This is a genomic window from Paenibacillus sp. 11B (assembly GCF_030487755.1).
Classification (GTDB): domain Bacteria; phylum Bacillota; class Bacilli; order Paenibacillales; family Paenibacillaceae; genus Paenibacillus; species Paenibacillus vandeheii.
On the sequence record NZ_JAUKNS010000006.1, the window covers coordinates 1 to 55,506 of the forward strand.

The 55,506-nt window shown below is 47.4% G+C and carries 66 protein-coding genes and 1 pseudogene (1 of these 67 only partly in view); 14 read left to right on the plus strand and 53 right to left on the minus strand.

Translation table 11 applies throughout. The features are described 5' to 3' along the window. Positions 1–504: 504 nt before the first annotated feature. The 3 genes from rocF to Q0V21_RS23925 form a co-directional block, all read right to left on the minus strand. A complete protein-coding gene (gene rocF / locus Q0V21_RS23915) occupies positions 505–1,473 on the minus strand; it encodes an arginase (RefSeq protein WP_301880914.1) in 969 nt (322 codons plus the stop codon). A 51-nt stretch (positions 1,474–1,524) separates the two neighbouring features. Beyond that, entirely contained in the window at positions 1,525–2,718 is a 1,194-nt protein-coding gene (locus Q0V21_RS23920) for an ornithine--oxo-acid transaminase (RefSeq protein ID WP_301880915.1), read from the minus strand. A 109-nt stretch (positions 2,719–2,827) separates the two neighbouring features. Further along, positions 2,828–3,073, minus strand: coding sequence for a hypothetical protein (locus Q0V21_RS23925; RefSeq protein ID WP_079345065.1), 246 nt, complete (start codon positions 3,071–3,073; stop codon positions 2,828–2,830). Between the two features lie 200 nt (positions 3,074–3,273). Here Q0V21_RS23925 and Q0V21_RS23930 point away from each other — a divergent pair, with 200 nt between their 5' ends. Next, the gene (locus Q0V21_RS23930; protein WP_079345067.1) at positions 3,274–3,918 is read left to right on the plus strand and encodes a GntR family transcriptional regulator; all 645 of its coding nucleotides are present in this window, start codon (positions 3,274–3,276) and stop codon (positions 3,916–3,918) included. Between the two features lie 172 nt (positions 3,919–4,090). Here the strand turns inward: Q0V21_RS23930 and Q0V21_RS23935 are convergent, their stop codons facing one another. Continuing rightward, a complete protein-coding gene (locus Q0V21_RS23935; protein WP_301880916.1) occupies positions 4,091–4,831 on the minus strand; it encodes a class I SAM-dependent methyltransferase in 741 nt (246 codons plus the stop codon). A 164-nt stretch (positions 4,832–4,995) separates the two neighbouring features. Between Q0V21_RS23935 and Q0V21_RS23940 the strand changes: the two genes are divergently transcribed. Both Q0V21_RS23940 and Q0V21_RS23945 read left to right on the plus strand, forming a co-directional pair. Then, positions 4,996–5,352: a hypothetical protein gene (locus Q0V21_RS23940; RefSeq protein WP_079345071.1), complete on the plus strand. Its 357-nt coding sequence runs from the start codon at positions 4,996–4,998 to the stop codon at positions 5,350–5,352. A gap of 308 nt (positions 5,353–5,660) precedes the next feature. Then, complete coding sequence (locus Q0V21_RS23945) at positions 5,661–6,869, plus strand: MFS transporter (protein WP_301880917.1); 1,209 nt, start codon at positions 5,661–5,663, stop codon at positions 6,867–6,869. Positions 6,870–7,041: 172 nt separating this feature from the next. Here Q0V21_RS23945 and Q0V21_RS23950 read toward each other — a convergent pair whose 3' ends face one another. The 4 genes from Q0V21_RS23950 to Q0V21_RS23965 all read right to left on the minus strand — a co-directional run bounded on the left by Q0V21_RS23950 (position 7,042) and on the right by Q0V21_RS23965 (position 9,220). Then, entirely contained in the window at positions 7,042–7,269 is a 228-nt protein-coding gene (locus Q0V21_RS23950; RefSeq protein ID WP_024633773.1) for a cold-shock protein, read from the minus strand. Between the two features lie 197 nt (positions 7,270–7,466). Beyond that, complete coding sequence (locus Q0V21_RS23955) at positions 7,467–7,667, minus strand: cold-shock protein (RefSeq protein ID WP_024633772.1); 201 nt, start codon at positions 7,665–7,667, stop codon at positions 7,467–7,469. A gap of 388 nt (positions 7,668–8,055) precedes the next feature. Beyond that, the gene (locus Q0V21_RS23960) at positions 8,056–8,292 is read right to left on the minus strand and encodes a DUF6953 family protein (RefSeq protein ID WP_024633771.1); all 237 of its coding nucleotides are present in this window, start codon (positions 8,290–8,292) and stop codon (positions 8,056–8,058) included. 142 nt (positions 8,293–8,434) lie between these two features. After that, entirely contained in the window at positions 8,435–9,220 is a 786-nt protein-coding gene (locus tag Q0V21_RS23965; RefSeq protein WP_079345075.1) for a CPBP family intramembrane glutamic endopeptidase, read from the minus strand. A gap of 298 nt (positions 9,221–9,518) precedes the next feature. On the opposite strand from Q0V21_RS23965, the gene Q0V21_RS23970 reads away from it, so the two are divergent. Next, complete coding sequence (locus tag Q0V21_RS23970; protein WP_079345077.1) at positions 9,519–10,190, plus strand: phosphatase PAP2 family protein; 672 nt, start codon at positions 9,519–9,521, stop codon at positions 10,188–10,190. Between the two features lie 144 nt (positions 10,191–10,334). Here the strand turns inward: Q0V21_RS23970 and Q0V21_RS23975 are convergent, their stop codons facing one another. Continuing rightward, positions 10,335–11,114, minus strand: a complete 780-nt coding sequence (locus Q0V21_RS23975) for a helix-turn-helix domain-containing protein (RefSeq protein WP_301880922.1) — start codon at positions 11,112–11,114, stop codon at positions 10,335–10,337. Positions 11,115–11,226: 112 nt separating this feature from the next. Here Q0V21_RS23975 and pyk point away from each other — a divergent pair, with 112 nt between their 5' ends. Beyond that, positions 11,227–12,642 carry a pyruvate kinase gene (gene pyk / locus Q0V21_RS23980; protein WP_285080808.1) on the plus strand — a complete coding sequence of 472 codons (1,416 nt, stop codon included), beginning with the start codon at positions 11,227–11,229 and terminating at the stop codon, positions 12,640–12,642. A gap of 125 nt (positions 12,643–12,767) precedes the next feature. Here pyk and Q0V21_RS23985 read toward each other — a convergent pair. Then, a pseudogene (locus Q0V21_RS23985) lies at positions 12,768–13,216 on the minus strand (SRPBCC family protein). Between the two features lie 334 nt (positions 13,217–13,550). Between Q0V21_RS23985 and Q0V21_RS23990 the strand changes: the two are divergent. The 6 genes from Q0V21_RS23990 to Q0V21_RS24015 all read left to right on the plus strand — a co-directional run bounded on the left by Q0V21_RS23990 (position 13,551) and on the right by Q0V21_RS24015 (position 17,653). Next, on the plus strand, positions 13,551–14,288 hold the full coding sequence (locus tag Q0V21_RS23990) for a WecB/TagA/CpsF family glycosyltransferase (RefSeq protein WP_301880923.1): 738 nt from the start codon (positions 13,551–13,553) through the stop codon (positions 14,286–14,288). A gap of 24 nt (positions 14,289–14,312) precedes the next feature. Further along, positions 14,313–14,855, plus strand: a complete 543-nt coding sequence (locus Q0V21_RS23995) for an AAA family ATPase (protein ID WP_285080812.1) — start codon at positions 14,313–14,315, stop codon at positions 14,853–14,855. Further along, positions 14,855–15,664, plus strand: coding sequence for a helix-turn-helix domain-containing protein (locus Q0V21_RS24000; RefSeq protein ID WP_079345087.1), 810 nt, complete (start codon positions 14,855–14,857; stop codon positions 15,662–15,664). The genes Q0V21_RS23995 and Q0V21_RS24000 overlap by 1 nt, the downstream gene beginning before the upstream one ends. A gap of 123 nt (positions 15,665–15,787) precedes the next feature. Next, the gene (locus Q0V21_RS24005; RefSeq protein WP_301880924.1) at positions 15,788–16,144 is read left to right on the plus strand and encodes a DUF1304 domain-containing protein; all 357 of its coding nucleotides are present in this window, start codon (positions 15,788–15,790) and stop codon (positions 16,142–16,144) included. 118 nt (positions 16,145–16,262) lie between these two features. Next, positions 16,263–17,063 carry a DUF4261 domain-containing protein gene (locus Q0V21_RS24010; RefSeq protein ID WP_079345091.1) on the plus strand — a complete coding sequence of 267 codons (801 nt, stop codon included), beginning with the start codon at positions 16,263–16,265 and terminating at the stop codon, positions 17,061–17,063. A gap of 230 nt (positions 17,064–17,293) precedes the next feature. After that, complete coding sequence (locus Q0V21_RS24015) at positions 17,294–17,653, plus strand: STAS/SEC14 domain-containing protein (protein ID WP_079345093.1); 360 nt, start codon at positions 17,294–17,296, stop codon at positions 17,651–17,653. A 146-nt stretch (positions 17,654–17,799) separates the two neighbouring features. Here the strand turns inward: Q0V21_RS24015 and Q0V21_RS24020 are convergent, their stop codons facing one another. Both Q0V21_RS24020 and Q0V21_RS24025 read right to left on the minus strand, forming a co-directional pair. Then, a complete protein-coding gene (locus Q0V21_RS24020; protein WP_301880926.1) occupies positions 17,800–18,294 on the minus strand; it encodes a GNAT family N-acetyltransferase in 495 nt (164 codons plus the stop codon). After that, positions 18,291–18,791 carry a hypothetical protein gene (locus Q0V21_RS24025; RefSeq protein ID WP_301880927.1) on the minus strand — a complete coding sequence of 167 codons (501 nt, stop codon included), beginning with the start codon at positions 18,789–18,791 and terminating at the stop codon, positions 18,291–18,293. The genes Q0V21_RS24020 and Q0V21_RS24025 overlap by 4 nt, the downstream gene beginning before the upstream one ends. Positions 18,792–19,070: 279 nt before the next feature. Here Q0V21_RS24025 and Q0V21_RS24030 point away from each other — a divergent pair, with 279 nt between their 5' ends. Further along, the gene (locus Q0V21_RS24030; RefSeq protein WP_301880928.1) at positions 19,071–21,050 is read left to right on the plus strand and encodes a methyl-accepting chemotaxis protein; all 1,980 of its coding nucleotides are present in this window, start codon (positions 19,071–19,073) and stop codon (positions 21,048–21,050) included. 146 nt (positions 21,051–21,196) lie between these two features. Here Q0V21_RS24030 and Q0V21_RS24035 read toward each other — a convergent pair whose 3' ends face one another. The 7 genes from Q0V21_RS24035 to iolD all read right to left on the minus strand — a co-directional run bounded on the left by Q0V21_RS24035 (position 21,197) and on the right by iolD (position 30,170). Further along, positions 21,197–22,207: a LacI family DNA-binding transcriptional regulator gene (locus Q0V21_RS24035; protein ID WP_024633757.1), complete on the minus strand. Its 1,011-nt coding sequence runs from the start codon at positions 22,205–22,207 to the stop codon at positions 21,197–21,199. Positions 22,208–22,416: 209 nt separating this feature from the next. Continuing rightward, complete coding sequence (gene iolB / locus Q0V21_RS24040; RefSeq protein WP_301880930.1) at positions 22,417–23,226, minus strand: 5-deoxy-glucuronate isomerase; 810 nt, start codon at positions 23,224–23,226, stop codon at positions 22,417–22,419. 85 nt (positions 23,227–23,311) lie between these two features. Continuing rightward, positions 23,312–24,364, minus strand: a complete 1,053-nt coding sequence (gene iolG, locus Q0V21_RS24045) for an inositol 2-dehydrogenase (protein ID WP_301880931.1) — start codon at positions 24,362–24,364, stop codon at positions 23,312–23,314. Between the two features lie 78 nt (positions 24,365–24,442). After that, entirely contained in the window at positions 24,443–25,918 is a 1,476-nt protein-coding gene (locus tag Q0V21_RS24050; protein WP_301880932.1) for a CoA-acylating methylmalonate-semialdehyde dehydrogenase, read from the minus strand. Between the two features lie 72 nt (positions 25,919–25,990). Next, positions 25,991–27,001: a 5-dehydro-2-deoxygluconokinase gene (gene iolC, locus Q0V21_RS24055; RefSeq protein ID WP_301880933.1), complete on the minus strand. Its 1,011-nt coding sequence runs from the start codon at positions 26,999–27,001 to the stop codon at positions 25,991–25,993. Between the two features lie 181 nt (positions 27,002–27,182). After that, entirely contained in the window at positions 27,183–28,085 is a 903-nt protein-coding gene (gene iolE / locus Q0V21_RS24060) for a myo-inosose-2 dehydratase (protein WP_301880934.1), read from the minus strand. A gap of 219 nt (positions 28,086–28,304) precedes the next feature. Next, entirely contained in the window at positions 28,305–30,170 is a 1,866-nt protein-coding gene (iolD, locus tag Q0V21_RS24065; protein WP_301880935.1) for a 3D-(3,5/4)-trihydroxycyclohexane-1,2-dione acylhydrolase (decyclizing), read from the minus strand. Between the two features lie 617 nt (positions 30,171–30,787). Here iolD and Q0V21_RS24070 point away from each other — a divergent pair. Both Q0V21_RS24070 and Q0V21_RS24075 read left to right on the plus strand, forming a co-directional pair. Then, complete coding sequence (locus tag Q0V21_RS24070; RefSeq protein ID WP_301880936.1) at positions 30,788–31,012, plus strand: type II toxin-antitoxin system HicA family toxin; 225 nt, start codon at positions 30,788–30,790, stop codon at positions 31,010–31,012. Positions 31,013–31,096: 84 nt separating this feature from the next. Next, the gene (locus Q0V21_RS24075; protein ID WP_301880937.1) at positions 31,097–31,423 is read left to right on the plus strand and encodes a type II toxin-antitoxin system HicB family antitoxin; all 327 of its coding nucleotides are present in this window, start codon (positions 31,097–31,099) and stop codon (positions 31,421–31,423) included. Positions 31,424–31,504: 81 nt separating this feature from the next. Here Q0V21_RS24075 and Q0V21_RS24080 read toward each other — a convergent pair whose 3' ends face one another. The 34 genes from Q0V21_RS24080 to Q0V21_RS24245 all read right to left on the minus strand — a co-directional run. Then, entirely contained in the window at positions 31,505–32,236 is a 732-nt protein-coding gene (locus tag Q0V21_RS24080; RefSeq protein WP_301880938.1) for an N-acetylmuramoyl-L-alanine amidase, read from the minus strand. Next, positions 32,229–32,501: a phage holin family protein gene (locus Q0V21_RS24085; protein WP_301880939.1), complete on the minus strand. Its 273-nt coding sequence runs from the start codon at positions 32,499–32,501 to the stop codon at positions 32,229–32,231. Before Q0V21_RS24085 ends, Q0V21_RS24080 begins: the two co-directional genes overlap by 8 nt. Before the next feature lies 1 nt (position 32,502). Further along, positions 32,503–32,898 (minus strand): hypothetical protein, encoded by a 396-nt coding sequence (locus Q0V21_RS24090; RefSeq protein WP_301880940.1) that lies wholly within the window; start codon positions 32,896–32,898, stop codon positions 32,503–32,505. 92 nt (positions 32,899–32,990) lie between these two features. Further along, on the minus strand, positions 32,991–33,176 hold the full coding sequence (locus Q0V21_RS24095; protein WP_301880941.1) for a hypothetical protein: 186 nt from the start codon (positions 33,174–33,176) through the stop codon (positions 32,991–32,993). Continuing rightward, a complete protein-coding gene (locus Q0V21_RS24100; RefSeq protein WP_301880942.1) occupies positions 33,173–33,460 on the minus strand; it encodes a hypothetical protein in 288 nt (95 codons plus the stop codon). Before Q0V21_RS24100 ends, Q0V21_RS24095 begins: the two co-directional genes overlap by 4 nt. Before the next feature lie 11 nt (positions 33,461–33,471). Then, positions 33,472–35,139, minus strand: a complete 1,668-nt coding sequence (locus tag Q0V21_RS24105; RefSeq protein WP_301880943.1) for a phage tail protein — start codon at positions 35,137–35,139, stop codon at positions 33,472–33,474. Continuing rightward, positions 35,093–35,311, minus strand: coding sequence for a hypothetical protein (locus Q0V21_RS24110; RefSeq protein WP_301880944.1), 219 nt, complete (start codon positions 35,309–35,311; stop codon positions 35,093–35,095). The genes Q0V21_RS24105 and Q0V21_RS24110 overlap by 47 nt, the downstream gene beginning before the upstream one ends. Continuing rightward, the gene (locus Q0V21_RS24115) at positions 35,301–35,501 is read right to left on the minus strand and encodes a hypothetical protein (RefSeq protein WP_301880945.1); all 201 of its coding nucleotides are present in this window, start codon (positions 35,499–35,501) and stop codon (positions 35,301–35,303) included. The genes Q0V21_RS24110 and Q0V21_RS24115 overlap by 11 nt, the downstream gene beginning before the upstream one ends. A gap of 26 nt (positions 35,502–35,527) precedes the next feature. After that, positions 35,528–36,301, minus strand: a complete 774-nt coding sequence (locus Q0V21_RS24120) for a DUF4352 domain-containing protein (protein WP_301880946.1) — start codon at positions 36,299–36,301, stop codon at positions 35,528–35,530. Further along, positions 36,298–36,867 carry a stalk domain-containing protein gene (locus Q0V21_RS24125; protein ID WP_301880947.1) on the minus strand — a complete coding sequence of 190 codons (570 nt, stop codon included), beginning with the start codon at positions 36,865–36,867 and terminating at the stop codon, positions 36,298–36,300. The genes Q0V21_RS24120 and Q0V21_RS24125 overlap by 4 nt, the downstream gene beginning before the upstream one ends. A gap of 42 nt (positions 36,868–36,909) precedes the next feature. Next, entirely contained in the window at positions 36,910–38,937 is a 2,028-nt protein-coding gene (locus tag Q0V21_RS24130; RefSeq protein WP_301880948.1) for a hypothetical protein, read from the minus strand. A 4-nt stretch (positions 38,938–38,941) separates the two neighbouring features. Beyond that, positions 38,942–39,301 (minus strand): DUF6711 family protein, encoded by a 360-nt coding sequence (locus Q0V21_RS24135; protein ID WP_285074761.1) that lies wholly within the window; start codon positions 39,299–39,301, stop codon positions 38,942–38,944. 12 nt (positions 39,302–39,313) lie between these two features. Then, positions 39,314–42,331, minus strand: coding sequence for a phage tail protein (locus tag Q0V21_RS24140; RefSeq protein WP_301880949.1), 3,018 nt, complete (start codon positions 42,329–42,331; stop codon positions 39,314–39,316). Next, the gene (locus tag Q0V21_RS24145) at positions 42,332–42,709 is read right to left on the minus strand and encodes a Gp15 family bacteriophage protein (protein WP_301880950.1); all 378 of its coding nucleotides are present in this window, start codon (positions 42,707–42,709) and stop codon (positions 42,332–42,334) included. Further along, a complete protein-coding gene (locus Q0V21_RS24150; protein WP_024632383.1) occupies positions 42,678–42,983 on the minus strand; it encodes a hypothetical protein in 306 nt (101 codons plus the stop codon). The genes Q0V21_RS24145 and Q0V21_RS24150 overlap by 32 nt, the downstream gene beginning before the upstream one ends. Positions 42,984–43,008: 25 nt before the next feature. Then, positions 43,009–43,461, minus strand: coding sequence for a phage tail tube protein (locus Q0V21_RS24155; RefSeq protein WP_301880952.1), 453 nt, complete (start codon positions 43,459–43,461; stop codon positions 43,009–43,011). Between the two features lie 10 nt (positions 43,462–43,471). Continuing rightward, positions 43,472–43,861, minus strand: coding sequence for a minor capsid protein (locus Q0V21_RS24160; RefSeq protein WP_301880953.1), 390 nt, complete (start codon positions 43,859–43,861; stop codon positions 43,472–43,474). Next, complete coding sequence (locus tag Q0V21_RS24165) at positions 43,858–44,247, minus strand: hypothetical protein (RefSeq protein ID WP_301880954.1); 390 nt, start codon at positions 44,245–44,247, stop codon at positions 43,858–43,860. The genes Q0V21_RS24160 and Q0V21_RS24165 overlap by 4 nt, the downstream gene beginning before the upstream one ends. Beyond that, positions 44,247–44,573, minus strand: coding sequence for a hypothetical protein (locus Q0V21_RS24170; RefSeq protein WP_301880955.1), 327 nt, complete (start codon positions 44,571–44,573; stop codon positions 44,247–44,249). Before Q0V21_RS24170 ends, Q0V21_RS24165 begins: the two co-directional genes overlap by 1 nt. Continuing rightward, entirely contained in the window at positions 44,573–44,938 is a 366-nt protein-coding gene (locus Q0V21_RS24175) for a head-tail connector protein (RefSeq protein ID WP_301880956.1), read from the minus strand. Before Q0V21_RS24175 ends, Q0V21_RS24170 begins: the two co-directional genes overlap by 1 nt. A gap of 8 nt (positions 44,939–44,946) precedes the next feature. Next, on the minus strand, positions 44,947–45,270 hold the full coding sequence (locus tag Q0V21_RS24180) for a hypothetical protein (RefSeq protein ID WP_301880957.1): 324 nt from the start codon (positions 45,268–45,270) through the stop codon (positions 44,947–44,949). A 31-nt stretch (positions 45,271–45,301) separates the two neighbouring features. Next, on the minus strand, positions 45,302–46,177 hold the full coding sequence (locus tag Q0V21_RS24185) for a capsid protein (protein WP_301880958.1): 876 nt from the start codon (positions 46,175–46,177) through the stop codon (positions 45,302–45,304). A 36-nt stretch (positions 46,178–46,213) separates the two neighbouring features. Next, positions 46,214–46,804 carry a phage scaffolding protein gene (locus Q0V21_RS24190; protein ID WP_301880959.1) on the minus strand — a complete coding sequence of 197 codons (591 nt, stop codon included), beginning with the start codon at positions 46,802–46,804 and terminating at the stop codon, positions 46,214–46,216. A gap of 106 nt (positions 46,805–46,910) precedes the next feature. Beyond that, positions 46,911–48,026: a phage minor capsid protein gene (locus tag Q0V21_RS24195; RefSeq protein WP_301880961.1), complete on the minus strand. Its 1,116-nt coding sequence runs from the start codon at positions 48,024–48,026 to the stop codon at positions 46,911–46,913. Next, positions 48,023–49,513 (minus strand): capsid protein, encoded by a 1,491-nt coding sequence (locus Q0V21_RS24200; protein ID WP_301880963.1) that lies wholly within the window; start codon positions 49,511–49,513, stop codon positions 48,023–48,025. Before Q0V21_RS24200 ends, Q0V21_RS24195 begins: the two co-directional genes overlap by 4 nt. Positions 49,514–49,517: 4 nt before the next feature. Then, the gene (gene terL / locus Q0V21_RS24205) at positions 49,518–50,912 is read right to left on the minus strand and encodes a phage terminase large subunit (RefSeq protein ID WP_301880964.1); all 1,395 of its coding nucleotides are present in this window, start codon (positions 50,910–50,912) and stop codon (positions 49,518–49,520) included. Continuing rightward, positions 50,905–51,639: a terminase small subunit gene (locus Q0V21_RS24210; RefSeq protein ID WP_301880965.1), complete on the minus strand. Its 735-nt coding sequence runs from the start codon at positions 51,637–51,639 to the stop codon at positions 50,905–50,907. Before Q0V21_RS24210 ends, terL begins: the two co-directional genes overlap by 8 nt. Positions 51,640–51,860: 221 nt before the next feature. Beyond that, positions 51,861–52,169, minus strand: a complete 309-nt coding sequence (locus tag Q0V21_RS24215; RefSeq protein ID WP_301880966.1) for a hypothetical protein — start codon at positions 52,167–52,169, stop codon at positions 51,861–51,863. Between the two features lie 4 nt (positions 52,170–52,173). Further along, positions 52,174–52,383 carry an Acb2/Tad1 domain-containing protein gene (locus tag Q0V21_RS24220; protein ID WP_301880967.1) on the minus strand — a complete coding sequence of 70 codons (210 nt, stop codon included), beginning with the start codon at positions 52,381–52,383 and terminating at the stop codon, positions 52,174–52,176. A 127-nt stretch (positions 52,384–52,510) separates the two neighbouring features. Continuing rightward, positions 52,511–52,972: a sigma-70 family RNA polymerase sigma factor gene (locus Q0V21_RS24225; protein ID WP_301880969.1), complete on the minus strand. Its 462-nt coding sequence runs from the start codon at positions 52,970–52,972 to the stop codon at positions 52,511–52,513. 123 nt (positions 52,973–53,095) lie between these two features. Next, complete coding sequence (locus tag Q0V21_RS24230) at positions 53,096–53,320, minus strand: hypothetical protein (RefSeq protein ID WP_301880970.1); 225 nt, start codon at positions 53,318–53,320, stop codon at positions 53,096–53,098. Positions 53,321–53,323: 3 nt separating this feature from the next. Continuing rightward, positions 53,324–53,725 carry a RusA family crossover junction endodeoxyribonuclease gene (locus tag Q0V21_RS24235; protein ID WP_301880971.1) on the minus strand — a complete coding sequence of 134 codons (402 nt, stop codon included), beginning with the start codon at positions 53,723–53,725 and terminating at the stop codon, positions 53,324–53,326. Beyond that, positions 53,715–53,951 (minus strand): hypothetical protein, encoded by a 237-nt coding sequence (locus Q0V21_RS24240; protein WP_301880972.1) that lies wholly within the window; start codon positions 53,949–53,951, stop codon positions 53,715–53,717. Before Q0V21_RS24240 ends, Q0V21_RS24235 begins: the two co-directional genes overlap by 11 nt. Positions 53,952–54,237: 286 nt before the next feature. Further along, on the minus strand, positions 54,238–55,506 hold the 3' portion of the coding sequence (locus Q0V21_RS24245; protein WP_301880973.1) for an AAA family ATPase. Its footprint extends 996 nt past the window's final position; 1,269 of the gene's 2,265 nt are visible here — the last part of the coding sequence; its start codon lies off the right edge, out of view — the gene reads right to left on this strand; the stop codon is at positions 54,238–54,240.

Sequence of the window (55,506 nt, forward strand, 5' to 3'; positions counted from 1 at the left end):
AACTTTTATATCTTATCACATCCGAACCAACTTTGCAAGCTCTTTTTTTAAGTTTCTTTCGAAACTTATTTTTCATTCGCTTGCCGCACCGTGTTTCTTGTGTTTTCTTGGCCGGAATTAGAATATACCATGTACAGATTCGGAACGCAAGCTTTAATTTCAAAAAAGATTTGAATCTCATTTTCGATAGATAACCCATAACTCTTTCTTCTATATATAGAGGCTCATCGTATAAATACCCAACGCTCCTCATGGGAATAGAAAGTCGCACCTAACCAATAGCCAAACATTACTCTATAAAGCCAACTACACCTTCATCTGTTCAATAAATCAGAAGCGCACCTAATAACAATAGCCAGGGAAGTCACCATACCTATCCTCAATCAGATGAAGATTGGTTGGACGAAACTGACCCTGGCTCTTATATATCCTCAACTTGAATATGATTGAACCTTACCTTCTATATATGCATGAATCCATCCTCACACGTAGTAGCTATCGTCCCTATAAGATCCGTTTACCCAGCATTGAAGCAATCAACTCTACTCCGAGGCGGGCCGTATGTCTGTTCTGATCAAACAGCGGGTTAACCTCCACCAGATCCATGGACGTGACTCGTTTAATGGAAGCAAGCAGTTCCAGTGCAAAATGTGCTTCACGGTAATTTAACCCTCCTGGTACCGGAGTACCCACACCCGGAGCCTCACGCGGATCAAGACAATCCATATCAAAGCTAATATGAATACCATCCGTCCCTTCCCCGACTACAGCGAGCGCTTGTTCAACAACCTGTTGTATCCCTATCCGGTCAATATCGTGCATCGTAAAACTTTTAATGCCAAGGGCCCGAATCTGTTCCTTTTCATATACATCCAGATCACGCAAGCCAATATAGACCAAATTGGAAGGATCAACGAACGGCCCCGCACCCGGAATATGAGACAAGTTAAATGCAGAATGCCCCAAAGCCGCAGCTACACTCATCCCGTGCATATTACCAGATAAACTACGCTCTTCTGTGTTCAAATCTGCATGGGCATCAAACCAGATCACACCCAGTTTGGAATAATGTGCTGACAACCCGGCGAGAGAACCTATGGCCACACTGTGATCCCCACCCAGAACAAGTGGAAAAGCACCTCCTGCTATCGCACCAGACACTTCATCGCATACTCTCTCGCTCACCTGGATTACCTCAGATAAATATTTCACACGGTTGCGTTCAATGGGAGTAACCGACTCTGAGGGACAATCTACACGGATCTCTTTTGATACATTCAACCCAAGGCTTGCAATTTCACGTTTCAATCCTGCTGTAATTAGTTCATCCGGACCTAACTCAGCACCGCCTCGTGCCCCACCTAATCCAAAAGGAACCTTTATGATGGCAACGTCATGATGACGCAAAAGTAATTGACTTGTTTCATTAGAAGCATTCAGCGTTCCTGCAGATTCCATATCATTGTTTCCCATGTAGGTCAGCTCCTTCGCCGCTTATATGAAGTAATGAAAGAAAGGTTTGATTCAGTCACCCAGCACCTGAGCAATTCGTTCCAGTGCCCAGTCGATCTCAGCCTCCGTGATGGTTAGTGGTGGCGCAAAGCGGATCGTTGTCTCATGGGTTTCTTTACAGAGCAGTCCAACAGACATTAATTTCTCACAATATGGACGTGCAGGTACATGCAGATCAACACCGATGAACAACCCTCTACCTCGAATCTCACGCACAGCCGAACTACGAATTCCCTTAAGCTGTTTCATAAAATAGTTTCCAAGAAGCTCTGATCGCTCTGCAAGCTTCTCATCTTCCAGAACTTCCAGCGCTGCGACAGCCACGGCACAAGCGAGTGGGTTACCCCCAAATGTGGAGCCATGAGAACCCGGTTCAAATAAATCCAGTATTTCTGCATTAGCAGCAATAGCTGAGATGGGCATTACTCCCCCGCCCAGTGCCTTCCCCATAATCCAGATATCCGGCTCAATCCCCTCCCGATCAGAGGCAAAACGGCGTCCGGTTCTTCCGAATCCAGTCTGAATCTCATCCGCCACGGTTAGCACCTGATGGTGTTTGCATAACGTAAAGGCTTCAGCAAGATATCCTGCAGGCGGAATGACAATGCCAGCTTCCCCCTGAATGGGTTCCACAAGAAAAGCAGCCGTGAATGGTGTGATCGCCAGCTTCAGCGCTTCAATGTCGCCGTAAGGAATGATCTTAAATCCGGGTGTAAACGGTCCAAAGTCTTTTTTATACTCTTCTGAAGATGAGAAAGAGGTGACGGTCAGTGTTCTTCCATGAAAGTTCCCTGAGCACACGATGATTTCAGCTTGGTTTTCCGGTACACCTTTGCAGCGATATGCCCATCTTCGTACTGCTTTCACGGCTGTTTCGACCGCTTCAGCACCCGTGTTCATGGCCAGAATTTTGGGTTTACCCGTAAATTGCGAGAGCTTCTGATAAAAAAGTGATGCCGCACTGCTGTGAAATGCCCGTGATGTTAATGTTACCCGATCCGCCTGATCCTTCAGGGCCTGAATGATTGCTGGATGTCTGTGCCCATGATTCAATGCCGAATATGCACTTAACATATCCATATAACGGCGACCTTCCGGGTCTTCGACCCATACTCCCTCCGCCTGCTCAATGACGATAGGGAGCGGATGATAATTAGGTGCAGCGTAACGTTCCGACCAATCCATTAACATTTTTGAATCTGACATATACTCCCAGCACCTCTCTTTGATTATATTGTATACAAAATACAATATCAATGTATGCTTCGCCACGACCATTTACGACTCCTGCTTACTTTTTCCGCTATTGCCTAATTTAATAGTCCTTATTCTCGTTAACGGGATATTGAAAGCCTGTGTTCCAGCCCAGGTAAGCAGGTTGGCCCAATGTAAATGTGATTAAAAAATAGAGGGCAGCAGCAGCAAGGAGCGGGGCAAGCGGTTGAAAGGTAATCCCTTGAACGGCTCTGGCTGTATAGATAATCTCAGCAATTCCGATCATGGAAGCAAGTGAGGAATCTTTAATGATAATAATGAATTCATTGCTTATAGCCGGAAGCATGTTACGAAAGGTCTCGTTTTCCATAAAAAGTAATTTGTGCAACATGGAGATAACACTATTTTAGATCATTAAGTTTGCTTGCCCAACTCCCCCCTCGGTGTTAAGATGATAAAAACTTGAAACTCCCGAACGGCGCACCATTACAGGGCTTACACCCTCACACATTCAATCATCACTATATAAAGAAGGGGGGATTCGGTATGGAGGCACCCAAATACCGGTCCTTGAAAGATCACGTTTACGATTACATTGCGCAGAAAATTCAGGATGGGACATTGCTCCCCAATCAGAAGATTAATGAAGCGGAGATTTGCAAAAAGCTCGACATAAGCCGCACGCCTACCCGGGAAGCCTTATTCCAGCTCGCTTCTGACAATCTTCTGCAATATATCCCACGCAGGGGATTTATCGTTACTCCTTTTGATGCTGGCAAAAAACTCGAGTTCTCCCAGGCCATTGGAGCGCTTGAGGCACTTGCTGCTACGCTTGCAGCAGACCACCTCAAACCGTCAGAGCTTCTGGAGATGGAAGCCCTTGTTGCACGAATGGATGAAGATATTACCCAGCTTGATCTGGCTGCATACAGTAAGAATCAATATCAATTCCATAACCTGTACATCCAGCGCTGCGGCAACGCGACTGTCATCGAGATGTTAAACACCTTAAAAAACAGCTTTATTCGTCAGTCGTATGTTAGCGACAACAAGCCGAGGTTATCTGGTGTGCTTAATGAAGTAAATGAAGAACATCGCCAAATCTTAAGCGCTTTTCGAGCCAAGGATAAACCACAACTGGAAGCCCTGCTGAAGCACCACTGGCGCATTATCGACAACGATATGTTGTAATGGGTTGACCCAGGTCTTGAGTGAACGTACCTCCACACTCATTGGATAAATTTAGAGTCCGAGAACAAAAAAAGCAATCCACTTTGGAGTGGGTTGCTTTTTTAGATGCAGATTTGGCACCAACCAACTTTGCTAATCCATCATGGAGTACTCTCTCCGCTAACAGACGATCCTACCCTTTCTGTTTACTTCCGTTATCCATTGGTGTCTTTGCTTCAAAAACCGCATAACCCAGCCTTTTGCCATATCTCGCAAGCAAACGATCATTCGTGCGACCCATACGCTGCACATGCTCATCCTCAAACAAGCTCATATCCATCTCCCGATGAGGATCATGATCCACGCCCCACTTTCCCATCGAACGAGATTGTTCCTTGACCAAGACTTCAGTGAATCCACTCTGTCTGAGACGTTTCTTCCATGTGGTCATGGTTGCCAATGTCCTGATTCCATAAAATTGTTTCAGCCTACGACTCATTACCTCAGTTTTCCTTCCGGATAACACCATCTCCCGGTCAATAAAGAGACCACCTGGTTTCAATACTCTCTTATATTCCGCAAGGGTACTCCGCCACTGAGTGAAAATGGTGACCGATTCTACAAATACCACATCAAAATAATGATCCGGAAAAGGCAATGATTTCACATCCGCCTGAATAAAACGAATATCCAAGCGCTCCCGCCTTGCGCGACGCACCGCTTTCTCCAACATCTGCCGATTAAGATCAACGGCTGTTACCCGATAACCGTTTCGTGCCAAATAACAAGCCGTCCTCCCTGTACCACATCCCACCTCAAGCACCTTGCTATGCGCAGGCAGAGACAGCATATCCAACAGCTGCATCGTTGCTGTAAACCCTCCTGGATGGGCACTCCCTTCTCCAAGCCGGGCCAGCAAATCATGATAATCCATGACATCCCCTCCCTTTTCACTCCCTCCAGTGTATGAAAAGAACTAAAAAACGGCTCCTCCCCATCTAATATCCGGGTACTCGTCCATACCAATCGGTCTTCTTTTTACTATGATATACAAACCGTTGATTTCAAGCGGCAACCGCACTAATGAGGAGGATTTACATGTACAGAATTAATCCAGTATGTGAAGAGACGGTTTCTCCGCACGTTGGCCGTTCCGTTTGTCTCGTTATGAAAGACGGTAAGCATATGTATGGTACGCTTAGCCAATGTCGTGATGGCAAAATCTATTTGGACGGATGCTTCGAGGGACCACGGCTGTGTTCAGTCAAATCCAAAGAGCAGCTTGTAAAAAGCAGCAAAAAAAACGCAGTTGCAACAAAGAAAGTTAAATCTTCAGCCTATGGTCCTTATGGCTATGGAAGATACGGTGGGGGTTACGGAGGTTACGGCTATGGAGCAGGGATTGACCTCGCTCTGGTAGCAACACTGTTTCTGCTACCGTTCCTGTTCATCTAAGCTTTTCGCCCGGTTTACGATTTTGTCAGAAATGAATGTACCAAAGACCAAAGAACCTTCTCGCTTTAAGGCGATTAGGTTCTTTTTTTTAAAAGTAAATCTAATCGGCGTAGGGGCTATTCGTATATTTTATCAATAAATTAATTTGATATTTAACATTGAAATGTTAATTTTATTCCATATAATTGTAAAAAAAGAAATATATTGACGAGTTTTAGGTGTTATGAGATATTTCAGGAAACATGAACAGAATCATAATATGCAGGTGTGTAATACATAACTAAAAAAATTTTTATTGGGAGGAAGCTATGATTGAAAGCAAAAAATTTGTATCAGGAATAGCTATTATTACTGCGATTTGTCTTCTTGGAAATGCAATGCTTTATGTTGTACTACCGATATATTGGAGAGACTTTGGACTTAGCAGTTTATGGGAAGCAGGTGTTTTACTTTCAATAAACAGGCTCTTAAGGCTTCCCCTAAATCCATTAGTTAACTGGTTTTATAATCGCTTTGACAAAAAAACAGGGGTTATTGTCGCAATAATACTAGCGTTTATTTCTACACTGTCTTACGGATTTTTAAAGGGATTTATTTGGCTGTTAATTATGAGATGTGTCTGGGGAGCTGCTTGGACTTTATTGCGGATTGGCGGTTTGTTAACCGTCGTAGAGTTGTCGACCGATAAAAACCGGGGTGAATTGATGGGGACATATAATAGTCTATGGGGGCTTGGCCATTTAGGCGGAGCTTTGCTAGGCGGATTATTGACCGAGTTAGTCGGTCTCAAATTTGTCACGATAACATTCGGGATAATAGCTCTTCTTTGCATACCGCTCGCTTACCATATCATTCCACATGGAATATCCCGACCGATTAAAAAGGAAATACCTACTAAATTGATTCATCTGCTTTTCGAGAAAAAAAACAGGCCTTTGTTTCTCAGTGGCTTTCTTATACATATGATTTACTTCGGGATTATTGCATTCACCCTTAGCAGGATTATTGAGTTCCATATACCACATAATATAAGTGTATTAGGGTTACTTATAGGCGCAGCGTCTATATCTGGTATCATTCAAGCCCTGAAGTCGGGTTGGGAACCTTTTGTATCCCCAAAAGTAGGTAAATTAACAGACACAAAAGGAATTAGAAGTCCTTTATTAGCGATGGCATTGATTTCAACCGCTTTTACCTTGGTACTTATATCAATTCCTTCCACTATTTTTTTAGCCATCCTCATACTTCTGGTTATGCAATTCATGTCAACCATAGCCACCACTTTATGTGACACATTAGCAGCAGACAAGACGGCTAAAGAAAACCAGAATAAAACCGAAATTATGACGGGTTATACGATTGTGACTGATCTCGGGGTTGCAATAGGACCTTTATTGGCTTCTCTTTTTGAACAGAGCCTCACACCTCTATATGTCGGAACAGCAGTTCTACTTATCGGTTTAGGGATAAGTGTCTTAAAATCCACCTCAACAGAAGCTACCGATCCGTCTCGATAAAATCATGTTATTTTCCTGGATACCATCCACTCCACCACTAAGTGTACGCGCATATAAAAAAGGCATTCGCCAAAACGAATGCCGGGAACTTCATATTTAATACCCTTACCTTTGTACAAGATGTCAGGTTGAACTTAAAAAAAAACACCTCGTTAGAGGCGGGTAAGCTATGTTAAATCCGATTTCCTTTAGGCATCGTTTTCAGATTGCTATTCGAATTTTCAAGCAATGGCAGCATCCTGGTCGTGCTAACCATCTCAGAAGCACATATCGGACAAGTAGGCACGCTATCAAACGCAAAATTGTCCCGCATCCATCCTTTGCACGTATCACTCGTACATTCCCAGATTGCCGCATCCGCTTGTGGAATCTCTTCCAACGGTTTTTTGCGATTATACATGACTTCTACCCCCTTTGTTATGGAAAAACATCTAATCCGACGTTATTTCACAGAAGCCACTACTTAGCGGAAGTTTCGTCCCGTACGGACTTCTGTCTCGACAACTATTGGGCCGACTTTCATTATAACTACATAACTGCTCATAAAAAAGAAGCTGCCTTTACCATTATAACATGTTAAAGGCAGCTATGCTTTAATTACAGTTTTACAACTTCTTCTGCTTGAGGACCACGGTTTCCTTGTACAATTTTAAATTGCACGCGTTGACCTTCGTCCAGCGTTTTGAAGCCTTCGCCTGTAATAGCGCTGAAGTGTACGAATACATCTTCTCCGCCTTCAACTTCGATGAAACCGAAGCCTTTATCAGCGTTGAACCATTTTACTGTTCCGTTTTGCATGTGAATTACACCTCCAAATAAAGATTAACATGTTCCTTTGTTCTTTGCAGCAAGCAAATAAAAATTCACACATTGAAAAAGGTACCAGTCATAACCTATAAGTGATCGCCCTTTACAATATGTGAATTAGGTTTTCCACTCTCTACAACTTGTTTTTATTATAACTCCGTTTCCACCAAAAAGCAAATCTTTGTATTTTCTTTTCAAACAGCTTTGGAAATACATGTTATTCGCACGCGCTGGAACAGGGTTTGTCGCTTGCCCTACGCTCATTGCGGTCTTATGAAAGGATATGCAGATCCGAAACAACTTATACATTTTCTTTAAAATATTTTGACATGCATATCCAATACAGCCATGAAACATGAACGAATCACAGGATAACACACTAGGTCCATGCCCACATAAAGGCATCACGATCCCATGCAATCTGCCCACCATGTAGCTTGCGGAACGCTTTCTTCACTTCTTTTGATAAAGAGGCATTTCCATTCTCATTCACAAATACAAATTCTTCTCCAAAATTGGACTTTACATATTGAATTGCAGCTTCCTGATGAAGCGTACCGGTAAACTTAATCTCCTGCACCATCCATTCAGCCACTGCCTGTGCTGTCTTTTCCACAATATCACCTATTTATCTATCCATTGTACGGATACGGGCTTCCGATTATGAACAAGCCTGTCATACCGCCAGACTGAAGTATACCACGGATCCCAGGGCTGGCGGTAATCAGAGTTATGCAGCAGATGATGCCAGGCCCTTTTTAATGAACCACCGAACTCCCCGATGTATTACTCTCTGAAGAAGAGGACTTCGTTCGAACGCTAAATGTTAACCATACGCAATAAGCAACCAACACAACCAATATGAAGAGATCATAGGAAAGTGTTCCGCTATCTTGCCGGTCATTGCCTAGAAATTGAATCAAATTATGTATGAAATGAAACAGGATAAGCGGTACGATATTACCGTTTTTCAACATTAACAGTGCGAGCGCTGCTCCAAGCAGTAATGCATAGATCAGCTGCAGAATGGTATCTGCCATACTCTGGCCGGATAATGCATTCATGATATGAGTGATGGAAAATAAAACACTTGAAGTGACAACTGCCGCAATCGCACTCTTACGAAGTAATGTTTTGAAAATAAGTCCACGATAAATAGTTTCCTCTACAAAGGCGACAAGCAAGGTGAAAAAGATAAAAAACGCGACCTTGGACAGGGTTAATTCCGTAAATCCTTTCAACGCAAGTGTACCCAGTACAAGGAGTAGCGGAATATAATACTTTGCATGACTGGCCGGAATGGTCCTTAAAGAGCGAAATCCGGTGTCTCCCCACTTGCGTCGCAAAGTGAGATAAATAACGAGCACGAAAGCAATGGGAGTAAACGACATCAGTACTGGTGATGTATAGTCCAGCTGCTTCAAGGTTGCAATCGCTCCTGCTGTGAAAACCGCCAGTAAAAGGAGCAGTTCAATGATCACTACCGTCAGCACAGGTCTACGCACGGAAAAGGATTTGTTTTGCCTGGATTGCGAGTTTTTCATAGATTGTACCCGCCTCGTTTCGTTTTTATTGGTTGTCATATGAACTCATAGCGCAAGTTAGTTGTATCATATCTATTGTATAATCGGGTAGCCTTTTCTGGATAAAACTATAAAAGTAACAAAAAAGAGAATTCCTCTTACAGCTTTTACCTTACAATCAGGTATGGCTCAAGTACTAATCTGTCCATTATAGTAGTAATGGAATGAATCGTTGCAGGGGTACGTCACATTTGCAACGTCATATATATGGAGCGTAAGATGCACGCTGCGAAAAGAAGAACGAAATCAGGGGGATACTATGAAGGCTTTATTTATGCGCTGGGGACATTTGCTGGCAATTTTATGTATACCGCTTCAAGGCTCCATTTATGTTTTGTTGGGCAGCAACACCGGAAGTGATGTCTTCTACAACTATGCCTGGATTGATACACAGATTCCTTTTATCAAAGAATTTATTTATCCCTATGTCAGTTGGATGCCGATTCTGTATCTTGGATTTCTCTATTTGGGTCTGACGAACAAATCGCTATTCTGGCGTGTGCTAATAACCTATAACGTAGGAGTGATCGCAGCCAACGTCGTTTTTGCGGTCTTCCCTACTTACGTACCACGACCGGAAGTTATCGGAACAGGTCTGAGCAGTGCACTTGTAAAATTTATTTATACCAATGATGCTCCATTCAACTGTTTTCCGAGCATCCACTGTCTCACAAGTTATCTGCTCTTCATTATCATTAATCGTCACTTGAACTTCAAACCACTGGCGCGAATCTCCTGGTCGGTATGGTTGTGGCTAATTATTGCTTCGACGGTATTTGTGAAACAGCATTCACTGCTGGATGTTGCAGGTGGAATTCTCTTTGCGGAAGCAGCGTACTGGGCTGTGCATGTATTTGCGGTTCGCACAGGTTTGGCAAGCAAAAAAACAAAGCAGCCGCTCACGGCTACAAATACAAGCAGCAACGCTTAGTATACGATTTGTATTGCAAAGGCAGGAGTCATTCAACTGTCATGAAACCAAAAAGAGGGCCTCGGCCCTCTTTTTTTTTGCGTGAATTATGTTGATGCTTATAATGGAAGAACTTTTCAAGTAGCGACCGTGGCCCCCTGTCTTTCATATGATGGGTGGCCGTTCATGGAGCAAATCAGATGGAGGGCTTCCCATTAAACGCTTGAATATTCGGTAAAAATAAGACAGATCACGGTAACCGAGAAATTCTGCAATTTCCTGAATGGAGAGCTGTGACTCGGTAAGCAAATATACGGCTCTTTTCATCCGTTGATCATGAACATATTGGCTGATCGTCTGATTCGTCATGCTTTTAAATAACCCGGCTGCGTAATTCGGGGTTTTACCAATCTCGTCCCCCAGCTCTTCTTTCGTAACTTTCTCCCGGTAATGCCGCTCAATGTACCGCTTCATCCGCTCCGCATGAACATGCCTCTCCGGTGGAATAACCCCGCGGTCCAGTTCCCTGTTTATATAAATAAGCACTTCCATCAATAAGGCTTGGCTCATCATGACATAATAAGACGGACGCTCCTGCCATTGTTGTTGGATGGCTTTCATGCGTTCATGAATCAGTTCATAACATCCGGGCTTATGTCGCAAGGCCTCCCTCCGTTCCAGCGCGGGCAAACCTTGTGCATGATCCCCCTGTAATTGAACAACAATTTGCGTATGGGTTACGGTTGGAATGCTTTTGCCGTAATACGGAATGCCAGCGGGAATGAGCAATAGCTCACCCTTCTCCATGATCTGCTTTTCTCCGTTCACCCAATATACACATTTCCCATAAGTAACCAAGCTTAACCGCCAAGTCGCCTGTGACTGCACCGCTTCTTCGTACCAACCGACACCATTAATGTGTCGTACTTCTAATGGAGTGACCATAACACACCTCATTATTGGACTATATTCTAATCATTGTACTATAGTTCATACCCTGATTCGACAGAAAACGCTACAATACACATATAAGCAAACATATGAGGAGGAAAATAGCATGTTGAAAACAAAAATTATTTGTACTATGGGACCTGCTTGTGACTCAATCGAATTGTTAAAAGTAATGATTCAGGAAGGGATGACTGTTGCCCGTCTGAACATGGCTCACGGTGAGCTGGAAGATCACGTTGCACGGATTAACAATATCCGCAAAGCGGCTTCCGAATTGAATACGTACGTACCGATCATGATGGATATCAAAGGACCGGAAGTTCGTATTGGCAAACTGAAAGAAGCATCCTGTCATCTTCAAGCGGGTAAAGAGCTTATCCTCACTACCGAAGAAATTCTTGGTGACGCTGAGCGTATCTCGGTAAACTATCCGGAATTGAACCTCGTTGTAAAACCTGGAGATCGCATTCTCATCGATGATGGTTTGGTGGATCTGACTGTACTGTCCGTGGAAGGTTCGGATATTCACTGTAAAATCATCAGCGGCGGCATTCTGAAACCACGCAAAGGGGTTAACTTGCCAGGAATTAAAACGACTTTGCCAGGTGTAACGGAACGTGACGTTATGCACATCGGATTCGGGATCGAAAACGATATCGAAATTATCGCAGCTTCCTTTGTTCGTAAAGGCGATGACATTCGTGAAATTCGCAGCATTCTGAAAGAACGCGGTGTAGAACACGTACAAATCATCTCCAAAATCGAAAACCAGGAAGGTATGACCAACCTGAACGATATCATTGAAGCATCTGACGGTATCATGGTAGCACGTGGAGATCTCGGGGTCGAAGTACCGATCGAAGACGTACCGATGATGCAAAAAGAAATGATTGATAAATGTAACCGTGCGGGTAAACCGGTAATCGTAGCCACACACATGCTGGAATCCATGCAAGTAAATCCGCGTCCAACCCGGTCCGAAGTTAGTGACGTAGCTAACGCTGTCCTTCAAGGTGCAGACGTCGTTATGTTGTCCGGTGAATCCGCAGCTGGTAAATATCCGGTACAATCCGTACGCACGATGGCTGCAGTTGCCCGCCGTGCTGAAACGATGATTGATTATAAAGAACAATTCAACCAGAAGTCTGCTCAACAAGTAGCTGATATTACCGAAGTTATCAGTCAGGGAGCGGTTAGCTCTTCCCTCGTCCTGAATGCCAAAGCGATCATCACTTCTACCGAGAGTGGATTTACCGCTCGTATGATCTCCAAATATCGTCCAAAAGCACCGATCATCGCGGTAACACAGCATCAAGAAGTACTGGCGAAAATCTGCCTGCTTTCCGGTGTCATTCCGGTTATGGGCGACAAAGTAACAACAACCGATGAAATGTTCGAGTCCGCTACACGTAATGCCATCAAAACCGGTTATATTGAAAAAGGGGACATCATCGTATTGTCCGCTGGTGTACCGATTGGTCAATCCGGTAACACCAACTTGATCAAAGTTCAACAAGTATAATTCAACGGATACAAATACTTGTATAGTTCTAAATACAAAAATCCACCGAGAGCAGAAATGCGTCTCGGTGGATTTTTTGGTTCCAGAGTGCCATACCCAATTGTAATGTACCCGATGCCTAACCCTTACCAGCCAAAATTCAGCGTTTTACCCGTCTCTACCCATGTCTTAATACTGCTCAATATCATCCACCAGCTACTCTGTGCGTTCGCAAAGGATGGATGGTTGTCCGTAAATTGATCATTGATCAATGTTAACTTCGTACATTCCCCAACCGTTTCCAGTTGGAACACTACTCTGGATTGAAGATCCGCGTGATTGGCGTGGTAGGAAGGTCCGGGATGTTCAAGGTAGCTTAGTACGGATAAAGGTTCGAACTCCAGAATATCCCCGTACACATGCACCGTCTCTGCACCGTCATTTCCAGGCCCTACATAGGCAAATGGCTGACCCGGTTGAAAATTGGAACGAAGTTCACTCCAAAAAAGCTGCTCCGTGTACCGTCCGGCGAGATCAGAGCATTCCACACATCTTCCTGTCCGGCATTAATATAGAACTCATATTTCAATTCCATGAACTCACTCCCTTTATGTGTTAATTATTGAAGATACAAATGACATTTGCTTGCAACACTATCCTACGTTATACCCCAAACCATGTATTGTAAAAACGCGACATCAGCAAAAATAAAAGATAAAGAAAACCAAATTCGACATTCACACCGTCCAATTTATGTACTGCAACCACAAGGAGAGACTAGGGAAGGTTTTCTTGTGCAATTGCCCTATCCTGAAATCCAACCAATATAGTGCTTTGTTAGGAGATCAGATATACTAAGCTGGAATGAAATAACAGGAAATGTATACAAGTTACGAACGGAAAGTTAGCATCCAGAAAGGAACGGAGATATGAACCAAACAACAAATATTATGGGAATCCCTTTTCCCAATCTAACTATGGATCAGACGGTTACAATTCTTGGTGATGTAGTCGATCAGAGACCATCCGAACTGTTCCATGTCATTACAGGAAATCCGGAAATCGTCATGTCTTGTCAGAAAGATCAGGCACTTCGTTCTGTCGTGGATCAGGCAGGCATTGTTACCGCTGACGGTGCGGGCATTGTGATGGTATCCCGCATTCGGGGCGGACAATTGGCCGAACGTGTAACGGGTTGTGATCTGCTTTTTCGTTTATTGGAGGAAGGAAGCCAGAAGAATTGGTCCTTTTATATGCTTGGGGCAGAAGAAAGTGTCAGTAAGCGGGCTGTGGAGGCTATAGCGCAAAACTATCCAGGAGTCGTTGTTCGTGGTAGGCAGCATGGATTTTTCACAACGGACGAGGAGAAAAGCATTGTAAAAGAGATTCACGAGGCACAACCTGATTTTCTTATCGTGGCCCTAGGAGCACCCAATGCTGAACACTGGATCAACAAATATCGCCATCAACTAAATGCTCGTGTAGCCATCGGAGTTGGTGGAAGCCTGGATATCCTCGCCGGCAAAACCAAACGTGCACCTGCGATATGGCAGAAGCTTAACTTGGAATGGCTTTATCGACTGCTCAGCCAGCCTTCCAGATGGCGCAGACAACTCATTTTGCCACGTTTCGCTGTTCGGGCACTGCTGTTCAGGGAGCAAAGGTAAATAACAAAGGAGACTGGTTAAGGAATGATCGGAGATAAATCCATGATCAAACTCAGGCCAAACAAAATACATATTATCGGCTCAGTCGGCAGTGGTAAATCTACACTGGCTCGCCATTTATCCGCAAGTCTAGACCTTCCTTATCATGAGCTTGATAATATGGTCTGGCACCGTGTACCTCAAGGACAAGATATTCGCAATAGCCCGGAGACACGGGACACCCTCTTGCAAAAAGCAGTGCATTCCAATCAGTGGATTATCGAAGGAGTACACTATAAATGGGTGGCAAGAAGCTTCGAGCAGGCTGATCTTATCGTCTATTTGAATACACCCGTGTGGAAAAGGAATGTACGCATTCTCAAACGTTTCACAGTACAGAAGCTTGGACTGGAACAAGGAAATTACCGACAGACTTTCACCATGCTTTGGCGGATGTATAAATGGAGCTATCAGCATGACCGCAAGGAAAAAGCGCTAATCATGACGTTTTTGCAGCCTCACCAATATAAATTGTGCATTGTTCGCGACGAAGCAGAATTAATGAGATACCTGGAGGAATTGACCTAATGAAACGTGCGGATCATATTGCCAGACCCAGCATGGGTCTTCTGAACCTGGATGAAGGTGACAAAAGTTATCGACTGACACGCTACGCGACTTCTGATGCGCTGAGTTCATTGGTGAAGCATTTCTGGATCGTCTCCTGGGATCTTACCGGGCATGATCCTTATCCTCAGCAAGTGGTTCCAAATCCCTGTGTCAATCTGGTGGTAGAGCGGGGAAATACCTTTTTCTTCGGTCCATCTGGTCAGAAATTCTCTTATCTCGTCCGTGGAAAAGGAAGTGTGTTTGGGGTGAAGTTTAAACCGGGCGGCTTCTATCCATTCATTCGCACTCCCGTTTCCACACTGTATGGAACCCCCCTTGATGTCTCTGGTGTGCTTGATGTGGATGCTCCAGAGCTCGAACAATGTCTGCTCGGGGACGGAAGTGATGCGGACAAAGTCAGTTATATGGATCAGCTTCTCTGTAAACACCTCCCTCCTCCTGATGATCAAGCCGTGCTGGTCAGCCAGATTGTACTGCAGATTGAGCAACAACGGGATATGTTGAGAGTCGATGATTTATCTGCCTCCTGGAATGTGCACACAAGAAAGCTCCAGCGCCTGTTCAATCAGTATGTAGGCATTAGCCCCAAAATGGTGATCAAGCTCTACCGCCTGCAAAATGCTGCCGAGCTGATGGAGCGGGGTGTGGATTGTGATCTGGTTAAGCTGTCCCAAGACCTTGGATATCATGATCAGTCGCACTTTATTAAAGATTTCAAGTCCATTATCGGCAGCACACCTGAGGATTACGTCCATTCCAGAAAATGATTTATTACTGTTTAGCACAATTAATTTGTGTAAAATTAAATTTCCACTATCCGTTCAGATTACAAACATTTATACTGAGTAAGACTAGTAAACAAATGACATATAGGAAGCAAGGTGTTTCGTTTGATTAGTATTATTTTTGTTGCTCTTGTAGCCATCGAACATTTGTACATCATGGTAATGGAGATGTTTCTGTGGACTCGTCCACGCACAATGAAAACGTTCGGCCTTACCCCTGAACTAGCGGAATCTACCAAATCCTTGGCAGCCAATCAAGGTCTTTACAATGGATTTTTAGCCGCAGGCTTGATCTGGGGACTCGTTTATCCGGATGGAACCGTCGGACAGCACATCCAGATCTTCTTCCTGGCATGTGTCATCATCGCCGCCATATACGGAGCCGTGACCGCTACGCGATCCATCATCATCAAACAAGGGCTACCTGCGATTATTGCAATGCTTCTGGTTCTTTTCCTCTGATCCTCTGCTGACCATACCATGCTGGGATTCATTACAAGCTCCAATGTGGTAAGGTAAGGATATATAGGCATTGGATTATGCCTGATCACTGTGATTGGCTTGGAAAGGAGAACGTTGCATGGGACTGTTTGACAAGCTTCGGCGTCGCAAAAAGGAACATGTGCCCGCAGGCGGACCAGTAAATACTGCGCCCTATAGCGAAACCATCGTTGGATTTGTTTTGCTGGAGCACGAAGAATGTAATTTCGATCACTTCATTAACACGATGAAAAGCGAGTGGAATATTGAGATTGATGAGCGTCCGGAGGAAGGCAACCTTTTTTTCGAAGTGGATGGAATGCAAGTGGTGTGCGCATATATCAACGCTCCTATTCCTGACCGCGAAGTAGAGGAAAATGCCAAATTAAATGTGTTGTGGCGGGAAGCGGTACAAGTCACTTCACGACATCAATCCCAGATTATTGTCTCTGTTCTGAATGCAACCGACGCAATTCAGGCACATATTCTGTTCACCCAAACGGCGAACGCCTTACTTCAGCTTGATCACGCGCTGGCTATATATATGGCACCACTTGTGGTGGAAGCAGGTCAGTACGTGGAAATCAGTCGTGGACTTAAGGAGCATGAGCTGCCCGTCTCCCTCTGGATTTTCATCGGATTATTTCAGAGCCCTGAAGGTGCATCGGCCTATACTTATGGGTTACGCAACTTTGGGAAAGAGGAGATGGAAATCACTCAATCCGCAAAACCGTTAAGTGAAGTATTTGAAATGATGTACATGACAGCGACTTATGTTGTTGAAAACGATGTAACCCTGCATAGCGGCGAGACGCTTGGCTTCTCTGCAGAACAAAAGCTGCCCATCCACCGTTCGGAAGGAATAGCTACAGAAGGCAGCAGCTTGAAGATTGGTTTTTAAACATCGTTAAAAGCCGTCCAGATCTCTTGTGACTGGGCGGCTTTCTTATGCTTGATGTCCGTTTATAACTCATCAACACACGGTTCCCTGAAATTGTAACTGCTAGGAGTACATAGTTCATAAGTATTAGAATATATTGAATTTTGTTTTCATATCTGCAAATTCCGGGTATAATTAATAGGCCAATAGACTTATACACTACATAATATATATCGCAAAGGAGTTGCCAAATGTCTGTAAAACGATTGGATTCATCTAAACCTATTATTGAAATAGTTTGGGAAGGGATGGTCTCTCCTGAACAGGTGGAAGAAACAAATAACGAGATAAAAAAAATAGCAGATCAATTGGGTAACTCGTTTGATCTGCTGGTGGACATGCGCAATATGAAGGCATTTCCTCAGGATACAAAAGAGAAAATGGTGGAGCACCAGAAACTGCTGGCACAGTGGGGCATGAAGCGTGCGAGTGTAGCAGTAGGCGGGGCGATTGCCAAAATGCAACTGAACCGGATTTCCAAAGAATCGCAGCATCAGACCGAATTCCAGTGGGAAACGATTGATGAAGCTTTGGCATTTTTATTGAACTAATTAAAAAGGGCTGTTATGTGAGCACAAAGGAACTATGGTGCGAGGAACATGAAGTCATATCTTAAGGCGCTTCCCAGATAATGAGGGAACGCCTTTTTGTATTTTTAAACTCTTCATATGAATACTTCATCATGTTTGCGAAAAGGTCATGGATTCATCGCACATACCATCGTTACAGACGTGCCACTCATGCCTTGTTCGACGAATCCGAAACGCCGATAAAGCCGAATGGCTTCATTATCCGGGTCAACACTGAGCGAAACGGCGTCAATTCCCCGCTTCCGAGCCTCTTCTAATGCTGCCTGAATAAGACGGGTGCCTATTCCTTTACCACGCGCAGTCTCAATCACAGCCATTCCCATCTCGGGTGTAGCCGCATTTACATAACCGTACCCCGCATTCTGCTCCGTAAAAAATCGCAACGTCACCGAGCCCATACGCTTTCCCTGAGAATCCAAGGCGATAAAGCCGAAATCCCCCTCTCTCCCCCAGCCTTCAACGTACTTGGACATGCCGGGGCTATGTATGATCTCAGGTTTAAAAGGCTCTTCGCCCTCCCGCTTGAACATCGATGCATACAACATCTCCCATAGAAAAGGGATATCCTGCTCCTCAATGGGACGCAATTGATACTCTGTCATTCCTTCCCCTCCTTCAAATTGGTAAAGAGGCGTTCCATTTCATTCAGATTAAATTCATTGGTAATTTCATAATTTTCAAGCTTGTCTCTCGTTTTGTATCCGCTATAGATAGAGACAGCATGTTCGTTATAAAACGTAATTCCAAAGTTTTCAGTAAATCGATCTTCTTTCTTAGTCAGAAGCTGCCAGTCATAGTAATATGGGGATCGCTCGGTGATATCTATTTCCTTTACTCTTCTTAATTCGATATCCTTCGCAAGCTTCAACATATTTCTAATCTCTTGGGGATCTTTAATAGTCATTTCTTCTTCATTGTATGGATCGGTGGTCGGTATTTTTTTAATAACTAGAATCTCCAGTGTATCCAGCATACTCATATGATCCGTGACCTCTGCACGAAAAGTGGTGTACTGCCTCGACATGTACATCGGTATCGCAATAGCTGCAATCACAATGACAATGACTGCACCAAGAATGGTTATGGTTCTTTTTTTCATTGAAATCCCCTCTCGTTGTTGGGTATATCAGGAAATTAGCAATTGCATTTCAAGTATACCATCTCATCATCCAAATATTGTTCTTCACCATTAAAATAATCCATTAAATACATGCATTTTATATAGAAAATACCTCTTTATAACCAGTCATTTTAAATTTTATGAGATGCTAACTAAAGTGATAAATATCGATATTATGATTTTGAAAAAAATGTCGATATACTACATAAGCTTTCAGCTTTGCCTATACTGGCAGGGGACATCAAAGGGGGAGATTGGATGAAACTTAAACCGAAATTAATGATGATGTTTCTGGCTGCTGTACTGATTACAGCGATTCCACTGGCAACACTAGGCTTATACCAAACAGAGAAACAAGCCACTCGCAATGTCGATTCCAAATTAACTGGATTAATGTCCTCGGCGGCCAACCAATTGGATGGATGGATCAGCAGCAATGCCAAAGTTGTGGAAACACTGGAGTTTGTAATTCAGGAAGCGATTCCGGCTGGACAACTGAACGAAGATTATTTTGATATCATGAAGCTGGGCAGTAACAAAGAAAGTCTGTCGGATCTTTACTATGGCTCAGAACAAGACGGTCATTTTATGAATGGCTCGGACTGGACACCTGATGCGGGGTATGATCCACGTGAGCGTCCCTGGTACCAACAAGCGAAGCAGGCCGATCAACTGGTTTTCTCGGATCCCTATCTGGATATGATGTCGAAGCAATACGCGGTGTCCATGACGATGCCGGTCCTGAATAAAGACGAACAGCTACAAGGTGTCGTGGCAGGAGATTTACTGCTCTCTACCCTTACGGATACGGTGGGAAAAATTAATCTGGACGGGCTGGGATATACATTTCTAATCGATAAAACGGGGATGCTTCTGGCTCACCCTGACGATAAACTGGTAAGTACCTCTGCCTCTGAAAATGCGGAATTAAAACCACTGCTGGCCGACATGCAGGCGTCCACCTCAGGGGAGAAGAAGTTTAACTACAATGGTGAAAATTATCTGTTGTACTTTAACCAAGTCCCCAGCACAGGCTGGGTGGTAGGCTCAGTCATTTCTGAAAAATTAGCTTATTCCGAATACTATGAATTACGAAACATCTACATTCTGATTATCGCTGTTACCCTAATCGTAGTTATGGCGGCAGCATACTGGATTGCATCACTATTCATCAAACCGCTAAAAACCTTGGGCGCAACCTCCCAACGGATGTCGGATGGTGACTTTACGGGTCGGGTACAGATCAGAGGTAAAGATGAGTTTGCGGAGTTAGGTACAGCATTCAATCAGATGTCCGCTCAACTCAGTCTGCTGCTGGAGCAGGTCACCTCCTCTGCTAACCGGGTGCAAAGCATCTCGGGTGAGATGGAAGAGCATACCGACAATACCAAACGCATTGCCGAGCAGATCTCCATCGCCACAGATGAGCTCGCTCAAGGGTCCAGCAAACAGGCGGAATCGGTCTATGACGGTTCAAGTCGATTGTCAGAGATGAGTAATAGTGTTGGCGGTATTAACCGCAGTGTGGAGCAATCGGTAACGATGATGCGAGAAGCAGGGGAAGCCATGCTTGCCGGAATGCAAGCTGTGGATCATCAGGTGGAACTTGCGGACGGCAATCGGAGTTCCATTGACCGCGTAGGTGAGTCGATCACGCTTTTGGCGGAGAAGTCGCAGAAAATCGAGGACATTGTCGGCATGATTCGGGGCATCGCTTCCCAGACTAATCTGCTCGCCCTGAATGCTTCTATTGAAGCGGCCAGAGCGGGTGAACATGGACGCGGATTCGCCGTCGTAGCCGAAGAAGTACGGAAACTGGCTGAGCAGTCTTCCGACTCGGCACAGGATATCATTGTTCTGCTGGATGAGATTCAGGCGGCAAGTCGTCAAAGCGTGAGTGAAGTTACTTCGGCTGAACAAGGTATTGAGCAGCAGGTAGCTGCTGTTCATGAGATGCGCGAGTCGTTTACCCGTATCAAACAATCCATTGACGGCATCGACAGCCAACTCCAGCTGGTATCCTCTGCTACAACCGAGCTGGATGACAGCTCTGGCAGGATTGCCGAAGTAATTTCCAGTGTTGCAGCCATGTCGGAGCAGAGCGCAGCTTCCACGGAAGAGGTTGCTTCTTCTACGCAGGAACAGTTCAATTACATTACAAGTATCTCGGAACGTTCCAATGAGCTGGCTCAGCATGCCAATGCACTGTATGAGGAAGTGAAGAAGTTCAAGATCTAACTCAAACAAGCCGTGTTCACCCACAGAGGTGAGCGGCTTGTTTTTTATGACGCATATGTTTGTTTTATGGTCAGTTGTATGCTTATTTTTTGTAGTGTTTTTTCCTGAAAGTCGAAGGAATTCCTATTACGATCCTGTTGTTCTCATCATTGATCTGATGCATTCCCTGTCGAGTCTCTAACGACCAATTCAGGCTTCAGGACAATTTTCTGTGGTGATTTACCTTCATCTTTTAGCTCATCAATTAATAAATCAACGGCACGATGCCCCAGATCCTCAATAGGTTGGGCAACCGTCGTCAGAGGTGGACTGGTTACTGAAGCCAGAATCGTATTATCAAATCCGATGATTGATACATCTTCAGGCACACGCAGACCTAGCTCTTTGGCAGCCTGAAGCGCACCAATTGCCTGCATGTCGTTGCAGCAGAAAATGCCTGTGGCTCTATTCTTTTCCGTGAGCAGCACGAGCGCCTCTTTTTTGGCTGAACCCAAATCGGCAGAAGACTCTCTCACCTGATCGGCTTCAAGAGAATGACCCGCCTTCTCCAATACTTCACGAAATCCGCGTACGCGTTCCTGACTGCTGCTGACTTTGAACGGTTCGGACAGCACCGCTACGTGAGTATGACCCAATTCAAGCAGATGCTGCGCTGCCAAAGCACCGCCAAGCCTATCATCGATGGCAACGGTATGCACCGATAACGACGGCATATGACGGGCAATCAGAGCAACAGGTATGGACTGTTGCAGAAGCGGGGACAGAATTTCGGCGTTATCAATACCCGTTCCGATCATCATGCCGTCGACCCTTTTTTGCTGAAGCAGATTCAGATACCGCTCTACCCGCTCGTCCTTATTGTCTGTGCTGCAAATCACGACGCTATAACCCAACTGCCGACTGCGATCCTCTACCGCTCTGGCCAGCTCGGCAAAATACGGATTGGAGATATCGGGCACGAGCAGTCCGAGCGTGTATGTCTGCTTACCTGTAAGTGCCGCGGCGATCGCGCTCGGCTGATAGTGAAGGCGCTCCATGATCTCCATAATCTCGGTGCGCCGCTTCTCGCTAATTTTCCCTTTGCCGTTAATAACCTGTGAGACGGTTGCAATGGATACACCCGCCTCGCGTGCTATATCATATATCGTTGCTTTCATTGTTATTTCCCCATTTGTGCTATATATAAATTTTCTTATATATAGGTAATCGTTTTCTTCTCATTATGCAGGGGGAAGTCCGCATACGCAACTTGAAGCCAAAGCAAATTATGAACCAAGCCTGGATTACTTCCTGGATAACGAATAATGGAATCGGATAGTCTGGCTCACTTGAAGGATAAAATATAGGAGTATGCCATCCACCTGCATTACTTTTTATTCATTAGCCAATCATGGTCCGGGTCGTTGTGAAACTTCCAGGTCCGGGTTGGTCCTGCCATCACATTCAGATAGTAGACCTCGTATCCCGGAGGAGCACCTACCGGATGGTATCCACACGGGACAAGCACAACTTCCCCGTTTTTCACTGCAAGCGTCTCATCCACAGCGCGATCATCTGTGTAGATACGTTGAATGGCAAACCCCTGCTCTGGCTGTACTCGGAAATAATACGTCTCTTCCAGCAAGGATTCATCAGGTAGGGCGTCCCGATCATGTTTATGCGGAGGATAGCTCGACCAATGTCCATCTGGCGTGAACACCTCAACGACGAGCAGGCTGTCTGCTTCTTTTTGTTCAGGCAAAATGTTGTGAATCTGTCGTTCCAGGTTTCCATAACCACGTGTCTCAACACCTACATCTTCGGGAGCAATCAGACGAGCTGGATACGTGCCTTTACCTGGTGCCGCACATATCGCAATCTCCAATGCGGTACGAGCTGTTAACTCCACTCGATCTGAACTGGATACGTAAATCGAATACGGAGGAATTTTCTCGAAGACGCTCATTCTTTTGCCGATATTCTCCCACGTGTATTCACGAGTACTTACATTCGCCAAGCCGCTGAGAAGCACAATACAGAGTTCCTGATCCCCGCTCTCACGAGTTATAGTCTGTCCTTCCACAAGCTGTACGACCTGAAACCCAACATATTCCCAGCCCGCAGACTCTGGTGTGACCGTCAATAACGTTCCGTCTGCTTTCGGATTCAACACAGGTTTTACTACACGTTCTGACATGCTTTCTTTCACTCCTTCCGGTATTTATCCTTAATTTTTATGGCTGTCTATTAGATGAAATGCCTTGTTATGAAAATGGTCCTTCCTACGGAGCAACCGTCTGCGATTCCACCGACATTCCCGGGACTTCCCGCAGCTTCACAGGTCTGCCTTGCTCCATGGACATGCGTGCCGCGAGCGCGATACGTTCTGCCTGAACTGCATCATTCCCATTCACGATGACAGGTGTATCGTTCCGGATCGCGTCGATGAAAAGAGCTGTCTCCTGTACATACGCTTCATTGTATCGTTCCAGGAAAAAGTGCAGCGGCTTGTCGCGCATCAGTCCGGTCGCTGTACTAATTTCTGCCGTATTCGGATGATCGTTCGCAGCTGCGGCGCTGCCCAATGAGCCAAACACCTCAACACGCTGATCATATCCATATACCGCCTGGCGGCTGTTATCAATAACGCCAATCGCTCCATTTTCAAAACTCATTGTCACAATGGCCGTATCCACATCACCGTATTCTGCAAAAACAGGATTGATCAGCACATTGCCCTGGGCATAGACTTCCTCCACTTCACTCCCGGACAGATACCGGGCCATATCGAAATCATGAATCATCATATCCATGAAAATCCCGCCAGACACCCGAATGTACTCCGCTGGCGGCGGACTCGGGTCACGAGAAGTAATTTTGATAATATGCGGTTCCCCAATTGTTCCGTCCTGCACATGTGAACGTACCCGTTTGAAGTTATGGTCGAAGCGACGATTGAATCCGATTTGCAGCTTTACCCCGGCCTTTTGCACGGCTGCAACAGCTGCCTGAGTTTGATGAAGGTCCATACTAACCGGCTTCTCGCAAAAAATATGTTTACCCGCCTGTGCTGCCTGTTCAATCAGTGGCACATGCGTATCTGTTGAGGAACAGATCAGCACTGCATCCACATTTGGCATGGCGATCAGCTGGCTGCTATCTGTCGTTACCACCGGAATGCTGCGGCTGGAAGCCCACGCCTCCAGCTCAGGTCCTGCAAACAAATCACTGATCCCCACAATCTCGGCATGTGGGTTGCGCAGGAGATTATCTGCATGAATTTTGCCAATGCGCCCAGCGCCGATGATGCCAATTCTCACTTTATCCTTGCCCATTCCGTTATCCTCCCTGTATGTGTCCATGTGGACTCAACGTTCTTCCCTTGGCCCGGGTATGCCCTATGCCCTGAGTGACTACCAGCGGGCAGTGACCATCTTTTTGCGAGTATAAAATTCAACGCCATCCGTGCCATTGGCATGCAAATCACCGTAGAACGATTTCTTCCAGCCGGAAAAAGGGAAAAATGCCATGGGCGCAGGTACGCCCAAGTTAATGCCCAACATGCCCGCATCAATGGTTTCCCGGAATTGACGCATGCTCCCTCCGCTGCGGGTGAACAGACACGCCCCGTTGGCAAAGTCGGAACGGTTCGCCAGTTCCACAGCTTCCTCCAGCGTAGCTACCCTCGCCACCGAGAGCACTGGTGCAAATATCTCGTCCTTCCAGATCTTCATGGTGCTCTGCACCTCATCGAATACCGTCGGACCAACGAAATAACCGGACTTGCCTGTCGCCTCATCTTTACGACCATCCCGGATCAGAGCCGCACCTTCCTGTTCTCCGGATTCAATGTAGCTGAGTGTACGTTCCTTATGTGGACCGCGAATCACAGGGCCCAGGAATACCCCTTCATCCATACCGTTACCAATCGTGATGCGATCTGCCGCTTCCACCAGCTTTTGTACCAGCGTGTCAGCAACATCACCCACGGCGACAACAACGGAGCAAGCCATACAACGTTCTCCGGCTGAGCCGAAGGCTGCGCTGGTGATTTCCTTCACTGTCAGGTCGAGATCGGCGTCTGGCATAACGATCGAGTGGTTTTTGGCACCGGCGAGTGCCTGCACCCGTTTGCCATGTGCGGAAGCGGTGGTGTAGACGTATTCGGCGACAGGCTGTGAGCCGACAAAAGAGATCGCTTGAACATGCTTGTGTTCAAGCAGCCCGTTCACGACGTCATGCGCACCGTGAACGATATTGAGCACTCCGTCCGGAAGCCCTGCTTCCTTGAACAGCTCAGCCAGGCGGCCTGCCAGCAGCGGTGTGCGCTCGGACGGCTTCAGGACAAAGGTGTTACCGCACGCAATCGCCAGCGGGAACATCCAGCACGGTACCATCATCGGGAAGTTGAAGGGGGTAATTCCCCCAATAACACCGATTGGGTACCGGTACATGCCTGACTCCAGCCCGGTGGCGATGTCGGGCAGCTGTTTGCCCATCATCAGGTTCGGAGCGCCTGCCGCAAATTCGACGCATTCAATGCCGCGCTGTACTTCGCCGTAGGCTTCCGCGTAGCTTTTACCATTCTCCAGCGTGACCAGCCGAGCGAGTTCTTCCCAGTGCTCTACCAGCAGCTGCTGGTATCGGAACAGAATCCGCGCACGGCGAGGAACCGGTGTACCGCTCCAGGACGGGAAAGCCTCCCGTGCCGTCTGGACGGCCAAATCCACGTCCGCCTGTTCAGACAGCGGCACGTGTGCAATGACCTCTTCGGTGGCCGGATTTACGACCGGCTCCGTACGGGTTGCCGCCGGGGTCACCCAGGCACCCCCGATCCAGTTTTGAACCATTGTCGCTATTGCTGACGCTTCAGAAATCCCTTTTCCCATAGCCCTGTCTCCCTTCGCTTATATGTGCGTTGCATCAAATTTCTCCATGTACTCCAAGTACTTCAACACGCTTCAGGACACCGTAATTTCGCCCCGATTGCATCGTTCAATATAGTCATTCACTTGTTCCACCGTTGGCATTGCATCCGAGCAGCTATGGCTGGAAATCACGATACTTGCTGCCGCACTGCCAAACGCCATGCTGCGTTCAATCGTCCACCCCTGCATCAACCCATACAGGAAGCCCGCCGCGTAGGAATCACCTGCACCAAACGTTTTCACCACACGCGCAGGGTAGCTGTCCGCTTGATGAGATAGCCCTTCACCTGTATAGGCAATGGAGCCTTCCTTGCCATGTTTGATGACCACAATTTTAGCTGAAAAGTCGAACCATTTTTGCGCGGTCACCTGATCGCTATGGTCTGGATTATGGTCAAACGTCTCCATCATGTCGAACTCTTCACGTGTGCCCAGGATGATATCGCATTTCTCGGCTGCGAGGTTATAATAGACCGCCGTTTCTTCTGCTGATGTCCATGTGTATGGACGATAGTCCAGATCAAACACAATGACTGTGCCATGCTTTTTCGCATACGTCAGCGCCAGGAATACCGCTTCACGCGATGGACTTTGGGCGAGGGCTGTACCCGAGATCAGCAGCACTTTGGAGTCGGCAATCAGCTGTTCCTGCACCTCTCTCGATTGCAATAGCAGATCAGCTACATTGTCGCGATACATCAGAATGCTGCAGTCAGTTGGGCTTTTGATCTCGGTAAAAGCAAGCCCTGTCACCGCTCCGGTATCATCTGTTACCACATTTGACGTATCGATCCCGTTCCACTCCAGATAGCTGTGGATGAATCGGCCCATCTGGTCATTTGCAATTTTGCCGATAAACGCCGTTTCCATGCCGAGTCTGGACATGCCAATCGTAATATTGGCCGGAGAGCCGCCCACATATTTTGTAAAGGTCATTGTCTCTTCCATCGGGCGATTGATCTCGTTGGCATTCAAGTCTATGCACAGACGGCCAATCGCGGTGAAATCCATCTTCCTGGAACCAGGAAAGGATACGTAGGTCATTGCATTTGAACCCCTTTCTATGATGGGATTTTGCATGTATATATGGATAGAATATTTAGAATTGTGAAGTTTAAAGTTTTAAGTTTTGTCTCTGTAATGTTGTTAGAAAAATCATCAAACTTACATACTCATCATCCGGTTTACCTCATGGTATGGCTCTCTCCCGATTGCCATGACTTTATCAGCTGTGTTGGTATAAGGACTCCATATATTGCAAAGATCTCCGCGCATACTCATATGGATTATGAATTGCAGGGTCCTGTTCCCCTTCAAGCATCGCCCAGCCATCGTACCCTCGGGTGATCAATTCCTGCAGAATAGGCGCAAAATCAATACAACCATCTCCGGGAACCGTGAATACCCCTTTACGGATGCAACCCACAAAATCAGACTGTTCTGCCCTTGCTTCGTCCAGCACTTGATGACGGATATCCTTCAGGTGGATATAGGCAATCCGGTCATAATGCTTGCGCAAGAGCGTTAGGGGATCTGCTCCACCGTAGTAGGCATGGCCTGTGTCATAGAGCAAATAAACAAGAGATGGGTCGGTCAGCTGCATCAGTTTATCGATTTCTTCTGGCTGCTCCACAACAGTGCCTCCATGGTGATGATACGTCAGTTTCAACCCGTGCTCACGGGCGATGGTCCCCGCTTTGTTTAGCCCCTCAGCAAGGATGTGCCATTCCGATTCACTGAGTCTCAGCACTTCTTTTTCATGTGGTGTCCGCCTTGGATCAAAATGCAGCGAACCGCCTACCTCCGCCGTGCTAATCACCGTGCTGCCCATCGATTGCAGAAATTCTGCGTGTCTTCGGTAGCTCTCCAGCTCAGACTGACGATATGCCGCGTCGGAGAACAAAACCGATTTCCACTGGGAAACGAGGCGTATGCTGCGCTTGTTTAACTCCCCCCGCAATATGACTGGATCCGTGGGATATTTCCGCCCCATCTCCGTACCCGTCAGTCCGAGCCGCTGAATATCATCCAGTATCTGTTCACATGTTGTTGCATCACCATGCTCCTTCACATCCTCTCCGACCCAGTTGATCGGATGAATCCCGAGCTGAAATGGCAGCTTGTTCATGGCTCCACGTCTCCTTTTATAATTCAACATTTCTCGCATTATTCAGTGCAGAGTGCTGAACGATGCATTTTGCATAATTTCGAATTAACTCACTCCTGGGTGCAAGATATTTAGAGGAAAAAGCAACCTGATCCATACAACGGATTCACGAGTGAAGCATTTCTATCTATATCATGCTGGTTAGAAGATACTCTTGGATTAATGCACATGCATGCACAATTAAATGAGTTTAGCCTTGGCACGGTTTGCCTGCATCGTGTGGTGAGCATGAACCACTTTTTCTTCCGTAGATACTTCTGGCACACCCACATTCCACCACGACTCATATCCGCCTGCATTGGTTCCGGGAACGACCGGAATTTCAATCAATGTAGTTTCGGTCTCATTCCGTGCATCTCTTAGCGCCTGCTCTAATTGTTCTGTCGTCTCTGCCTTATAGGCTTTGGCTCCAAGGCTGCGGGCATGAGCTGCAAAATCGATAGGCATGTAATCCCCAGTCAGTCGTCCGCTCTCCGATTCCCGATAGCGGAACTCATTGCCGAACCCGTCACTTCCGTGCTCTCGCTGCAAATTGTGAATACACTGGAATCCGTTATTATTAAATAGCAAAATGGTCATCTTCTTCTGTTCCTGCAAGCTCGTCACCAGTTCAGAATGCAGCATTAGGTAACTGCCGTCACCCACCATGGCATACACATCCCGCTCAGGCTCGGCAAGAGCTGCTCCGAATGCCCCGCTTACCTCATAGCCCATACAGGAGAAGCCATACTCCATGTGGTATGTTTTTGGTGCAGATGCACGCCACAGACGGTGCAAATCTCCGGGTAAACTTCCCGCAGCACACACGATGACAGAAGAAGGGTCAATGGTCCGGTTAATGACACCGACCGCAGTGGTCTGGGCCAGCCCAGCCTCGTGTTGCAGTCCATAAAGCCGATCCACCTCGCTGTTCCATTCATCCCGCAGTTCGGCGATCTCGGATGTTCCGTAACCGCTGCGGTAATGATGTTTCTGTAAAGCCGTTTGCAACGCTTGCAGACCTTCCCGTGCATCAGCCAAAATCGCTTCCCCACCCAGTTTGGCAGCATCCATGCCGTTCAGGTTAATGTTAATGAAAGCCGCTTCAGGATGTTGAAAAGCAGACCGGGACGCCGTCGTAAAATCCGAGAAACGTGTACCGACGCCGATTACCACATCTGCTTCCCTGGCTAGCCTATTGGCAGCCAGCGAGCCGGTTACGCCGATGGCTCCCACATTAAGTGGGTGGTCCCACGGCAAGGCACTCTTGCCAGCCTGCGTCTCGGCAACCGGAATGCCATATGCCTCGGCGAATTCAGCCAGCTGCGCGGACGCCTCGGCATACAACACGCCGCCGCCAGCAATGATCAGCGGCCTCCTGCCACGGGCAATCTGCTGCGCTGCCCGTTCAATAGCCGCCTGGACCGGAGGACGACGGTCCAGGTAATGCACCTTGCGGGCGAAGAACGATTCAGGGTAATCGTATGCCTCTGCCTGCACATCCTGCGGCAGCGCCAGCGTTACCGCGCCCGTCTCCGCCGGGTCCGTCAGCACGCGCATCGCCTGCGTGGCAGCAATCATTAGCTGTTCAGGACGCACGATACGATCCCAGTATTTGCTGACCGCTTTGAACGGATCAGTAGCTGAAATGGTATAATCGCCACTGACCTCCAGCTGTTGCAGCACAGGATCTGGTTCACGCGTGGCAAAGTTATCCCCCGGAAGCAATAAAACAGGAATCCGATTGACCGTTGCGGTTGCAGCTGCGGTAATCATGTTCAGTGCACCTGGTCCGATGGATGTCGTGCAGGCATAAATCTGTCTACGGTTCTTCTGCTTGGCATAGGCCGCCGCCGTATGTACCATGCCTTGTTCATTTTTCCCCTGCATATACGTCAGACTTCCTGAACTACGCTCCAGTGCCTCTCCAATCCCCGTTACGTTGCCATGTCCAAAAATGCCAATGACACCCTTCACAAACTTCGTTTCCACCCCATCAACCGAAATATATTGCTGATCCAGGTATCGGAGCAGTGCCTGAGCCATCGTCAGTCTAATTGTTGTCATGGATTGACATCTCCCTTCCCTTTACGGGTTAAGCGCTTAATCTACGTTAAGTTTAAGCACTTTACCCCTAAAGGTTAAGCGCTTAATTGATATAGTATTACAGGCTGAAGGATTAGGCAAGATATTTTTGTAAGCGGTTTACAAAATAAAGATTAAAAAAACGACCTTATGCATGTGTCGCTGTATACGATCCATCGTTATTAATAAGGAGATCCGATGTGCTTATTAGCAGTGGAATGAGTGTTCAGGTACAGATGGAAACGTAAAAAAAAACAAAAAAGAGATGGCAAGAACCATCTCTCTTTTGGTTTTACTATAAAGCGGGTGATGGGAATCGAACCCACGCTATTAGCTTGGAAGGCTGATTCTCACCCTATTCCGCGGTAGTCTTACACAGTCAAAAGACAGATGAACTCTCGTTTTTAAACCTTATGGGCAGTCATGACCAGCATGTACAAACATTGAATACACAATCAACTGCCCCATGACTGCCCCTTTATAATAGAAGGAACACATCTGCCGAAAAAATAAAATAGAGCTGAATTGTTCCAAATCAAGAGCATAAACCTCTTGTATAATGGTACTGTATGTGGTACTATATAAACAGGAGGTGAGATATGGCTAGGATAGAAAAATTGGTCCGAAAAATGAAAGACCGCCCCAGTGGTATTCAATATGATGAAGTTGCCAAGGTACTCCGGCATCACGGTTATGGATTAGTGAGAAGCAACGGCTCGCACTTCCATTTCCGGAACCAAGCAGGAGACTTGATAACCATCAAAAAGGAACAACCACTAAAGGCGGCATACGTCAAAGACGTACTGGACCGGATCGGGGAGTAGCACCTCCCCTTTCCTTAATTCTCATCATATCCTAGCCGAATATTAATGGCAAATCATAGCCAAAAGAAGGATTTAGCGTACTACATGGCCCTCCCGTATACAATACAAATCAGACCCGTTAAGGACGAGAGCGGTGATTATTTCTTCGCAACTGTTGCGGAATTAGATGGGTGCCAGAGCAATGGGGATACCTCTGCTGAAGCCTACGAAAGTGTTCGGGAAGCAATGGAGGGTTACCTGGCTGTAAAGCTGGAATACGGTGACGACATTCCTGAACCTATCGGAGATGATAAGTTCAGCGGGAAGTTTAATCTTCGGGTACCTCGGAGCTTGCACCGGCAATTGGTGGAGCGGGCCGCTGCGGAAGATGTGTCGTTAAATCAGTACTGCCTGTACAAATTGAGTAGATAAACAAAGAGCCCTGCTGACCATTGAAGGTTAACAGGGCTCTTTTGTACCGATGCTTTCGGATTTAATTGTATATTACCTTAATTATCCTTTTTGGTCAACATACTTCAATACCCTACCAACCACGATCGCCATTTCTTCGCGCGTGATCGGTGCGCCAGGTCTTGTGCCATCGAAGAAGCCTTTCTTCGTCAATTCCTGCCACGTTTCTTTAGCCCAACCACTAGGCACATTAATATCGCGTTCTTGTGTTACTGGCTTGTCCTCCTTCCCCTTACTCTTCAGCCCCAGGTATGTAGCAATCCCTTGGACATGACCTTCGATAATCGCATCAATTACACTCGCTTGCTTCAACCGATCCGCGTCAGCTGCCACATCGACAAACAGGTTCTCGGTCAGGACTGCCGGCATTTTGGATTCGCGGACCATGTGAAGGTTCTGCGCCTTCTGTCCTCGATCGATTCCGCCCAACTTAGCCATGATTGCCTTGTGTAATGCATCCTGAAGTTTGATACTCTCTTTAGATGCCGAAGTATACCGAAAGGACTCAAACCCGCCCTTGCCGCCACCAGCGTTGCAATGGATGGATACCAGGATGTCAGCACCAGCAGCATTGGCTTTGCTTGTCCGCTCCTTCAGTTCCAAAAATACGTCCGTGGATCTGGTCAACAGCACCTGTACATTCTCGTAATCAGCTTCCAGGCGTTCCTTGATGCCGAGTGACACCTTTAGAGCAATATCTTTTTCCAACACACCGTTTCCCGAACCGCCTGGGTCCTTACCTCCGTGGCCCGCGTCGACCTCTACTTTAAACATCTGTACCAGCTCCCTTTTTCGTCTGCTTTACCAACTGATTCCCGTAAACCGCCACAGCGCCCACTAGAACGCCCTGTACCACACTCTCCACACTCAGGCCAAGCATCAGGATAGAAAATACAATTGCTACACCGGAAACGATATAAACGATGGTCCAATCCTGTACCTTTGGCGTTTTCTTGAGAACGTACCCAATCACCCAGCAGGCTGCCAATACGATTAGCAGCCTAGCATCAATCAACCCTTGAATAATGTCCCACTCCACACTACATTCCCCCTAACTTAATTCCGGCCCATACAGCCGCGATAAGAAGTCCAGTCAATCCAGTTAATGCCGCACCATACACGGTACGCTTTAGCCACTTTTGGTCCTCGTCATGCTTATTTAAACGTGTCAGCGCATCGGCCGCATTGCGCTTGGCTTCATGGGCTACATCGGTTGTCTTCTTCAATTCCGCTTCAAGCTCGATAATACGAAGAGTCATTTGCTGGGCCGCCTGTAGGGCTTCTTTGGAAATTTCTCTAACCTCGGCCAAACCTGGAGCCAATGCCGCCAGCGGCTTCAGCGCTTCCTCGATCCGTGCCAGTTGAACCTTCAAATCCACAATCGTATTTACATCCTGCACCTGCATGTCCTGTACACCTCCTGGTATGGCTTCCATACGCCAATCCCCCGTCTCTATCTGAATATATTGAAAAGCCCCCTGACCACTCCAGAGGGCACAAAAATAGCGCTCCGATGTCGGAACGCCTGTTACTGTTCGATCATGAATTCAACGCCACTCTCAATCAAAATTTCATTTACCTGTCCACGCAAAGATTCAGGTACAGCCTTATACTCCGTTTTCCCCAAAATGATACGTTGTGCAAAGAACATAGCAACCATGGTCTCACCCCCTTCCAGACGAATCAAAAGCCAAAATAAAAAGCGCCGGATCATTTGTATAACTCCTGCGCCATTTCAGCGATAACATCGTCAGTGAAGTCGGCACGGTCGGACAATGCTTTGCTTTGTGCTTTCAGGAGTGTGCTATCTTGCTTGATTGATTCAAACTCCTCTTGCGGTACAGTCACATAAATTACAGGAACAGGTGGAGCTTCATCTGCAAAAACTAAAAAATTCCCATCAATGATATTACGTTCTTCCACGAGAAATTTATGTGCATTCTCGGCAATGAGTCGTTCGCGTTCAGCTTGAGTTTTATATTCCAAAACCATTTTCATCCGTCAACCTCCTACTCTTGCGTTATTGTCAAAAGATTAGTACCGTAAATTATCTTTTCTATCGACGCAGATGATCCAATTGCCCATAAATAAACAGAAATTTTATCACCAGCAACAAAGGTTATATCCTGTACATATGTTGTTGGTGTTGATGAGCTTGAGCTTCGGAGTGTGCCGAAAGCAACCCCATTTTTATATATTTGGGCGCGAGCATTAGTAGATGATGTGTACAAGTCAAACGAGATACGTATTGTCCCTGGCAGGTTAAATACAATGCCAACCACCTCGTACGGTGTGCTAGAATTGCTACTCGCGTAATTAGTTCGTCTGAAAATCGGGCCGCTTCCTGGAGAAATCGAACCAGTAAACGTACCAGGCACCCCACCAACTGTTATACCAGTCCTGATATTTCCCGCAATTAAGTTCGTAATAACAGCTTGTACCACACCAGAGCCATTATGATATCCTTCTGGTACAACATAGACGCCGTTTTGATTTGTGATATTTTGTGTAACAGCACCATTATCGAGCATGGCTCCAGTACGGTTATTTCCTGTTACATTCGAGAACGTCGCTCCAGACATGACTTGTGACGGGGTAGCCGAACCTGTAGCGCGAATAACCGCCGCTAATTTAGAAATAAGCTGATCCCATGTCTCTGAAGTGGATGCCAATACCCCTATGGAGTTAAGCGCGGCAACCACTTCGGCTTTCCGCTCAACTCCAGCTTGAAAAGCCAGTCCAACAGCTTTCTCCGTTGCTGCAACATCACTCCGAGAACCATCAGTAGCATCAGACAATTGCACAATACCTTTCTGAGTCAAGGACGCATCATCAATGACGATTTCCGCAACTTTACCGTCCGTATATTCATTGGCTGCCTGTTTGGCTGCGTCTGCCTTGGCCTGTGCCCCTGTTTTGCTCTCCCCATCTTGCCGTACAAACTTGGCATCCGTTCCACTCATCAGACCGCTTGAGCCGCCAATTACAGCATCAGGGATGACGTCCGTCCCGCCAGTGATATGAGATGATGCGTGAGCGCCCGGCGTTGCTTCCCCTGTTGCCGTCAGGACAATCCGCTTGCCCTCGGGATCGGTTGTGACTGTAATCCCTGTACCACCAACAAAAATAACTGTATCAGACTTACCGGAAGCTTCCACATCATTGATAACTGCAAAGGCGTTTTGGTTGACCTCAGCTCCTGCAGCAATCCCATTTAGCTTTGTGTGGTCCGCTGCTGTTACATGGATATTCGTATCCGTTGCATGGCTGTCCAGATTGGCTTGTACGGTGTCCGTTTCAGCTTTGCGGGCAATGTCATCCGTTGCGATTGGAGCAGCTACCTTGGCCCGTCCCGCTGCGTCACGCTGCATGAGCGTGTCAGGGGTTGCGGCGCTGGTGCGGGCATCCACTAAGAGCTTGTCAGCCGCACTCATGAACCCCGCTGCATTCCCTTTTGCTGTCGGATGCTCATCTGCCCCGCGTGCCTTATGTGCAGCCAGATCAGCAGCAGCCGCGGCAATGGCTGCCACTTTAGCTGCATCGGCTTTGGCCTGGGCATCCGCTGGCGTACCTTTGGTGTCCATCTCGGCCTGAACACGATCAAAACCGATGTTAATGTTATTGAAATCCTCACTTATCTTTTTGCTGCCCTCCAGATTCGCGAACCGGTTCGCCATTCGTAACAACTCCCTTCAATAAAGTTTCAACGTCCTGGTGAATAGCCCGAAGGAACGCAACCTGAGAATCCAGCGTGGGTAATGTGTCCACCATGGCCCGGATCACCAAAGGACTCTCACGGAAAATGTCAGTCACGTCTACGGACAGCTCAAGCACTTTCTTAATTCTCACTTGGTGCACCCCACTTCATATTCTTCATGATTTCAAGCATAGTGCCTTTCATCTGATCATTGACGCGGATCGTCACCGTCTCAGCTTTGGTCCGTTCATCATGGGCAATTAATTCCTCACGTATAATCTCGCGTAACCGCTGTTCCTCCATGCTGTTCACACCTTTCTGGGCAACAAAAAAAGAGCCCATGCATATGGACTCTCTCATGTGTTATTTTATTTTGTTTTGAACCATACCCCACCAGATCCGTCATACTTACGTTCGAACGCAATCAAGGGTGAATCATCGTTCTTCTTAACCATGAAGACTACCCAGCCCTCGTTTGAAGATCCCGCGTAAATACTTGAATTTATTTTCGGATCGGGTGTTACTACCGTTTGATTATCATAAGCTGTTCCAGAAGTGGAGACTAGCGTGAAATCTCCGTTCCAGAGGTCAACAGCAGTATCCGATTTAGCATTTCTGGTAATATTCACTTTCGCTTTTGCAAGTATATATTCATATCCGGCAGCGGGTTCATCGTTGAACATATTGGCTTCATGAATCATCTGCCAAGCTTGCTCCCCTCGAATAACCTGCTGGATACTCACCGTACCGCCATAATCATCCATAATATCCTTCACAGTAAACGGAAGTGTCGTACCGATTGACGCTGGATTAGCTCTACTATTAGAAGTGGATGAATTATTGCCGCTAGTATTGTTATTTCCAGTATTTGTATCTTTGCTTGGTGCTGTTGAAGAGGACCCGCCAATAATAATTTTCTTACCTTCAACTTTTATGGATGTTCCAGTTGCTTCAGCAATCGCTCGTACAGGTACATAAGTAGAACCATTAATTACTACAGCATCTGCTATTTTAGAACCATTCTGTTCAACTGAGAACAGACCTTGTACTTTCTGACCGAGCAAGCCAGATGAAGCTGCCATTACAGTAGTGGAACCAAGTAATAATGTTACTGCCAATACTCCTGAGATGACTTTTTTCACTTAGCAACCTCCAGCGCTTCATCAATCAGCTTCAGTTCTGCTTGAGCATCATCTACCAGCTTTTGATATTCAGCTACCTTTTGTTTTGCAAGTCTAGTAGTTTCAGCGTCCCCCGCTGCTTTAATACCCTCGTATTCATCAGTTACTTTTTTGAGCCCTTCAACAACTGGTGGCAAGATTTTATTATTATATTCCGATTTCAATATTTCCAAAGCGGCTTTTGATTTACCTGAATACTTGTTCGCAGTCTGAATGGGAGAGTCGGGAGAGTTGATCCCAGAAGACCCGTTCGCATCAGACGTGATAACGATTGTTTTACCAGTCACTTTAACATCAGCCCCTAAAGCGTCAGACAAGGCACGCGCTGGAACATTTGCTCGAGAGTCAATAACTGCACCTTTGTCTGACAATTTCTTTCCATCTACAACAATCGTATATTCACCAGTCACTTTCTTTCCAACCATGCTCTTAACAGTATCGGCAAATGCTCCTGCTGATGTCGAAAACACTACGCCGATAATGATACCACCAGCAATATATGCAACTTTATGTGCAAACTTCTTCATGACTCTACCTCCGTATTGGTGCTATTTTCCTATTATGATACATTACGGATTTGAAGTTGTGAAGGTTCCGCCCCAATTTGCGGCATTAGAGAGCCCGTGGTTGTGCGTAGGCAAAGTAACAGAGTGTGAGTGAGAATAGAAAGCTAACAGCAAGTTAGAAATCTGAGTTTGTAAATTCGTCAATTGACTTTGCAGTCCGCTGACGTCTGAGATATCCAGGCCGTTAACCGCCCCCGCAAAATTGACTGCACCTTGAAAACGAATTGGATTACCCGTATTGTTCGAACCAATTATGATGCTATTTCCATACATGGTCAGGACGCCACTGTTTGAATAGGAATTGATCTCGCCCACCGATGTTCCGTTTACATCCCTAAAGATCATAGCAGCAGCCAATGAATCCTCTGTGGTCGCCATCTGTATCCGGTTGCGTCCACTGGAATCATAGGACCGGAACCCAGCCGTATCAATCTCAATGCGCCTACCACTGTTGGCTGTTTTCAGAACCGAACCAATGATGGTTGAACCATTGATGGTACCACCATTAATTTGGCCCCCTGTGATGACCGCCGCCGTGATCGTGCCACTAAATTCCCCGCCAACCGCAACCATATGGCCTGACTCGTTGACGGAAAATGAGTTGCCTATCTGTATGCTTCCACCCACAATGCGCCCCCCGGAAACTGTTCCGCTGAACACACCATCTGAAGCTTCCAACGTGCCTATGAATTTGTACTTGCCTGCAACCGGATCAAAGTACAATTTGTCTTGACCATCAGCCTGGAATGAAAGCTTATCACTGTTCAGTATGACCTTGCTCTTATGATCTTCCCGCTCAATGATTAACCCCTCAGTACGGGTGATGGTAGCCCCGTAGTAGGACTTACCTTCCTTGATCGCATCTTTATTCAGCTTGTTCACTTGTTGCGTTAGACTGCCTTCTACGACAAATTCACTGCGCTGCTCTGAAACAGATGTGGCTTCCAGACTCATCTTCAAGCCACCAGCAAAGCTGAATACCTGGTGTAAGATGATTGACTTGTACTCTACAAGCCCATTCCATGGGATCTGGGTATCTTCCCATGTTGACACGGTATCAATCCAGGTACTGCCTTCCTGCTGTACAAACCCGATGACATCCCCTTGTTCCAACTGAGGATACCCCCGCGCTTCCATCGTCAAAGGCAGATACGAGAAGCCGTTCAGCGCAGCCTGCAAGTTGTTTACTTGCGATTGGGTCATGAACGGGTTTTCCAGGTAGAGGGTATGGTTCTCATCCCCGGTACCCGCTTCATACTGCAAGCCATCCTCGGTGTTGTACGTCACCACTACACGGCTATATGACTTAACGGGATTGGTCATTTTGGCAACCACATAATCCGCTGTCGTCATTTCAAATACAGGTTCTTCAGCAGCCGTAAACCGCTTGAATTTCAATGTGCCAGCCTTATCAATAAAAATACTCGCGCTATTCGCAGAAGCGATATAGGCAAGTACTTGGCGCATGGTGTACCCTGCTGGCCCTGCCTGCACCTGATAGGCCGGATTAATCACCACGCTGCTGTCATACGTCCAGCCAAGCCGGTTGCAAATTTCGTTGAAGACCGCTCTTTGTGTGGTCGGATACGTCAATGATGATATGTACGCCACGTCAGCCATAACCAGCTTGTCGTAACAGGTGTACGTCCAGACATCATTGATCTTCTCCCGATCATCGACAAAGAACTCTCCCAGCGGCAACCAGTCCGTCCCTGAGCCCGTCCAAGTGATATTCATGTCTTGCCATGGGTACTGCGCTTCTAGCCACGTCAGGCCAGCCAGAGACAGGGACAGGTACGGCACGATACGTGCATTCGCTGGGATGATCTCATTTGTTCGGAGTTTGATTGTCAGTTTGGAGGGAATGGCCGTCCCGATCTGGAAGCCATCGGTCAGACTCAAACTGTTCTCAATACTGAAATCCACGATTCTACTGCTATCGTATTCCTCACTGCCCACCAGAGCCTTGACAATGAATTCCCGGTCTGGCCGTCTTAAATAATCCGTGTAGAGCGGCGATATTGGATACATCTCATCACCTCTCTGTCAGCGTCAATTTGAGACCATTCCAGTACATGACGCCGCCACTCATCACACTGAACGGTGCAGGCCGATTGCCGACATACATCCGTTTAGTTTCATGCTTCCCTGTCATGGGATCTGGATAAGTGCAGTCAAAAAACACATTGGACATGGATTGAAGGATGGAGGACATTTCTGCCCAGGTCAGCATCCCCCAAGTCATGTCTATCTGCCGTTTGACCGCTATCCTGTCCCGGTTCAAGGTTCCGTTTGCAGTACGTACCGATGAATTAGCGTCATCCAAGTCAAGTACCGTCACCTGGTACGTGGAGGGATAAGCGGCAATCTCTTGACCATTAATTTTGATTTCCAATCTGCATCCCTCCTATGTCGTTAATGGCGAACGGCCTGTACGCCTTGTAATATCGTTTATTGCACTCACAGTAGCACGCCCCAACTCCGTACCGTTGAGCTGGATGACGGTCTGTTTGTCTCCGTTTCGGATCGCGTCCAAAATCAGGAGCAATATTTCCACCATCGGCTGATTGTTCCCACCTATCATGTCTTGAAGCTTGGACAACGGTGACACGACTTCGGGGTCAACGGAAGCCCCTCGGTTATCCCCGACCATAGCAAGTGTAGGCCCGTAGGCCAAACCGCCTTTTGCCAGCTTCGGAATTTTCGGGATCTGTGGTACCCCAATGTTACCCCCGCCCACCTTCTGACCAAAGACCTCAAACTCAGGAATGCTTACACTCAAGCTATTGAATCCTTCGATGACCTTGTTAATGCCATCTATGATCAGGTTCAATGGAGCTTTGACAAGACTATACAAGGAATCGAATATCCCACCAAAGATGTCTTTTACGCCTGTCCATGCCTTCTTCCAGTCACCTGTGAAAGCACCCGCTACAAAATCAATGACGCCGCCAAGTGTTTTCAGCAACCCCTTGATGATGCCGCCTACGCTTTCGATGACCGTTGTGACGATGTTCAGTATGATGTTAAAGCCCTTGGTGAAGCCTGGAGCCAGTTTGTCTATGACATAACTGATCAACGGAACAATGAACTTGTTATAGATGTCCAATGCGGCGTTAACCAGTTTCATGACCACCTCGCCCACTTGCTTGATGATTCCCTTGAGCGTGCCGTCCCAAATTTCATTCAGCTTTTTGAGGAACGGCTCTATGATCGGTTTCAGGATGTCGTCCCAAAGTTTCTGGAACAGCTTGCGCGTGTTCTCCATAAACTCCGTCAGCTTCGCAAGTAGCTCGGCCCCGTATTTGTTCCACAGGCCCTTGATCGTCTCCAGCGTATCCAAGACAATTTTTTTAATCAGATCAAAGACGGGTTTCAACACCGTGTTGTAAATGTCATTGATCAGCTTGACGGCCCATTCAAACGTGTTGGCTGCTTCCTTGAAAGCCCAAACCAACGTGTCTGCAAACACAGGTACCAGCGTATCAACAATCTTCGCGGCAATCGGGATGATGAAGTCATTCAAGGCATAATCCACAAAAGGTTTAAGCGTACCATTCAGCAAGTCAGAAAATGATTTCCCGATCTGCGGAATGATATCCAAGAACAAATCCCTGAACTGCTCCAGTGCCGGATTCAGTGTGCTGTCCCATAGATCGTTGATGTGGTTGACTGCATTCGTGAAAGTCTTAGTGAACGTGTCAATGGCCCAGACCAGTGTATCTGTGAAAATGGGTACCAGCGTCTCAGCAAGCACCGTAGATACTGGGATTGCAAAGTCGTTCATCATGAAATCCGTGAACGGGTTCAATGTCCCATCCAGTAGGCTTTGCAAGGCTGCAGCGATTAACGGCATATTGGTAACAAAGGCGTTCTTCACCTTATCCAGACTCGGTAACCAAACGTTTTCCCACAGCTTAATGGATTGATCCGTAGAATTCCGGAATGTCCGGTCAAGGAAATCAAATGTCCATACGATCTGCTTCGCAATGACAGGAGCAAACGATTTAACAAAGCCTGTGACGATGGCCGGAATGAAGTCACCCAAAATGTACTTCGCCACCGGAACAAGTACCTTGTCTTTCAGATCCAAAAACGTCTTGCCCATATTGGATACCGATTGACGAATAGGCACCATCATATCAACAAACGGTTGTAGTGCCGGCCGCATTTCGCCCCAGCCTGAAGAGATATAAGCCCAAGCTTTAGAGAACCGCGATTTTACATCTTCCAAGAATGCAGCAACCTGTTGTTTGATTGGATCGATCTCGATTGATGGTGTGCCCAAGTCCAGGTCACCAAATCCAGCCATCGCACCCAGGCCGCCTATTCCTTTGCCAGCTCCAGCAGCTTTAGAACCCGCATCATCCAGAGCGGACGCCGCGGATTGAGCAAGTGTATTGAGCTGATCGAATCCGGCCAAACTGCCCTTCATGTCTTTTCCGGCCTTCTTGGCCTTCTTGCCTGCCTTCTCAGCCGCTTTCCCTGTATCTTCTACAGCAGGAGCTGCGGCCGCTGCTGCATCACCCATGCCGCCCATGGCATCGGTAGCCACTGTCATTCCGGCACCACCAGCGTTCACAGCGTCACCAAAGACCAGTTCCGTGAATGCCTTGAAATAGGCTGCTGCAACCTGTAATTTGGCTATGATCCAGTTGAGCCCTTTTAAGATCGGTGTCAAGATGTTGATGAATCCTGCACCCATTGTGCCCTTGAAGATGTTCCACTGTTCGGACATCATGCGGACTTGGTTCGCCCATGATTGGCCGTTACGGGCAAAGTCACCCTGAGCATCGGCCGTTACCTGTAGCAAATAACCATACCGGAGCATGGCCTGTTCAGATTGGGTCATGGCTAACCAGGACTTTGTAATGCCCTGAGACATCGCGTAGGCTTCCATATTGACCACGGACATGTTCACACCCAATTGCTTGAGTGGTTCTGTCTCACCGACCATACCGGAGAACACTTTGTAATACGCTTCGTCATTTGTGATGTTATAAAAAGAAGCCATGTCAGCAGATAATTCCGTCAACCTAACGGACATCTGTTTCATGGCTTCACCGGAAATACCGGATGATTTGAGCATGGCACCCATGGTGGATGCGTACCGTTTACCGGACAGTTCGGACAAACCGAATGATTCGATCAGGTTCGATGACCAGTTGTTAATCTGGTTTGTCATTGATCCGAACGTGACGTTAACCACGTTCTGTACTTCGGCCAGATCCGATGCCAGGTTAATGGCTTCCTTACCAAACTCTTTTAAGCTATGAACTGCGAACGCTCCAGCAACAATCCCGCCCAGCTTTGTGAATGCTCCACCAACAAGGTTTGTAGCTGTACCAGCGATTCCGTTAAGCTGACTTCGAAACGGCCCATAATTGAGCCCTAGGTCTAAATCTACCTGGCCTGCGCTAGTCATCTACCCACCCCCAAACATCCGGGCTATTGCCGCTTCCATATTCTTCATCTGCTGATCAAGTTTCACTGGGTCATCTAGTTTCTTGTCCGCTTGCCGTGTTCGCCATTCCCTGTGAATGCGGCGCTGATCTGCATTGAACCCCTTGATTGTTTTCGGGTCCTTCTCCGCTCGGATCGTCACAATGCTGCCAAGTGGTGTATCAGGCATTAGGCCCCCAACGAATGTACAAAACTCTTCCCATGGCATGTCCCCGTGCTGCCGGATGCGGATACCGTACTGTTTGGCAAGGCTGGCTTCAATTAGAGACCAGTCCTCGCGCAAATCGTACCAATTTTCCGGCGCGGCGCTATTGTCGAAATCGGGCAGCGGCTTCCTCATAGGATAAACCCTGCATAGCTGCAACCAGACCGGACATAAGCACTTTCAAATTTTCAACGCTCATTTTTCTTACACCAATTTCAGTCACGGCTTTCTCACCCAAAGACCCTTGAATTGCGTTCAGAAGTCCTTTCACAGAAGCGTCATTTGCCAGTTCTTCAAATCCCAATACAGCTTCAACAGAATTGTTGATTGGATACTTTTTGTTCCCAATCTGGATTGAAGCTACCTCGTCTTTTGCAAATTTATCTGTAAGATTAATAATGTTGGCCATCTTTAAATCCCCCTTGGTTTATGAATTATGGTGTAGTTGGTGCTTTATCAAATTCCGGCTTACCGTCAGACAGCAGCTCAAATTCCAGACCGTCAATGTTGGTCGAATCGCCGCCTGCTGGTGTGGTCAGGTTGATCACGCAATCCATGGTCAGCTTCGCGCCGGATGGCATCGTCCATTCGAAAATCGTTTCTACCTCTTGTCCCGTACCCAGCAACAAACCAGCAACGTAATCATTACCAGGATCGCCATAGTTCCGTTTACCTGAAAAGCTGAAAGACAAGGACTTACCCGTTACAGCACGTCTTGTCCAGCCCGCTTGGTCCATCGAACTCCACTCTTCCGTGTTACCATCAATAGCTGGAGCGAAATTCTCCAGATCCTTGATCGTCACCAACTCTGAATCTGTGGAAGCTCGACCCTTGATACCTACTTTGAAAATATTGTTATGAACCGGAAAAACGCCAGTTGTCGGCATTAAAATCCCCCTACCTCTCGTAACAAATCGTTGTCTCAATCACGTATTCATATATCCCTGCATCGTCGGTACCCACATCAATAGGCCATGGTGTCCTCATCTCAAAGGCAATGACACGGTGTCCTGCTATCTCGCCATCAGAACGACCAAATAGCGCAGCATAGACCTCATGGGCCTTACGCTCCGCTGTATCTGCATTCTTTGACCAGTGAACCAGGATGGATATGGACTTGCTGGCATAGCTGGTGTTCTCCAGCCCTCCGATGGCAATGTAAGGTTGTCCGGTGTTCAGGTTGTAAACACCAATGGACTGTTCCTTCTTGCCGTCGATCTTGCCAATGTACCAATATGGGGAATCGATCTGCGTTTTCAGCCAATCCCGAATCTCGGACAGCATCATTTGATGAACCCACCCCCAAACTTCTTGACCAGCTTTTCAAACGTCTTGCGAATCCAGCCTTTCTGTTCCTTCTGCCAAGCTTCCAGCCATAGCCCTTGGGCGTTGGCGTTCTTATCCCTGCGGAAGTTGTATTCTGGATGCCAGTAAAGACGGCGCGCATACGGCGTGTCATACACAATCTTGACCTTGCCCTTTTTGAGCCCCGTAGTATCTACCCAGGCACTGCGTTCCAACTCCCCTGTTTGTTTTGGCACGACCTGAGCGTTTGCAATCTCGGTCAGGATGCTTTCTGCTTTCCCGTTGGCGACTTGCTCCAGTGCTTTCAATGGAGCATTTGCAAGCTCCCGCATAGCCTGGGGATCCATCGTCACTTTCACTTTAACCATCAGCTCAACTCCAATTCCGTAGAAAAGACGCTGCCATCTGGATGCTGTGGCCGTGATGCGCTGAATATGATCCGATCAGTACCGCCAACCCGGACAAAGCCCTCAATCAGTTCTCCAGGCAATATATCACCACGAAGAATCACCTTGCCGGACAACGTAACCAATCGGCGCTCCTTATCCAGCTTCTGACGCATCTTCTCGTCATAACAAGCAAGCCCGTCAAAGATTAGATCCTCGACAGGCTCCCCGTCTTCTGACAGTTTGGTGTGAAACACTTGAACAGGCGTTTTTAAAATCCAATGTGGAAATGGAAACTTACCCCGCATCAACATAGCCCCCTATTCATCAACCCTGTGGCTCTCAGCAGGTTTGTAACACCTTCGGTAGTCTTAACCCCACCAGCGCCTTCAACGGCCTTAAATGACACGCTGACGCTGCCCGCTGAGTATCCAGAGAGCGGGAAGTCCAAGTAATCCCCATATTGGAACTGGAAATCCGCTTGTTGGCATACTGCCTTGACCACATTCCCCCGCTGAAAGGCTGTCAGGCTGTCCAGTTTGCGTTGTACGATGCGATTATAGGTCAGGCTGTCTATTTGGTCGGATGCCCGACTGAGAGCCTTATTCAAGTCCTCAGCCGGAATCACACCGTCCCCATAAAGTTCATACTCTTCTTCCGTTACATATGACATGCCATCACCTACTTGTCATCAGGTGTAGTCGTGGCTGCAATCTGCTTTTTAAGTGATTTGATTTCCTTGTTCGCGTCATCCAACTGGGTTTGCAGCCCCTTCAGCGCTTCCGGTGTACCAGAACCGGATGCCGCAATCTGATTCCTCAACTCTTCGTTCTCTCTTACCAGCGCTTCGTATTCCTTCCAAGACACCTTCTTGCTTGAAGAGTTCTCTACCACTTCAAGCGTATTTCCCGACTGTTCAGCGATATCGAAGCCGAGTTTAAGATAGGTTACCCGCTCAGCATCGTCAATCTTCAACTGCGTATTTCCCTTTACTGCAAACAACATGTGATTTTCCCCTCTCTATTCGCTGTTATATTTAGGCTTGAACGTTCATTTGGATCGCGGCCGCTTTACGCTCGATCAAGAACAGATCCGTGTAACGGCGGTTTTGGTACAGATACCCGTCACCTTGTGTATGGCTGCCTGGCTCCCACAGAAAGATTGCACTGTGTTTGATCGGTGCCAACACACAGTCTGGATGAACAAGGATCAAGTTAATCTGTTTTGCCCCTACACCCGCCACAGCACCGTTTGTAAAGTCATATACTGTCTTCATACGGCTGGAAGGTACGGATTTCAACACGACCTCATCCAAACTGCGTACTGCCCGGTCAATCACACCGCTGTTCTGACCCACCGTAACAATCTGGCGAAGCTTCTCGGCAGATTTAAGCAGTTTCAAATAGTTTGGCGTTACGTACATGATCCGGCCTTCTTGCGGTACCTCTGCTTCGTCCATGTTCATCATCATTTCATCGAACACTTCCAACGCATTGGCTGCATCCAAAACGGTTGTATCTGGCGTGTATCCCATTGCCACATAATCCGCATACATCTTGGAGAAACGATATTTATCAAGCTCAGGAATGGCTTGTTCCTTCTCGAATGTCGCTGTCAGATTAGCAGCAGAAACGATTTGATTCGTTTCATCTACGTCCATGGCATCGACGAAGAACTCCACATCACGGTCAAAGGTCAAGGCCATCGTCTCAAAATTATTGCTGACGGCTTGTCGGTTCCAACCCCCGTTACGGTTGTGATTCTTATACCCGGCTACATCCAAACTTGGCACCTTGATTGTTTTGTTATTCACCCAGATGGCATTCTGCGTAGTCAAACCATCCGAAGCCAACTCTTTCGTATACTTCTGCTGCAATGTGGTCAAAAAGCTTTCTACATAGTTGAACGGCATGTGTTCATCTCTCCCTTAAATTAGTAAATTGGTTTATTACTTCGTTTCAGCAACGCCGAAAATACTTGCCAGTTGATCGTTCGTGGCTTGCCCGGTTCCTTGCCCTGGATTGCCTACACGGAAACCACCTGCACCGCCACCGTTACCGCCGCCTGCTTCATCGGGTTTGAACAAGTAGGCATCCGATGTTTGAAGCCCCTTCAATTGCTCATCCAGCCCTACCACCTTACCGTCATCGCCAATAACCAACTTTGCCTTGTCGATCATGCCCGTAACCACCTTCTCGTTATGGACCTTACCGTTAAGAGCGGCAGAAATTGCATTGGTCATCTGAATATCATTCAAATCAGATTCATACTGCTGCTTGGCTGTGGTGTTTTCCCCCTGAAGGCGGGCAATCTCAGCCTTGAGCGATTCCGAAGCTCCTGCATCCTTACTGAGCGTTTCGAGCTGCGCGTCCCGATCCGTAACGTCCTTCTCCAGCTTCTTCTTCACATCCGATAAGTCGTTGTACTGCGATTTGGGAACAAAGTGTTTTGGAAGCTCCTTGCCTGCATCCGTTACGATCCCGTCAATCTTTGAATCATCCAATCCCGCATTCTTCAACAACGTTTTCAACCAATCCATTTGTCATCAGCCTCCATAGATTTATATAGCTGCTCTCCAGCTAAGGGAGCGGACCGTGATGCTCCGGTCAACGAGCAATAGGCCCCAGCAGTCTCAGCTAGGGCCTTCAAACTCTTACCTTCTCCCGTTTGGGATCTCTACGTAAGTAATCATGTTCCTTCAGGTGAATCCGCAATTGGGCTTGCCACTGTCTAACCTTGGCCTTGTAATTCGCCTGGTTTCCTTCATCCACACTGCCCGCTTCTAGGCGCTTGTACTTACGTATCTGGCGTTCCATGTAGCGCTGTTTCTGCTCTGCCTGGTAGTTGGCCAAAGCTTTTGCATCATCGGCAGGCTTAGGCAGTGAGCTGGTCCCCACAATGAACGTAGTCATGTTATGGCGACAGTTCGGATGGAACAAACCAGCAGCAATGGCGGTACTCAGAAGCGGATACTTGCCATCAGCTTCGGTCCCGCCTGAATAAACGTCATCAATGAACACTTTGCCCTGATATGGCAGGCACAGCTTCGAACAGTTGGCGTGTGATGATATCACCACAGTTCGGATGCCGAGCTGATCCCGTTTGGCACCCTCTCCAGCAAACACTGCACGCTGGGAGGCAGTACGCAACGCCATTTCAGCATAACTGGCAACGTTGACTCTACGGCCATTGGCGTACGTGATCGAGTCGAATCCCTTTTCCAGAAAATCCTTAGTAGCCCGGTCAATAGCCTGATTCAGCGAAGCCGCTCCACTGTTCAGGTATACCTGGGATTTGTAGATGGTCTGTCTATACACATCATCCGCTTGTCTCAGCATGGCGTGGCGGGCTAATTGCAGATTGTTCTCTGCTGCATCTGCGAGAGCGTTAACCCGCTTCTCGTTGATCTTGAAGAAGCTACGGTCTGAACCATCTTCAGCTTCGATATCCGGCTTTTTGCCCGTGATCTTGTTCCACAAGCCCTTGACTGTGTTCACAACACGATCAGCCCCGCGCCGCCAGGAGCCTTTGACCTCTTCCTCTGCGGCCTTCTTCACTTCCGGCTCATACTTCTTGGATATCTGGCGTGTCTCCTTGCGGTACTGCTGGATGTCTTGCAGCTTGCGTTGTTGCCACTGCTCCCACTCTTTGCCCTCTCGTTCCTCGTCATCCTTGTGACGCTGCAGGTTACGCTGCATGGACTTGATCAGATCCATTTCCATGTCGCTGAAGATCTGGCGGATGTCATATTTCTTCTTCATGCTTCATCATCTTCGTCGTCATCTTTAGGATCAGGCGGGTCGTCCCGTTTCAGAGACGGTTCATCAAAGGTGATCCCCTGTTCATCCTTCAGGCGTTTAACCTCTTCAGCCTTCTCATCGTCAGTCCAGGTATCGCCATACATCTCTTCCACCGCACGCTCTACGCTCATCACACCGAACGTCCGGGCCTTGCCCACTGTCTCAACCACGCTGCCAAAGTCTGGAGCAGCATACTCACCGAACTTAATAGATACTTTATAATCGCCTGCTGCCCGGCTCTGCATCGTGTCATGCACCTTCAATACAGTTTCAACCAGACGGGGCAACACCTCATTCAACGCATCAATGATCTTTCCGCGGGTGTATAGCGTGGCTTTCTCCTTCTCCCGCTGCGCTTCTGCATTGTCGGTCTTCTTCAAGTCAATGCCCAACGTGGATGGCGACATAACGCCCTGCAAGCACATATCCAGAGCGCTGGCGTAGGACCCCACGAATGCTTCATACAGGATCTGCGGCTGCAACATAGTGATTTGGTTTTTACCCTCCTCAGCAAAGGAGGTGCCAATCTTGATGAACTGATTATCAAATGGGTTGGCGCGCATTGGAGCCCCTGTTTCAGGGTTCTTCGGAACCAAGTCGTCTGGAATATACTTCTGTACTCTTCCGGCTCGGATCGCGTCCCACCATTGACTCACCACTTCATCCAATGCGTCAAAGTTGTCTGACTTGCTATCGAACAGGGATTTCCCTCGCCCCTCCCACTTGGAGCTGCGGAAGAACATCAGCGGTATGGCCATAATAAACTTGCCATCGTATTCAATGTTCGCCAGTGCCGCTGTCTCAGGCAACATAGTAAGCGGAACGCCTTTACCGTAAGCGTCATAAAGCTGATACCGGATGTAACCACGTCCATAGGTTTCTTCTAAGCGGTAATCCTTGCCCTTTAGCGTGTGATCCGTAAAGAAAACAACCTCATGCAGCCTGCCCCGGTTCCGTCTATACTCCACCTGATCCCCGCTGTAGAACTCAATAATGGGATATTGGGTAACATCAGTATCCACGGTGATTTTATACGCACCATCCCCAGCCACCAAAGCGTCTATGATGTTCTGCCCTAACAACTCATCAAACGCATTGTCTTTGCTGATATCGTCCCATGCGGTTTCCGTATCCACCTCAACGGCTTCCAGATCAGCAACGACGATATCCGATAGACGTTCCGCAATCATGGCAGGCATTCCGGAATGGATTTTCCGAATCGCCATGTTTTGACTGGGTACCGCTGCCCAGAAACGCGCTTTGCCTACCGCGTCCGTCCCTGTCTGCTTGTAGAATTGATCTAACTCAGAAGCATCGCCACGGAACCATAGTCGGTTACGCAATACATTCGTCCGATATGATAGCGGCTCGGTGATTGTGACGATTCGATTCTCTGGCGCTGGGTTAATACGCAGCATTTTCATGACCATATTCTGAAACCACCCCACTTTCTCAGCCTCCTAACATATACATCGTTTCTGCGATGCCTGTCGTAGCATCTGGCGCATCATCATGGGTGTTCTTACCCTCGCGCTGATAATTGTTCATAGCCTTGTGATACTCCGGCCAGCGGTCCCGCCAGTTCACAGGGAAGTATACATGCTGCATGACCCATGTTGCATTCGATACAATACGGGCCACTTTATTTTTACTCTGATGGAACCAGCTCACGTCTGTCCGGTTACTTCTCAGTTCCTTCTCCAGAATCCGTTTGACACTCCGAGCGAATGAACGCCCCCCGTTATTACTTTCAATCCGTGCCCGATTGACCTGTAACGCAAAAAGAGCCTTAGCAACTGCCGGCTCTGTAATCTCCATAGGCTCTTTGGTGTAGATTATATCAAGCACATACGCTTCTTTGTTGTACGCACCCCATATGATGTTGCACAGATAATCCGCGCCCTCATCTGCTGAATCGCAATATGCGTAAATGCCAGTGAACAGCGGTTCTCCAGAAGTGTCCAGAGGTAGATGCTCATATGTCTTGAAGCTACTGTAAAGCTTGCCCTTGATATCAATCGGGATCTGCTGATAGTTGGCGCTGGCAATATCAGCACCCATGGCACGTACCTTCATGTTGTAAGACTCGCGGGAAAGGATCTCTTCGCAGAGCATCGTACCGTCATCCTGCAGGGCCTTCATGCTCAGGTGCCGCACCTTCTTCTTCTCCTCTGCAAAATGCTCCAGGGCCCTGCCTGCAAGGTCTCCTGTTGCCCATCGTGTCATAATGATAATGATCTTGCCGCCCTCTTCCAAACGGCTCAGCATCGTATTCGTGAACCAATCCCAGTGCTTCTCCAGAACACCCTCATTGCTCGCTTCCTCGGCATTCTTGATCAAGTCATCAATCATGAGGATCGAAGCACCAAAGCCTGTTGCTGTACCTGTAGGAGACGTGGCCAGATAGTTGCTGTATCCACCTTCCAGGCTCCAAAGGTTCATGGCTCCATCCCCTCGGCGGATCTGCACTTGAGGGAAGATGTCACTGTACACGATGATATTCTCATCAGCCTTCTCCGTGCTGATCCCGTTGCGCACCGCTTTGGAGAACGTGGTCGATAGCGTCTCGTTATAGGAGCCGGTCATAATTTTGGCTGACTGGTCCTGTCCGAATACCCACTGTGCAAACATCGATGCCGTTCGGCTTTTACCATGCCGCGGGGGCTCGTTGACGATCAGAATATCGTCGTCTGACTCATAGAAGTCCTGCATCTCATTGCACAGATCAACAAGAAACTGACGATTTTCCTGGTAGAAGTCCGGTGCCATGGCCTGGCAGAAATAGAAAAACTCACGTCTCGCCAACTCTACACGGGCACCGCGCTTGATTGCCGCAAGATTAACCATCTCGGACCAACTTCTTCAGATCCTCAGTAGTTAGCCCCTGGAACGGATCACTGACGCTAACCCCACCCGACAGCTCCACCTTATCCTTAAACATTCCCAGGTGCCGGGCGACATTCTCCAGCGCCTTCGCCTGATCATGCATCACAATTTCAAGCCCTGCCTTCGTTTGCTTAATTCCAGAGTACAGCAGCTTAGCGCCGCCCTGAAGCTTGCGGGTGTCCTCGATATGTAAATCCGGACGACCCTCGCCGCGGCATTGAGGGCAGAATGGATGTGGATCCGCCAGACGATCAAAGCCATATCCGCCAGCTTCACTCGGCAAAATGTCTTGAACCGGCTTATCCATTTCCTCTGCTTTAGCCTCGGCATCGTTAATGGCATCCTCTACCGCTTGGGCATACTCAGCCGCATCGACCCATTGGTACTGGTGATCGATTCCGTAGCAATGCCGGCACGCCAAACGTCTCAAATGGATCAGCTCGTTCGGATCAGCGGTAGCCAGATCCCACCAGCGTCGAAGCACCATATCGGCCGTAACTTCAACCTTGGCCGCTCGTTTGTCCATGGCCTCCTGGATCGCCGCCTGAACCTTAACATTACTTAACAATCTACTGGCCTGCTGTTCAGCCGTTTTGGGGCTATATCCTGCTCTGATCGCTGCCTGCTTGGCATTGAGGTCAATCAGGTATTCTTTTACAAAGTGTTGTTGCTTGGCCGTCAATGCCATATCAGTCAGCTCCTCTATGTATTTTGGCAAAAGAAAAAGCACCCCGAAGGATGCTTGGTTTACTCTTCTTCTTTGGAACACTTCTCACAAAATCCAGTTAACGCATTTTCATCTTCGTAAATGGGTCCGCCACATTTCGGACAAGTTGATTCTACTTTGCTCATGCTATCATCCACCTCCTGTCAAACACAAATTCGACAAAAAGGGATGTTTTTCCTCTTTTAACAACGACTCCGTGCCACCTGAAGAACCGGCTTCCGGTTCAGAACCTGGTGCCTCATCGGTAATGTCTTCGGTAGATCCCGCAAACGAAGCGGCTTCTTCTTCACAGGCTGCTCTTCCGTCTGCCTGAACTCCTGAATCTGTTCCCACATTTTAGCGAAGACTTCATTGTTTGCTGCAAAGGAATTCATTACGGAAATGACAGCATCCTGCAGCCGTTTGCTTAGTTGATTTATAAAATCGAGAACAGCAACCTTCTGCTGATCCGTCATCAAATTCCAATCTGCAAGTAATCTGATCCGATCCATATCGCTATTCATTCCGTGCAATAGCCGCGTTCGCCCAGAATACAGCCTGCTCCAAGTTCGTCATCGCAAGCGACTGTTCACGAGACTTCGGCGTCTGCTCGTCAATCAATTCAGCCAACTCCTTCCCCTTAGCCCGGATAGCCTCGTACTTCGCCGGTTGACCTTCTTTTGGGGAATGGTAGCTGAAATTGTTTTCAATCTGCGGATTCTTCATGAAATTGACCTCCTGAATAATTTTGTGAAACGCAAAAAAGAGCCCTCCGCAATGGAGAGCCCTGTTATAGACAGACTTATGGTGTACATGTTGTACGGCACGATGTACGGCAGTCCGTACGGCAAGATCACAAAAATTCTTTTGAAATCTTGTCTTTAGCCCGGTCCACATAGTCCTGAACCGTTCTCTTACTTAGGCCTAGTTTAGACGAAATCTCCAGAAGCGTCAACCCCTGAGCCATATGAAGCAGGAAACATGTCCGCTCCCGATCACTCAGGGCCAACAGTGCATCCACCAGCTTCAGCCGTTCAGCATCGGTGATCTCCTGCCCGGACAGCTTGATATAGATTTCCCTTTGCCGATACACGTCGGTAATCTCAGCTCCACGGCGGCTGCCTGGCCGTCTCCCGCGTTTTAACCACGTCAGGGCATATCTCATGTCCGATAACATTTCAGAGACCGTATCCGCCTCTTTCGCCTCCTGGAGATCATTCAGATCCAGACTCTTCCGGTAATTATCCAAGGCTCGGGAATCCGTTGCATATTGACTGATCAGCGTCTCAATCCACGTTGCTTTGGTATTAATCATCTCTTCCCCCTCTTTCGTCCCAATCCATCTCAAACGTAATCTGCTCTGCCGTGAAGCCGCAGCTCCTGCACACATGCAGATCCGGCTGGATCTCGCGCATATCGCTGCAGCACTCCGGACAGATCAACCTGCCTGCCTTTGTTTCTCGTATACTTCCTCCAGCCATTCAATCATCATGACCATTTGCTTTACGGCCAGTCGGTTATCCTCGTACTTCCTGCAGATCGCACCAGCAGAATCTGCAACCCACTTCCAGAAGTCAGGGCTCTGCATCCCGAACTGTCTCGCTGCATCGTTCACACCCTGGGTCCACAGGAACATGTCCCAGAAGAATGCTTTGTAGTCCATGGCCTACAGCTCCTCGATCTTGACGTAAATGCCTGGATGATCAGCCCAGAACTTCTCGATGATCTCACTGGCCACAATGGCGTCATCTGTCCAGAATCCCAGATCAGTCATAATATCAAACGGCAACTTGTTCAGGTTGTGTGTATCTGGCTTTGTCTTTTTCCACTCTCCGTCGTAATGCTTGCTACCCTTCGTAATCGGGAACAGCCACTTTACAATCACACGCAGCGCACCCGTATATTTTTTCTCAGGCACATGCTGACCCAAGTGAGCTGTTAACTTCGCACGAGCTGCCTTCAGATCATCTGGTTCGTAAAAGACAGGTTTGCCATTCACAATCGTTACCTTCTTCTCCTGGTGCGTCGCTGTCGGTGGTTTCATCGGCATAAAGAATTCAGTCACCATCGTAATCAACACCTTGCCACTTTGCTGTTTCCGGATTATAAAAAACGTCTTTCGACTGTTTGAACTGATCCCACAAGAATTCTTGTATCGCTGGCTGCTTTATCAACCACTGAACAACTTCGCTTTTCTGAATATCAAATTCTTCATCAGGCAGTTTGTGATAACCAGGAGGCATCGTCTTACCAATATCCAATTTCTTACTTCTCTTTTGAAAAGCATTTGCCATAGTTGTTACCTCCCATTTTATTCCATCTCATTTTGCAATAGCGTTAAATAATCAGGGGAGGGGGAAGGGGGATTTTTGTACCCCCTTCCCTTATCCTTATTATTATTTAATAATAGGGTCCGCCGCCGCGTGTTGCGGCAATCAGGACGTACCTAAATCCCCGCAACTTTTCGCGGAATTGCGGCAACCATGTTTCGCAAGTTGCGGCGACCATAAAATGATGATCATTGCCGCAACTTTTTGCGGATTGCAACCACCATAAAAATATGGTCTCCCCGCACTTTCATTACTCCTCTTCAGCATCCTCTTTTTTGACAATGCGGAAGCCCAGGGAACGATCAATTTCATATCCATATTTCTTTATCCAATCTCTGACGGTACGCTCGGCCACTTCTTTTCCAGTAGATCCGTACCAAGACATGACATCCATTAAAGTCGGAGGTTCACCAAAATTACAATTGTTCACGACATCCTCAAATTCTTCCGCTTTGGTCCGACGTTCCTCTTTAGCCTTATCTTTTCGTTTGCCGGAAGCCTTTTGCCAATTGGGCTTTGAATTTGCTTCATTGTCCGGATCGATGTCCTTCAGGCTGCCCACGTCATCGATGCGGTGAACCGGATACTGGAACCACATGTTAACTGGCTTGAACTTGGCATACTCCCGAAGCGTTCCCTCCACACGCCACGCTGAATGCCCGTGTACGGTTTCAATGACACGATCGATCTGTGGTTTGATATTCGCCATAACGCCTGGAATTGCACGCTTGGCGTGGTCCTCCATAGCCTTCGCACTGAGCTGATCATCCTGGGATATATGCTCCTGCAGGTATGGTGGGTTGTACTGTTTGAAGAGACGCAGGTACATCGAACAGATCGCCTTGTTCTCTTCCTGATTCCGCAACGCTTCCGGAATGTCCAGTTCCACCAAGTCAATCAGTGCATCCGGATCCCGAGCGAAAACGCCGCTACCACTTGCCCGGTCCATGGACTTCTTGCCGCCCTGAGAACCCTTAGAGTGATGATGACAGTAAATAACGCTGGCGCCCAGCTCAGTAGCCACTTTGTCAAACTGATTGGTGAAATGGGCCATCTGGTCCGCGCTGTTCTCGTCACCTGTCAGGACCTTATAGATCGGATCGATAATGACAGCAATATAATCTTTCTTTGCAGAACGACGAATCAATTTAGGAGCCAGCTTGTCCATCGGTACCGTCTTACCCCGAAGGTTCCAAATATCGATATTTCCGATGTTCTTCGGCGGTAGCCCAAGTGCCTGGTACACATCCTTGAACCGATGCAAGGCGCTGGCTCTGTCCAACTCCAGATTGACATACAGAACCTTACCCTTAGTACACTGCCAGCCCAGCCACTTATCTCCCTCAGCCAGGGCAATACTCAGCTCGATCAGAGCAAACGACTTACCAGCTTTCGAAGGACCAGCCATCAGCATCTTGTGACCTTGCCGCAGTACCCCATGAATCAAAGGTGGAGCCAACACCGGCATGTTATCCCAATAATCAGTCAGGCTCTCCGGATCCGGAAGATCATCATTCAC

Coding starts and splice junctions, on each gene's coding strand:
- rocF (WP_301880914.1), bottom strand. CDS start 1,473: ATGGGAAACAATGATATGGAATCTGCAGGAACGCTGAATGCTTCTAAT.
- Q0V21_RS23920 (WP_301880915.1), bottom strand. CDS start 2,718: ATGTCAGATTCAAAAATGTTAATGGATTGGTCGGAACGTTACGCTGCA.
- Q0V21_RS23925 (WP_079345065.1), bottom strand. CDS start 3,073: ATGCTTCCGGCTATAAGCAATGAATTCATTATTATCATTAAAGATTCC.
- Q0V21_RS23930 (WP_079345067.1), top strand. CDS start 3,274: ATGGAGGCACCCAAATACCGGTCCTTGAAAGATCACGTTTACGATTAC.
- Q0V21_RS23935 (WP_301880916.1), bottom strand. CDS start 4,831: ATGGATTATCATGATTTGCTGGCCCGGCTTGGAGAAGGGAGTGCCCAT.
- Q0V21_RS23940 (WP_079345071.1), top strand. CDS start 4,996: ATGTACAGAATTAATCCAGTATGTGAAGAGACGGTTTCTCCGCACGTT.
- Q0V21_RS23945 (WP_301880917.1), top strand. CDS start 5,661: ATGATTGAAAGCAAAAAATTTGTATCAGGAATAGCTATTATTACTGCG.
- Q0V21_RS23950 (WP_024633773.1), bottom strand. CDS start 7,269: ATGTATAATCGCAAAAAACCGTTGGAAGAGATTCCACAAGCGGATGCG.
- Q0V21_RS23955 (WP_024633772.1), bottom strand. CDS start 7,667: ATGCAAAACGGAACAGTAAAATGGTTCAACGCTGATAAAGGCTTCGGT.
- Q0V21_RS23965 (WP_079345075.1), bottom strand. CDS start 9,220: ATGAAAAACTCGCAATCCAGGCAAAACAAATCCTTTTCCGTGCGTAGA.
- Q0V21_RS23970 (WP_079345077.1), top strand. CDS start 9,519: ATGAAGGCTTTATTTATGCGCTGGGGACATTTGCTGGCAATTTTATGT.
- Q0V21_RS23975 (WP_301880922.1), bottom strand. CDS start 11,114: ATGGTCACTCCATTAGAAGTACGACACATTAATGGTGTCGGTTGGTAC.
- pyk (WP_285080808.1), top strand. CDS start 11,227: ATGTTGAAAACAAAAATTATTTGTACTATGGGACCTGCTTGTGACTCA.
- Q0V21_RS23990 (WP_301880923.1), top strand. CDS start 13,551: ATGAACCAAACAACAAATATTATGGGAATCCCTTTTCCCAATCTAACT.
- Q0V21_RS23995 (WP_285080812.1), top strand. CDS start 14,313: ATGATCGGAGATAAATCCATGATCAAACTCAGGCCAAACAAAATACAT.
- Q0V21_RS24000 (WP_079345087.1), top strand. CDS start 14,855: ATGAAACGTGCGGATCATATTGCCAGACCCAGCATGGGTCTTCTGAAC.
- Q0V21_RS24010 (WP_079345091.1), top strand. CDS start 16,263: ATGGGACTGTTTGACAAGCTTCGGCGTCGCAAAAAGGAACATGTGCCC.
- Q0V21_RS24015 (WP_079345093.1), top strand. CDS start 17,294: ATGTCTGTAAAACGATTGGATTCATCTAAACCTATTATTGAAATAGTT.
- Q0V21_RS24020 (WP_301880926.1), bottom strand. CDS start 18,294: ATGACAGAGTATCAATTGCGTCCCATTGAGGAGCAGGATATCCCTTTT.
- Q0V21_RS24025 (WP_301880927.1), bottom strand. CDS start 18,791: ATGAAAAAAAGAACCATAACCATTCTTGGTGCAGTCATTGTCATTGTG.
- Q0V21_RS24030 (WP_301880928.1), top strand. CDS start 19,071: ATGAAACTTAAACCGAAATTAATGATGATGTTTCTGGCTGCTGTACTG.
- Q0V21_RS24035 (WP_024633757.1), bottom strand. CDS start 22,207: ATGAAAGCAACGATATATGATATAGCACGCGAGGCGGGTGTATCCATT.
- iolB (WP_301880930.1), bottom strand. CDS start 23,226: ATGTCAGAACGTGTAGTAAAACCTGTGTTGAATCCGAAAGCAGACGGA.
- iolG (WP_301880931.1), bottom strand. CDS start 24,364: ATGGGCAAGGATAAAGTGAGAATTGGCATCATCGGCGCTGGGCGCATT.
- Q0V21_RS24050 (WP_301880932.1), bottom strand. CDS start 25,918: ATGGGAAAAGGGATTTCTGAAGCGTCAGCAATAGCGACAATGGTTCAA.
- iolC (WP_301880933.1), bottom strand. CDS start 27,001: ATGACCTACGTATCCTTTCCTGGTTCCAGGAAGATGGATTTCACCGCG.
- iolE (WP_301880934.1), bottom strand. CDS start 28,085: ATGAACAAGCTGCCATTTCAGCTCGGGATTCATCCGATCAACTGGGTC.
- iolD (WP_301880935.1), bottom strand. CDS start 30,170: ATGACAACAATTAGACTGACGATGGCTCAGGCACTGCTCCGATACCTG.
- Q0V21_RS24070 (WP_301880936.1), top strand. CDS start 30,788: ATGGCTAGGATAGAAAAATTGGTCCGAAAAATGAAAGACCGCCCCAGT.
- Q0V21_RS24075 (WP_301880937.1), top strand. CDS start 31,097: ATGGCCCTCCCGTATACAATACAAATCAGACCCGTTAAGGACGAGAGC.
- Q0V21_RS24080 (WP_301880938.1), bottom strand. CDS start 32,236: ATGTTTAAAGTAGAGGTCGACGCGGGCCACGGAGGTAAGGACCCAGGC.
- Q0V21_RS24090 (WP_301880940.1), bottom strand. CDS start 32,898: ATGGAAGCCATACCAGGAGGTGTACAGGACATGCAGGTGCAGGATGTA.
- Q0V21_RS24095 (WP_301880941.1), bottom strand. CDS start 33,176: ATGATCCGGCGCTTTTTATTTTGGCTTTTGATTCGTCTGGAAGGGGGT.
- Q0V21_RS24100 (WP_301880942.1), bottom strand. CDS start 33,460: ATGAAAATGGTTTTGGAATATAAAACTCAAGCTGAACGCGAACGACTC.
- Q0V21_RS24105 (WP_301880943.1), bottom strand. CDS start 35,139: ATGGCGAACCGGTTCGCGAATCTGGAGGGCAGCAAAAAGATAAGTGAG.
- Q0V21_RS24115 (WP_301880945.1), bottom strand. CDS start 35,501: ATGGGCTCTTTTTTTGTTGCCCAGAAAGGTGTGAACAGCATGGAGGAA.
- Q0V21_RS24125 (WP_301880947.1), bottom strand. CDS start 36,867: ATGAAGAAGTTTGCACATAAAGTTGCATATATTGCTGGTGGTATCATT.
- Q0V21_RS24130 (WP_301880948.1), bottom strand. CDS start 38,937: ATGTATCCAATATCGCCGCTCTACACGGATTATTTAAGACGGCCAGAC.
- Q0V21_RS24140 (WP_301880949.1), bottom strand. CDS start 42,331: ATGACTAGCGCAGGCCAGGTAGATTTAGACCTAGGGCTCAATTATGGG.
- Q0V21_RS24145 (WP_301880950.1), bottom strand. CDS start 42,709: ATGAGGAAGCCGCTGCCCGATTTCGACAATAGCGCCGCGCCGGAAAAT.
- Q0V21_RS24150 (WP_024632383.1), bottom strand. CDS start 42,983: ATGGCCAACATTATTAATCTTACAGATAAATTTGCAAAAGACGAGGTA.
- Q0V21_RS24155 (WP_301880952.1), bottom strand. CDS start 43,461: ATGCCGACAACTGGCGTTTTTCCGGTTCATAACAATATTTTCAAAGTA.
- Q0V21_RS24160 (WP_301880953.1), bottom strand. CDS start 43,861: ATGATGCTGTCCGAGATTCGGGATTGGCTGAAAACGCAGATCGATTCC.
- Q0V21_RS24165 (WP_301880954.1), bottom strand. CDS start 44,247: ATGGTTAAAGTGAAAGTGACGATGGATCCCCAGGCTATGCGGGAGCTT.
- Q0V21_RS24170 (WP_301880955.1), bottom strand. CDS start 44,573: ATGCGGGGTAAGTTTCCATTTCCACATTGGATTTTAAAAACGCCTGTT.
- Q0V21_RS24175 (WP_301880956.1), bottom strand. CDS start 44,938: ATGTCATATGTAACGGAAGAAGAGTATGAACTTTATGGGGACGGTGTG.
- Q0V21_RS24180 (WP_301880957.1), bottom strand. CDS start 45,270: ATGTTGTTTGCAGTAAAGGGAAATACGCAGTTGAAGATTGACGATGCT.
- Q0V21_RS24185 (WP_301880958.1), bottom strand. CDS start 46,177: ATGCCGTTCAACTATGTAGAAAGCTTTTTGACCACATTGCAGCAGAAG.
- Q0V21_RS24190 (WP_301880959.1), bottom strand. CDS start 46,804: ATGGATTGGTTGAAAACGTTGTTGAAGAATGCGGGATTGGATGATTCA.
- Q0V21_RS24195 (WP_301880961.1), bottom strand. CDS start 48,026: ATGAAGAAGAAATATGACATCCGCCAGATCTTCAGCGACATGGAAATG.
- terL (WP_301880964.1), bottom strand. CDS start 50,912: ATGGTTAATCTTGCGGCAATCAAGCGCGGTGCCCGTGTAGAGTTGGCG.
- Q0V21_RS24210 (WP_301880965.1), bottom strand. CDS start 51,639: ATGGCATTGACGGCCAAGCAACAACACTTTGTAAAAGAATACCTGATT.
- Q0V21_RS24215 (WP_301880966.1), bottom strand. CDS start 52,169: ATGGATCGGATCAGATTACTTGCAGATTGGAATTTGATGACGGATCAG.
- Q0V21_RS24220 (WP_301880967.1), bottom strand. CDS start 52,383: ATGAAGAATCCGCAGATTGAAAACAATTTCAGCTACCATTCCCCAAAA.
- Q0V21_RS24225 (WP_301880969.1), bottom strand. CDS start 52,972: ATGATTAATACCAAAGCAACGTGGATTGAGACGCTGATCAGTCAATAT.
- Q0V21_RS24230 (WP_301880970.1), bottom strand. CDS start 53,320: ATGGACTACAAAGCATTCTTCTGGGACATGTTCCTGTGGACCCAGGGT.
- Q0V21_RS24235 (WP_301880971.1), bottom strand. CDS start 53,725: ATGGTGACTGAATTCTTTATGCCGATGAAACCACCGACAGCGACGCAC.
- Q0V21_RS24240 (WP_301880972.1), bottom strand. CDS start 53,951: ATGGCAAATGCTTTTCAAAAGAGAAGTAAGAAATTGGATATTGGTAAG.